48 protein-coding genes (2 of these 48 only partly in view) are annotated in these 57,671 nt (G+C 73.5%); 27 read left to right on the top strand and 21 right to left on the bottom strand.

Annotated elements, in window-relative coordinates:
- The 10 genes from V5O46_RS03705 to V5O46_RS03660 all read right to left on the bottom strand — a co-directional run.
- A protein-coding gene (locus V5O46_RS03705) for an alpha/beta hydrolase-fold protein (protein ID WP_332882933.1) crosses the window boundary here: on the bottom strand, nt 1-834 show its 5' portion. The gene continues 144 nt to the left of window position 1, outside the view; 834 of the gene's 978 nt are visible here — the first part of the coding sequence; it begins with the start codon at nt 832-834; the stop codon falls past the left edge of the window.
- Between the two features lie 598 nt (nt 835-1,432).
- Nucleotides 1,433-1,897, bottom strand: coding sequence for a hypothetical protein (locus V5O46_RS03700; protein ID WP_332882932.1), 465 nt, complete (start codon nt 1,895-1,897; stop codon nt 1,433-1,435).
- Between the two features lie 799 nt (nt 1,898-2,696).
- The gene (locus V5O46_RS03695) at nt 2,697-5,177 is read right to left on the bottom strand and encodes a SpoIIE family protein phosphatase (protein ID WP_332882931.1); all 2,481 of its coding nucleotides are present in this window, start codon (nt 5,175-5,177) and stop codon (nt 2,697-2,699) included.
- A gap of 93 nt (nt 5,178-5,270) precedes the next feature.
- Nucleotides 5,271-6,341: a 2-hydroxyacid dehydrogenase gene (locus V5O46_RS03690; protein WP_332882930.1), complete on the bottom strand. Its 1,071-nt coding sequence runs from the start codon at nt 6,339-6,341 to the stop codon at nt 5,271-5,273.
- Entirely contained in the window at nt 6,338-6,997 is a 660-nt protein-coding gene (locus tag V5O46_RS03685) for a histidine phosphatase family protein (RefSeq protein ID WP_332882929.1), read from the bottom strand. The genes V5O46_RS03690 and V5O46_RS03685 overlap by 4 nt, the downstream gene beginning before the upstream one ends.
- A complete protein-coding gene (locus V5O46_RS03680; protein WP_332882928.1) occupies nt 6,994-8,487 on the bottom strand; it encodes an FGGY-family carbohydrate kinase in 1,494 nt (497 codons plus the stop codon). Before V5O46_RS03680 ends, V5O46_RS03685 begins: the two co-directional genes overlap by 4 nt.
- Nucleotides 8,480-10,021 (bottom strand): FGGY-family carbohydrate kinase, encoded by a 1,542-nt coding sequence (locus V5O46_RS03675; RefSeq protein WP_332882927.1) that lies wholly within the window; start codon nt 10,019-10,021, stop codon nt 8,480-8,482. The genes V5O46_RS03680 and V5O46_RS03675 overlap by 8 nt, the downstream gene beginning before the upstream one ends.
- A 229-nt stretch (nt 10,022-10,250) precedes the next feature.
- Nucleotides 10,251-11,504, bottom strand: a complete 1,254-nt coding sequence (locus tag V5O46_RS03670; RefSeq protein ID WP_332882926.1) for a sugar ABC transporter permease — start codon at nt 11,502-11,504, stop codon at nt 10,251-10,253.
- Nucleotides 11,501-12,337, bottom strand: coding sequence for an ATP-binding cassette domain-containing protein (locus V5O46_RS03665; protein WP_332882925.1), 837 nt, complete (start codon nt 12,335-12,337; stop codon nt 11,501-11,503). Before V5O46_RS03665 ends, V5O46_RS03670 begins: the two co-directional genes overlap by 4 nt.
- Nucleotides 12,338-12,442: 105 nt before the next feature.
- Nucleotides 12,443-13,510 carry an ABC transporter substrate-binding protein gene (locus V5O46_RS03660; protein WP_332882924.1) on the bottom strand — a complete coding sequence of 356 codons (1,068 nt, stop codon included), beginning with the start codon at nt 13,508-13,510 and terminating at the stop codon, nt 12,443-12,445.
- A gap of 345 nt (nt 13,511-13,855) precedes the next feature.
- On the opposite strand from V5O46_RS03660, the gene V5O46_RS03655 reads away from it, so the two are divergent.
- From V5O46_RS03655 to V5O46_RS03645, 3 genes are all read left to right on the top strand, one after another.
- Nucleotides 13,856-14,677: a DeoR/GlpR family DNA-binding transcription regulator gene (locus V5O46_RS03655; RefSeq protein WP_332882923.1), complete on the top strand. Its 822-nt coding sequence runs from the start codon at nt 13,856-13,858 to the stop codon at nt 14,675-14,677.
- Nucleotides 14,678-14,874: 197 nt separating this feature from the next.
- A complete protein-coding gene (locus tag V5O46_RS03650) occupies nt 14,875-15,789 on the top strand; it encodes a HipA family kinase (RefSeq protein ID WP_332882922.1) in 915 nt (304 codons plus the stop codon).
- Complete coding sequence (locus V5O46_RS03645) at nt 15,786-16,061, top strand: SelT/SelW/SelH family protein (RefSeq protein ID WP_332882921.1); 276 nt, start codon at nt 15,786-15,788, stop codon at nt 16,059-16,061. The genes V5O46_RS03650 and V5O46_RS03645 overlap by 4 nt, the downstream gene beginning before the upstream one ends.
- A gap of 16 nt (nt 16,062-16,077) precedes the next feature.
- On the opposite strand, the gene aceB is transcribed toward V5O46_RS03645, so the two are convergent.
- Nucleotides 16,078-17,700, bottom strand: a complete 1,623-nt coding sequence (gene aceB / locus V5O46_RS03640; RefSeq protein ID WP_332882920.1) for a malate synthase A — start codon at nt 17,698-17,700, stop codon at nt 16,078-16,080.
- 204 nt (nt 17,701-17,904) lie between these two features.
- Nucleotides 17,905-18,504, bottom strand: coding sequence for a nucleotidyltransferase family protein (locus V5O46_RS03635; RefSeq protein ID WP_332882919.1), 600 nt, complete (start codon nt 18,502-18,504; stop codon nt 17,905-17,907).
- A gap of 200 nt (nt 18,505-18,704) precedes the next feature.
- On the opposite strand from V5O46_RS03635, the gene V5O46_RS03630 reads away from it, so the two are divergent.
- Nucleotides 18,705-19,022, top strand: a complete 318-nt coding sequence (locus V5O46_RS03630) for a DUF5955 family protein (RefSeq protein ID WP_332882918.1) — start codon at nt 18,705-18,707, stop codon at nt 19,020-19,022.
- 40 nt (nt 19,023-19,062) lie between these two features.
- Here the strand turns inward: V5O46_RS03630 and V5O46_RS03625 are convergent, their stop codons facing one another.
- Nucleotides 19,063-19,869: an IclR family transcriptional regulator gene (locus tag V5O46_RS03625; protein WP_332882917.1), complete on the bottom strand. Its 807-nt coding sequence runs from the start codon at nt 19,867-19,869 to the stop codon at nt 19,063-19,065.
- 294 nt (nt 19,870-20,163) lie between these two features.
- Here V5O46_RS03625 and allB point away from each other — a divergent pair, with 294 nt between their 5' ends.
- The 3 genes from allB (at nt 20,164) to V5O46_RS03610 (ending at nt 23,567) form a co-directional block, all read left to right on the top strand.
- Entirely contained in the window at nt 20,164-21,501 is a 1,338-nt protein-coding gene (allB, locus tag V5O46_RS03620) for an allantoinase AllB (protein ID WP_332882916.1), read from the top strand.
- Nucleotides 21,502-21,556: 55 nt separating this feature from the next.
- On the top strand, nt 21,557-22,672 hold the full coding sequence (alc, locus tag V5O46_RS03615; protein WP_332882915.1) for an allantoicase: 1,116 nt from the start codon (nt 21,557-21,559) through the stop codon (nt 22,670-22,672).
- A 268-nt stretch (nt 22,673-22,940) separates the two neighbouring features.
- Nucleotides 22,941-23,567 carry a dihydrofolate reductase family protein gene (locus V5O46_RS03610; protein ID WP_332882914.1) on the top strand — a complete coding sequence of 209 codons (627 nt, stop codon included), beginning with the start codon at nt 22,941-22,943 and terminating at the stop codon, nt 23,565-23,567.
- Nucleotides 23,568-23,716: 149 nt separating this feature from the next.
- Here V5O46_RS03610 and V5O46_RS03605 read toward each other — a convergent pair whose 3' ends face one another.
- Complete coding sequence (locus tag V5O46_RS03605; RefSeq protein WP_332882913.1) at nt 23,717-23,917, bottom strand: hypothetical protein; 201 nt, start codon at nt 23,915-23,917, stop codon at nt 23,717-23,719.
- Nucleotides 23,918-24,154: 237 nt separating this feature from the next.
- Here V5O46_RS03605 and V5O46_RS03600 point away from each other — a divergent pair, with 237 nt between their 5' ends.
- Nucleotides 24,155-25,354, top strand: a complete 1,200-nt coding sequence (locus V5O46_RS03600; protein ID WP_332883198.1) for a sensor histidine kinase — start codon at nt 24,155-24,157, stop codon at nt 25,352-25,354.
- Between the two features lie 61 nt (nt 25,355-25,415).
- A complete protein-coding gene (locus V5O46_RS03595) occupies nt 25,416-26,102 on the top strand; it encodes a response regulator transcription factor (protein ID WP_332882912.1) in 687 nt (228 codons plus the stop codon).
- 312 nt (nt 26,103-26,414) lie between these two features.
- Here V5O46_RS03595 and V5O46_RS03590 read toward each other — a convergent pair whose 3' ends face one another.
- Nucleotides 26,415-27,425 (bottom strand): Gfo/Idh/MocA family protein, encoded by a 1,011-nt coding sequence (locus V5O46_RS03590; protein WP_332882911.1) that lies wholly within the window; start codon nt 27,423-27,425, stop codon nt 26,415-26,417.
- Nucleotides 27,426-27,553: 128 nt separating this feature from the next.
- Between V5O46_RS03590 and V5O46_RS03585 the strand changes: the two genes are divergently transcribed.
- From V5O46_RS03585 to V5O46_RS03545, 9 genes are all read left to right on the top strand, one after another.
- Complete coding sequence (locus tag V5O46_RS03585) at nt 27,554-28,291, top strand: GntR family transcriptional regulator (protein WP_332883197.1); 738 nt, start codon at nt 27,554-27,556, stop codon at nt 28,289-28,291.
- A gap of 262 nt (nt 28,292-28,553) precedes the next feature.
- Nucleotides 28,554-29,567, top strand: coding sequence for a sugar ABC transporter substrate-binding protein (locus tag V5O46_RS03580; protein ID WP_332882910.1), 1,014 nt, complete (start codon nt 28,554-28,556; stop codon nt 29,565-29,567).
- Nucleotides 29,564-30,706: an ABC transporter permease gene (locus tag V5O46_RS03575; protein ID WP_332882909.1), complete on the top strand. Its 1,143-nt coding sequence runs from the start codon at nt 29,564-29,566 to the stop codon at nt 30,704-30,706. Before V5O46_RS03580 ends, V5O46_RS03575 begins: the two co-directional genes overlap by 4 nt.
- A complete protein-coding gene (locus tag V5O46_RS03570; protein ID WP_408648899.1) occupies nt 30,673-31,566 on the top strand; it encodes an ATP-binding cassette domain-containing protein in 894 nt (297 codons plus the stop codon). The genes V5O46_RS03575 and V5O46_RS03570 overlap by 34 nt, the downstream gene beginning before the upstream one ends.
- 141 nt (nt 31,567-31,707) lie before the next feature.
- Nucleotides 31,708-32,856, top strand: coding sequence for an ROK family glucokinase (locus V5O46_RS03565; RefSeq protein WP_332882907.1), 1,149 nt, complete (start codon nt 31,708-31,710; stop codon nt 32,854-32,856).
- Complete coding sequence (locus V5O46_RS03560; protein ID WP_332882906.1) at nt 32,853-33,419, top strand: sugar kinase; 567 nt, start codon at nt 32,853-32,855, stop codon at nt 33,417-33,419. Before V5O46_RS03565 ends, V5O46_RS03560 begins: the two co-directional genes overlap by 4 nt.
- Before the next feature lie 84 nt (nt 33,420-33,503).
- A complete protein-coding gene (locus V5O46_RS03555; protein WP_332882905.1) occupies nt 33,504-36,380 on the top strand; it encodes a DEAD/DEAH box helicase in 2,877 nt (958 codons plus the stop codon).
- 1,655 nt (nt 36,381-38,035) lie between these two features.
- Entirely contained in the window at nt 38,036-39,301 is a 1,266-nt protein-coding gene (locus tag V5O46_RS03550) for an SWIM zinc finger family protein (RefSeq protein WP_332882904.1), read from the top strand.
- Nucleotides 39,302-39,421: 120 nt separating this feature from the next.
- The gene (locus V5O46_RS03545) at nt 39,422-39,958 is read left to right on the top strand and encodes a nuclear transport factor 2 family protein (RefSeq protein WP_332882903.1); all 537 of its coding nucleotides are present in this window, start codon (nt 39,422-39,424) and stop codon (nt 39,956-39,958) included.
- Nucleotides 39,959-40,338: 380 nt separating this feature from the next.
- On the opposite strand, the gene V5O46_RS03540 is transcribed toward V5O46_RS03545, so the two are convergent.
- Both V5O46_RS03540 and V5O46_RS03535 read right to left on the bottom strand, forming a co-directional pair.
- On the bottom strand, nt 40,339-41,838 hold the full coding sequence (locus V5O46_RS03540) for a PepSY-associated TM helix domain-containing protein (RefSeq protein WP_332882902.1): 1,500 nt from the start codon (nt 41,836-41,838) through the stop codon (nt 40,339-40,341).
- A gap of 230 nt (nt 41,839-42,068) precedes the next feature.
- A complete protein-coding gene (locus V5O46_RS03535) occupies nt 42,069-42,752 on the bottom strand; it encodes a hypothetical protein (RefSeq protein ID WP_332882901.1) in 684 nt (227 codons plus the stop codon).
- 367 nt (nt 42,753-43,119) lie between these two features.
- Here V5O46_RS03535 and V5O46_RS03530 point away from each other — a divergent pair, with 367 nt between their 5' ends.
- The 8 genes from V5O46_RS03530 to V5O46_RS03495 all read left to right on the top strand — a co-directional run bounded on the left by V5O46_RS03530 (nt 43,120) and on the right by V5O46_RS03495 (nt 50,711).
- Complete coding sequence (locus V5O46_RS03530) at nt 43,120-43,344, top strand: heavy-metal-associated domain-containing protein (protein WP_332882900.1); 225 nt, start codon at nt 43,120-43,122, stop codon at nt 43,342-43,344.
- Between the two features lie 224 nt (nt 43,345-43,568).
- Nucleotides 43,569-43,805: a hypothetical protein gene (locus tag V5O46_RS03525; protein ID WP_332882899.1), complete on the top strand. Its 237-nt coding sequence runs from the start codon at nt 43,569-43,571 to the stop codon at nt 43,803-43,805.
- Nucleotides 43,806-43,829: 24 nt separating this feature from the next.
- The gene (locus tag V5O46_RS03520) at nt 43,830-46,166 is read left to right on the top strand and encodes a heavy metal translocating P-type ATPase (protein ID WP_332882898.1); all 2,337 of its coding nucleotides are present in this window, start codon (nt 43,830-43,832) and stop codon (nt 46,164-46,166) included.
- Nucleotides 46,163-46,684 (top strand): copper chaperone PCu(A)C, encoded by a 522-nt coding sequence (locus V5O46_RS03515; RefSeq protein WP_332882897.1) that lies wholly within the window; start codon nt 46,163-46,165, stop codon nt 46,682-46,684. The genes V5O46_RS03520 and V5O46_RS03515 overlap by 4 nt, the downstream gene beginning before the upstream one ends.
- Nucleotides 46,685-47,042: 358 nt before the next feature.
- A complete protein-coding gene (locus V5O46_RS03510; RefSeq protein ID WP_332882896.1) occupies nt 47,043-47,267 on the top strand; it encodes a hypothetical protein in 225 nt (74 codons plus the stop codon).
- Nucleotides 47,268-47,607: 340 nt separating this feature from the next.
- Nucleotides 47,608-49,056: a bifunctional 3-oxoadipate enol-lactonase/4-carboxymuconolactone decarboxylase PcaDC gene (gene pcaDC / locus V5O46_RS03505; protein ID WP_332882895.1), complete on the top strand. Its 1,449-nt coding sequence runs from the start codon at nt 47,608-47,610 to the stop codon at nt 49,054-49,056.
- Between the two features lie 170 nt (nt 49,057-49,226).
- Entirely contained in the window at nt 49,227-49,862 is a 636-nt protein-coding gene (locus V5O46_RS03500; protein WP_332882894.1) for an MBL fold metallo-hydrolase, read from the top strand.
- A gap of 69 nt (nt 49,863-49,931) precedes the next feature.
- The gene (locus tag V5O46_RS03495; RefSeq protein WP_332882893.1) at nt 49,932-50,711 is read left to right on the top strand and encodes an exodeoxyribonuclease III; all 780 of its coding nucleotides are present in this window, start codon (nt 49,932-49,934) and stop codon (nt 50,709-50,711) included.
- On the opposite strand, the gene V5O46_RS03490 is transcribed toward V5O46_RS03495, so the two are convergent.
- Entirely contained in the window at nt 50,636-52,480 is a 1,845-nt protein-coding gene (locus V5O46_RS03490) for an SGNH/GDSL hydrolase family protein (RefSeq protein ID WP_408648872.1), read from the bottom strand. The genes V5O46_RS03495 and V5O46_RS03490 overlap by 76 nt on opposite strands.
- A gap of 170 nt (nt 52,481-52,650) precedes the next feature.
- Between V5O46_RS03490 and V5O46_RS03485 the strand changes: the two genes are divergently transcribed.
- Nucleotides 52,651-53,058, top strand: a complete 408-nt coding sequence (locus tag V5O46_RS03485) for a DUF6278 family protein (protein WP_332882892.1) — start codon at nt 52,651-52,653, stop codon at nt 53,056-53,058.
- Nucleotides 53,059-53,336: 278 nt separating this feature from the next.
- Here the strand turns inward: V5O46_RS03485 and V5O46_RS03480 are convergent, their stop codons facing one another.
- From V5O46_RS03480 to map, 3 genes are all read right to left on the bottom strand, one after another.
- Nucleotides 53,337-54,092, bottom strand: coding sequence for a hypothetical protein (locus tag V5O46_RS03480; protein ID WP_332882891.1), 756 nt, complete (start codon nt 54,090-54,092; stop codon nt 53,337-53,339).
- Nucleotides 54,093-54,155: 63 nt separating this feature from the next.
- Nucleotides 54,156-56,690, bottom strand: coding sequence for an ATP-dependent Clp protease ATP-binding subunit (locus V5O46_RS03475; RefSeq protein ID WP_332883195.1), 2,535 nt, complete (start codon nt 56,688-56,690; stop codon nt 54,156-54,158).
- A 264-nt stretch (nt 56,691-56,954) separates the two neighbouring features.
- A protein-coding gene (gene map, locus V5O46_RS03470) for a type I methionyl aminopeptidase (RefSeq protein WP_332882890.1) crosses the window boundary here: on the bottom strand, nt 56,955-57,671 show its 3' portion. Its footprint extends 60 nt past the window's final position; the window shows 717 of its 777 coding nt (coding positions 61-777); the start codon falls outside the window, past its right edge — the gene reads right to left on this strand; it ends in the stop codon at nt 56,955-56,957.

Below are 57,671 nucleotides of genomic sequence, written 5' to 3'. Positions count from 1 at the left end.
GAGCACCACGATCTCGTTGGCGTACCCCTGGATGTCCTCGGGGGTGGTGCCGGCGACCAGGAAGATCCGCTTGTGCCGGTAGCTCTCGATGCGCTGGACCGGGTTGTCGGCGGTGACCCGGGCCTCGTCCCACGGCACGCCGTAGACGGTGCCGCCGCCCAGTTCCACCGCGGCGGAGGACAGGTTGGCCCAGTGGGTCACCGCGCCGCCGCTTCCGCGCAGGCTGGCCGGGCCGGAGTGGGCGCTGACCGAGGCGAAGTGGCCGTAGTACTTGGCCGTGTACTTCAGCGCACCGAAGCCTCCCATGGAGAACCCGGAGACGGCACGGCCGTCGTACTCGGCATAGGTGCGGAAGTTCGCCTCGACCCACGGCAGCAGCTGTGCCATGTGGAAGTGCTCCCAGTTGCGGGGGCCGACGTTGGTGGTGACCGGGTTGGAGTACCAGCCCGCGGGTCCGCCGTCGGGCATCACGACGATGAGCCCCTTCCCGGCGGTCAGGCCGCGGATGTTGTGATGGGCGTCGAAGGTGATGAAGTCCTCCAGCCCGCCGTGCAGCAGGTAGAGGACGGGGTACCGGCGCCCGCTGTGGTGGTAGTCGTCGGGGAGCAGGACGTTGACGCCGGGGTCCCAGCCGATGGCGTCGGTCCGGAACCGGTAGTACCACATGCGGTGGTCGCTCTCGTTGCGGTCCACGATGTGCAGGCCGAAGCCGTCGCCGACCGCCGCGGCCGTCGGTGCGGCGGCGAGTACGCCTCCGGCGCCCAGGGCCGTCGCGGCGGTGAGCCCCCCGGCGGTCTTGAGGATGCTCCTGCGGGTGGGGTGGTACGCGGTCAACGTGACCTCCTGTGGGAACGCGTGGTGGCGGCTGGTCGGGCCGCCACGTACGGGCGTTCGGGAAGGTAGTGACACGCGCCCCGGGCGGGAATCCGGAACCTTACGGACTGACAGGCGCGGCTCAGATCCGCTAGGTGCGCGGACGGGTCCGTCACGGCTTGCCGGAGAGCCTGCTCGGGTGCTCCCCGCCGGCGATCGGATCGCCGGACAATCACTTGGACTCCAGAACTGGCCTCAGGAGGAGTCGACTTCGCTGCGGCGCTCGCTCCGCCGTGGGCCGGGCCGCGGCAGCGGCAGACAACCCCAGACATGCCGTGAACGTGGCCACCACGCAGAATTCGCACAGCGGTACGGCGGCCTCATGCCTCATGAGGCGATCAGGGCGCCCTCGCGGCGGCCGGCGGCCGTCAAGGGCGCCCGGAGCGCAGCAGTGCGGGCACCTGTCCCTGAGCCTCACGTGTCCCCGTCAGCGCCGGTGGCCGAAGGGGACACATGAACGCCCCAGGTTACCGGAGCAGGTCGGGGGCGGCTCCTCCACCAGCGTGGAGGGCTGTCAGTCGGGTATCAGTGCCGCCGCCTGGACCAGGGGAACGGTCGTTCAAGCGCGGGCCGAGTACCACGACGTGCACCCGTAGCTCTTGCCTGCCTTCATGACGCACCCGCGGACCTTGACCTTTGTTCCTTCCTTGAGGTTCTTCGTCTTCTGCACCTTGGCGGGCGCCTTCTTCCCCGCGGTGCCGATGTCGATGACGATCTCGTTCGTGGAGGCTACCTTCACCTGACCGCGGATCGAGTAGCCGTCGCTGGCGAAGTCGCGGATATACAGCGTGTCGCCGAGATGGCTGCCAAGGACAGGGTCATCGGACCAGAACACATTCCCGATGTGCACCGGGTGGTGCTTCATCTTGATGAGCTCATCGTCCTTGTCCTTCAGGCTTGCACTTTCCCAGCTGAGTCTGGGGGCTGCCTGTGCGGTGGGAGCGGCCACGGTCATGCCCGACAGCACCGTGGCGGCCACCGCAGCCACAGCGGCAGCACGACGGGAAACACTCAGTCTCGACATACTGATCCTTCTTTCACCTTCTTGCGTAGCGCACGCTTCTGCGGGGGCCTTGACGGCCCTGGGCGTCGCTCACCACATTCAGCAGTAGACGTCCACCCCGCGGGAAGCAGCCTCCAAGCGGGCGGGGTGAAGCTCAGAAACGGCGCCTCTACTGCGTTCGTTCTCGGTCGCTGACGATATGGGCGTCCAGGCGTCCCAGATCGGCGCTTGGGAAGCCGCGGGACACTCAGAGCTTCTGACCAGCGCCGTTGCAGACGGAAGTGGGACGTGATGGGACGCCGAGACAACGTGTCGTCGAATGGAGCTGATCAGGGCGCTGCGTCACCGTGGTCCACGTAGAAGTTCAGCTTCGCCCGCGACGTCGGCTCGTCCTGCTGTGGGGCGGTTCGGCACCTGGGGCTTCGGGAAGATCGACGGCGTGATCGTCCTCGACGCCCTGTCGAACTGAGCGGCGCTCCCCACTGGCCATGAGTGCACGGGTCGGTCGAAGAGGGCAACGACTCCGTTCACTCAGATCGCGAGGAACGCACGTGCCCCAGCAGGCAGCCGCCGCCCGCCGGCCCACTGCCGACCGTCCACGGTTCGGAGGATGCGTCATCGTTCTACGGCCGACGCGGGCACCGGGCAGGCCGCGGCGCCTCCCGGACACACGCTCAGTCAGATCTCGGAAACCTACGTCGATGTCTCCGGCACGGTCACGCGGATCTCCGGAGGTCACCGGTCGGTGGCTGCCCCTTCCCAGGGGCGGCCCCGCCGGTTGGCCGAGCCGCACGTACTGTCCTCCCGGGGCGTGTCTCCCTCACGTGTCCTGCTCGGCCCAGACCGTCTTGCCGCCGGGGGCGTACCGCGTGCCCCAGCGCCGGGTGAGCTGGGCGACCAGGAGAAGTCCGCGTCCGCCCTCGTCGAACGCACGGGACCGTTTCATGTGCGGTGTGGTGCTGCTCGCGTCGGACACCTCGCACATGAGCACGGAGTCGCGGATCAGGCGCAGCGCAAGCGGGGGGCGGGCGTAGCGGATCGCGTTGGTGACCAGCTCGCTGGCCACGAGTTCCGTGGTGAACGTCAGCTCCTGAAGCCCCCATGCCGTCAGCTGCTCGGTGACGAGGTGCCGGACCCGCGCCACTTCGGCGGGATCGGCCGCGACGTCCCAGGTGGCGATGCGGGAAGGGGGGAGTGCCCGGGTGCGTGCCAGGAGGAGGACCGCGTCGTCCTGCTGCTCTCCCGGCGAGAGGCCGTGCAGCACTCTGTCGCAAAGGCCTTCGAGTGAGGTCACGGGACCGGTGAGCAGGTCGCCGAGCAGCCGCAGTCCGTCGTCGAGGTCTCGGCCTCCGGAGCACGGAATTCCGTCGGTGAAGAACGCGACAACGCTGCCTCGGGGCAGCTCGACGGTGTGACTCTCGAAGGGTAGCCCGCCGACGCCCAGCGGCGGACCGCTCGGCAGGTCCGGGAAGCGCACCGTGCCGTCCGGGAGGACGACGGCCGGCACGGGATGCCCGGCGCGGGCCAGGGTGCAGTACCGGGACACCGGGTCGTACACCGCGTAGAGGCAGGTGGCCCCGGCGACCGGGGTGTGCTGTGCCGGTGTCCCGTGGCCGGTGGCGTCCTCCTCCTCGTCGAGGCGGAGAACGAGGTCGTCGAGATGGGTCAGCAGTTCGTCCGGGGGGATGTCGATGTCCGCCAGGGTCAGCGCGGCCGTGCGCAGCCGGCCCATGGTCGCGGAAGCCTGGATGCCGTGCCCCACGACGTCTCCCACCATCAGCCCCACGCGTGCCCCCGAGAGGGGGATGACGTCGAACCAGTCGCCTCCGACGCCCGCGCTCGACTCGGCCGGAACGTAGCGGGTGGCGACGTCCGCCGCCGAGAGCCGTACACGGTGGCGCGGGAGCAGGCTGTGCTGCAGGGCCAGGGACGTTCTGCGTTCGCGCGCGTAGCGGCGGGCGTTGTCGACGGCGAGCGCGGCCCGGGTGGTGATCTCCCGTGCGAGCAGGATGTCGTCGGTGTCGAACACGTCGGGGGTGCGATGGCGCATGCAGTGGACGACGCCGAGGAGCGTTCCGCGGGCGATGAGCGGTGCCGTGATGAGGGAGTGGACGCGGTGGTGCCCCAGGATCGCCGCGTAGCGGGAATCGCTGCCGACCCAGCGCCGGACATCCCGGTCGTCGGCCCAGTGCGCCGACGGGGCGTCGGCCTGCAGGGCGCGCGCCATGGGCGACATCGGGTGGTAGCGGCACGGCTGACCGGGCCGCACCGCGGACTCGGGGCAGCCCTCCAGGACGGAGCTCTGCGCGACGCGCAGCAGCGGCGGCTCGCCGTGCCGGGCCGGGGAGACGCCCGACCGCAGCACGTCCTCGAAGAGATCGACGGCGGCGAAGTCGGAGAAGTGGCCGATGGCCACCTCGGTCAGCTCACGCGCGGTCTCGGACACGTCCAGGGAGGTGCCCAGACGGACACTCGCGGTGTTCATGACCGCGAGCCGCTGCCGGGTGCGGTACTGACCGGTGATGTCGAGGGCGGAGGCGGAGGCCCGACGCGCATGCGGGGGCGGCGAGCCGCCGGCCAGGCGGGAGAGCGCGACCGGCAGGCCGGTCAGCGACGTGATGACGGCGTCGGCTTCCTTCAGGTTGTCCCCGTCGGGGGCCGGTGGCGCCTCCCCGCGCAGCATCCACACGGTGCGAAGCCCCGCTCGGGCTGCTCCTCGGACATCGGTGTCGAGCCGGTTGCCGACGTGCACGGCCCGCTCGGCCGGGACCCCGAGCCTGTCGAGTACGGTGCGGAAGGCCGCCGCGGCGGGCTTCTCGGCGGAGTCGACCCCGCCGAGGACGACGGCGCCGAACAGCGGGGCCAGGCCGTCGCGTCGCAGGGCGTCCCGCACCTGGGGCGGTGAGTTGGAGAGGATGCCGAGTCGGTAGTCGTCGGCCAGTTCCCAGAGCACCGGTGCCACGTCGGGATAGAGCGACTCGACGGGATAGGCCCAGTGCCTGGCGATGTGGGCGCGCAGCAGACCGATGTCGCGGTCCCGGAGGAATCTGCGGGCGAACGCCGTGCGCAGGCCGGCCCCGCGCCCGCGCTCGGCCTCGTACAGCGACCAGAACGCGCTCTCGTCGAACTCGCCCGCCAGTTCGTGGACCGCGCGGTAGAGCGCTTCGACGAAGCGCTCGTCGTCGTAGATCGAGCCCCCGATGTCGAAGACCACCGCGTCGACAGGACCGACCCGCGTGCCGTCGCCGGGCACGCCGTGGCCTGCGGTGGCGTCGACGTCCACGCTGAGCCTCCCGGGCACGGGCCGCTCCCGCTCACCACCATCGTGGCACCGCGCCCTCCGGCACGCGAACCGCCCCGGCGGGAGCAGGGCACTCCCGCCGGCGCGGTCCCGTCACGGTGTCCGGGCCGCCGGCCGGCCGCGGCCGGCGAGTACCTCCGGGTTGGCGCAGTGCGCGGGCGGTTCGCCCCGCAGGTGCCGGATCGTCTCCGCGGCGCAGATCCGGGCCGCCTGGTGGGCGGTCTGCTTGCTGGCGCCCGCGAGGTGGGGTGTCATCACGATGCCGGGGGTGCGCAGCAGCCGTGAACCCGGCGGGAGGGGTTCCTCCGGGAAGACGTCGAAGGCGGCGGCGAAGAGGTGTCCTCGGTCGAGGGCGTCGCAGACCGCGTCGTAGTCCAGCAGCCCGCCCCGCGCGCAGTTGACGATCACGGAGCCGGGAGCCATGGCCGCGATCTGCTCCGCGCCGATCATGCCGCGGTTCTCCGCCGTCAGCCGGGCGTGCAGGGACAGCACCCGGGACCGCGCCAGCAGCTCGTCCAGGCTCACGTTCCGCACCTCGGGCGCCCCGGTGGGAAGCAGGTACGGGTCGTGGACGAGGACGTCGGCGCCGAATCCGCCGAGGATGCGGGCGACGCGGTGTCCGATGGCGCCGTAGCCGACGAGCCCCACGGTGGTGCCCGCCAGCTCCATGCCGACCTCGTCGTACTGGTAGTAGTCGCCGCGCCACACGCTGCGGGCCAGTTCCTGGTGGGTGTGGGGGATGCGGCGCAGCGCGGCCAGCAGCAGGGCGACGGTGTGCTCGGCCGTCGCGGTGGCGTTGCGGCCCGGGGCGAACGTCACCGCGACACCGTGTTCCGTGGCGGCCTTCAGGCTGGCGTTGACCGGTCCGCCGCGGCCCACGGCGAACAGCTCGAGGTCGGGGCAGGCCTCCAGGACCCGGCGGGTGAGCGGCGCCATCTGGGTCACACAGACCCGTGCGCCCTGCAGGGCCTCGATGAGCTGTTCCTCCGTGCCCGAGGCCTCGTGCACCTCGGCGACGTCGCCGAACGGTTCGAGGGGCCAGGGCAGGTGCAGTTCGCGGATCTCCAGTTCCCCGCGGGGCCCGTCGTGCTCGGCGCGCAGCGCGTCGGCGAGCAGGCCGCTGTGGACGAAGTGGTCGCCTGCGGCGAGAATCCTGACGGTCACGGGGTCTCCTCCTCGGGTCCGGCGTCCGGGGCCGGGAAGTCGCCGAACGCCTCGGCGGGGGTGTTGAACTGCAGCAGCGCCGCCCTGTCCGTGCCGTGGAAGCGCAGTTCGGTGATGGCGCAGTTGCGCATGAGGGGGAACAGGCGCCGGTACTCCGACAGCGGGACTCCCGTCAGACGGCAGAGGAGCAGGCGGTTCAGGGTGCTGTGGCCGACGATCAGGACCCTGCCGTCCGGGTGGAGGCGGTGGATCTCCCGCAGGCATGCCATGCCCCGTTCCACCGCGTCGGCGGGGCGCTCGCCGTCCGGCAGGTGGTGGAGCGACGGGTCGGTGTGGAAGGCGGCGAGCCGCTCGGGGAACACGTCCTGCATGTCGGCGGTGGTGAGTCCCTCGCCCCGCCCGAAGTCGATCTCCCGCAGGCGGGGGTCCTCCCGCGGCTCCAGCCCGGTGGCCTCGGCGACCGGCCGGGCCGTGTCGCGGGCCCGCAGCAGCGGCGAGACCCACAGGGCGTCCGGCCGTGCGTGCTTGGTCCACGCGGCGAGCTGCTCGGCCTGTTCGCGTCCGCGCGGGGTGAGCGGGATGTCGCTGCGGCCCGTGTAGCGGTTCTCGGCGTGCCAGATCGTCTCCGCGTGGCGGACGAGTACGAGATCGGTCACAGGTGGGCTCTCCTTCGTGCGTGCCGGGCGACGGCGGTGGGCAGCCAGCCGCGCTCTTCCAGTGCGTCGACCAGCTCGAGATGGCTCTCCAGCAGGCGCCGCGTGCGCTCGGGCCGCGGTTCGACCACGGCGCGCAGCCGCACCATGTCGCGGGCGGTGGTGCTGAGGGGGGTGCTGGTACCCGCGCGGGCGAGGACGGCCATGCCGAGCGCGGCCTCGGCGTTGTCCGGCAGCCCGAGGGGCCGGGCGAGGACGTCGGCGCGCAGCTGGCACCAGTAGCGGCTGCGGGCCCCGCCGCCGGTGAGGGTCACCGGTCCGTCCAGGGGGGCGCCGAGCAGTCCGAGGTAGTCGAAGCAGAGACGCTCGACGAACGCGACGCCCTGCAGCAGCGAGGCGTGGTAGTCGGCCTCCGGGGCGCGGTGCCGGGCACCCAGGGTGAAGCCCTCGGCCTCCGGGGCGAGGAAGGGGAAGCGCTCTCCCCTGGACGCGAGTGGATAGGTCACCAGGCTGGACGGCTCGTACCGCTGGGCCCTGGCGTCCAGCGTCGCCAGGTTCCTTCCGGGGAAGGCGCGGGAGAGGACTCCGGCACCGGTGCTGGAGGCCCCGCCCGGCAGCCAGTTCCCGTCCGGGGCGCGGTGCGAGTACACGACGCCCAGGGGGTCGCGCAGTCGCCGGGCGGTCACGCCCTTGAGGACGAGCGTGGTCCCCAGCACGGAGTTCCAGGCGCCGGGCTCCAGGGCACCGGCACTGATCTGGGCCGCGCAGCCGTCGGTCATGCCGGCGACCAGCGGGGTGCCTTCGGGGATGCCGGTGCTCTCGGCGGCCTCCGCGCACACGGCGCCGAGCGCTGTGCCGGGTCGTACGGCCTTCGGCAGCAGCCCCGCGGGGATCCGCAGGTCCTCGAGGAGCGCGGTGGGCCAGGCCTCGTGCTCCAGGTCGTAGCCCGTCTTGAGAGCGTGGCTGGAGTCCGTGGCCACCGGGCCGCCGGTGAGCCGAGCCCCGATGTAGTCGGCCTGGTGGAGGAGTCGGGCTCCGGCGGGGAGGCGGGGGTGGTGGCCGAGCAGCCAGAGCAGCTTCGGCAGTGCCCAGGAGGGCTGCGGCCGGTGACCGAGCCGTTCCCACAGGTCGGCACCCGCCTCGGCGGCCCGGGGGGCCTCCTCGACCGCGCGGGAGTCGTCGTACATCAGGCCCGGCGTGAGGGGGCGCCCGGTGCGGTCGGCGAGCAGGATCGTGCCCGAGGTCGCGCACACGGCGACACCGCGCACCGAGGCACCGGGGACCCCGTCGAGCGCCTGGCGGCACGCCGTGCGCACGGCGCTCCACCAGTGCTCGGGGTCCTGTTCGTGCCGGGGGCCGTTCCGGTGGCTCCGCAGTCGCCCGGCGCCGGAGCCGTGCGTTGCGCCTGCGGCGTCGACGGCGAGCACACGGACGCTCTGGGTGCCCAGGTCGATGCCCAGCCATACCTCGGGTCGCGCGTTCGGCTCAGCCATGCGGGTCTCCGAGGGAGTCCGGGCCGGCCGGGCGGGGCGCCGCGCCCGGGCCCCGCGGGGAGTCGGCGAGAAGCTGCCAGCCCTCGGCGGACGGGCCGCGTAGGGCGAGGAACGTGTCGAAGAGGGACTTGTAGAAGCCGCTCCGCTCCGCATCCGGTTCGTCGGCCGTCCGGATCCGCACGTACCTGCGGGCGGCGGTGGCGAGGTCGGGTTCCTCGCCGAGGCTCACCAGGCCGCTCAGGAAGGCGCCCTTGGCGCCGACCTCGCTGTCCGTCGACCGCACGGTGCGCAGCCCGGTGACGTCGGCGATGAGCCCGCACCAGGCGTCGCTGGCCGCGCCACCGCCGCAGAGGCGCAGTTCGCCGGTCGCGGCGCCGGAGGCGGTCAGACAGTCGCGGATCACCATGGTGAGTCCTTCGAGGACCGCTCGGGCGATGTCGCAGGACTGGTGGTCCAGGCTCATCCCCCAGAACGTGCCGCGGGCCCGCGGGTCGAGGAAGGGCGCCCGTTCCCCGGCCGGGGAGAGGTACGGGAGGAAGACCAGGCCGCGGGCGCCGGGCGGGCTCTGGACGGCGAGTTCGCCGAGTTCGGCCGGTGTGCTCAGGCCCAGGGTCCGCACGGCCCAGGCGATGACCTCGGTTCCCGCGAGGGTGGGGAAGGCACGCAGTGCGTGTCCGGCGGAGCCGACGGCGATGGTCAGCCCCGACGGCGTGCCCCCGGTGTCCGGTCCCTCCCGCACCACTTCGGTGCACAGGGTGGTGCCGAGGATCGTGCAGGCCTGGCCCGGCGTGGTGGCGCCGACGCCGATCGCCGTCGAGACGACGTCGTACGGGGCCATCACCACGGGCAGCCCGGCCGGCAGCCCCAGCTCCGCGGCGGCCCGGCCGGTGAGCTCCCCGACCCGGTGGCCGTCGTCCCGGACCGGCGGCAGCAGCCGCTCCGCCCAGTCCAGACCGAACAGCGAGCGGATCCCGGGGGAGTAGCGCCGGGTTCGGGGGTCGAGGAAGGGGGCCGAGGCGTCCGACTCGTCGACGGCCGTCAGGCCGGTGAGGCGCAGGAACAGCCAGCCTCCGCAGTACAGGGAGGCGGACGAGCGCGCCAGCCGGTCCGGGTCGTGTTCGGCCAGCCAGGCGAGGACGGCGTTGGGGAGGCCCGGGAACGTCAGCGACCCCGTGAGGCGGAAGGCCTCCTCCAGCACTCCGGAGGCCCGCCAGCTCTCGACGACCGGAGCGGCGCGCCCGTCCGACCACAGGATCGCGGGCCCGGTCGGGGCGCCGTCGCGGTCGACGAGCCAGCAGCCGTCGCCCTGTGCCGTGAAGGCGATGAACCGCACGCCGTCCGCGGCATGGCGCCGGGCGGACCGGATGGTGGCCGCAACGGCTTCCCACACCGCGGTCATGTCCTGTTCGGCCCAGCCGTGGCGCGGACGGGAGACGGAGGTGGCCTGGCGTGCGACGGCCACCTCGTTGCCCTCGTCGTCCAGGACAACGGTCTTGATCATGGATGTGCCGACGTCTACCGCAAGCACGGACATCGGGATGGCTCCTTGTCTCAGCGCACCGCTGAGTGAGGGGGACGCGTGGACCGCGGTGCGGCCCGGCGTCTCCGGTGGGCAGGTGTGCTTCCCACCCCTCCAGCTTGACGTGCCGGACGGGCGTTCGGCGGGTGGCGGTCCGGTCGGGCCCGGGCGGGCCTGCCGGGGGCCGGAGGGCGTGCCTCCGTGCGGCCGTTGCCACGCGGTGGGGAGGGCGGGGCCGGCCCCCTCACCCGCGCCCGTGCGAGACCCGCGACCGCCGGGCGACCGAGTCCAGTGCCACCGCGAGGAGCAGGACGGCTCCGGTGACGGCGAAGCGGTAGGCGGAGTTGAGGCTGAGCAGTGTCAGACCACTGGAGATGGACTGGATGACCGTGATGCCGAGAAGGGCCGAGAAGGCCGTTCCCCTGCCGCCGAAGAGACTCGCGCCGCCGATGACCGCGGCGGCGATGGCGTTGAGGTTCACGTCGCCCCCGCCGCTGCTCTGGTTCGCCGAGGCCAGGCGGGCGGCGGCGAGCACCCCGCCGAGCGCGGCCAGGGTGGTGCAGGTGACCAGGGCGCCCGTGTACACCCTCCGGACGTTGATGCCGGCCCGGCGCGCCGCCTCGGCGTTGCCGCCGACGGCGTACAGGGCCCGGCCCCACCGGGTGCGGGTGAGGATGTAGTGGGCGGTGATCACGAGGGCGGCGAAGGCGACGTACATCCAGCCGATGCCCCTGGCGCGGTTCAGGTACCAGACTCCGCACTCCAGCAGTGCCAGCAGGGCACCCGACCGGAGGGCGATCAGCCGCAGCGGCCGGGCGGACAGGCCCGCCAGGGTGCGCTCCCGGGCCCGGGCGAGGCCGCTGGCGAGGTAGCCCGCCGCCGCGCCCAGGGCCAGCAGGTAGGACAGCCACGCGGGGACGTAGGCCGTCTGCGCGAAGTGGACCAGGGCGGAGTCGAAGGGGATGTTGATCGAACCGCGCTCGCCCAGGATGCCGAGCTGGATGCCGAGGAAGCCGAGCAGCCCGGCCAGGGTGATCACGAAGGTGGGCACCCCGAGCCTGTTGTACACCTGCGCGTAGAACCAGCCGATCAGCGCTCCGGCGGTGAGTGCGGCGAGCACGGCCACCGGCCACGGCAGGCCCTGGTTGACGAACATGACCGCCATCGCGGCGGCGGCCAGGCCGCTGACCGAGCCCACGGAGAGGTCGATCTGGCCCACCAGCAGGACGCAGACCACGCCCAGGGCCATGACGCCGACGGGCACGCTCTCCATGGCGAGGTTGCCCAGGTTGGCGCTGGAGAGGAAGGTGGGGTTGGCCGTGTGGAGCACCGTCCAGATGACGATCAGTCCGGCGACCACGGGGAAGACGCCCAGGTCTCCGGAGCGGAAGCGGTCGGCGAGTCCGCGGGCGGTTCCCCGGACCCCGGTGTGGACGCGCAGGCGTTCGTCACGCAGGTCGACGGCGACGGGCCGCACGTCGGTCGTGGTGTTGCTCATGGGGTCACCTCTCCGGTGCGGGCGGGGGCCAGGGCGGCGGAGCGGTTCGCGGCCCTGCGGGCCACGGCGTTGTCGGTGGCTCCGGTGATCGCCGCGACCACTTCCTCCGCGGTCACGGAACGCACGTCGAAGAAGCCGTTGTTGCGGCCGAGACGCAGCACCGCCACCCGGTCCGCGACCGCTTTGACGTCGGACATGTTGTGGCTGATCATGATCACGCCGAGGCCGCGCTCGCGGAGGCGCTCGATCAGGTTGAGGACCTCGGCGGTCTGGGCGACGCCGAGGGCCGCGGTGGGCTCGTCGAGAATGATCACCTCGGGGTCGCCCAGGAGGGACCGCGCGATCGCGATGGTCTGGCGCTGGCCCCCCGACAGCGAGGCGACCGGGGTGTGGAGGCTGGGAATCTTCGCGGAGAGCTGCCCCAGGAGCTCCCACGACCGGGTCTCCATCGCGACCTCGGCGAGCCGGTGGGGGCGCACCTCCCGGCCGAGGAAGAGGTTCTGGATGACGTTGAGGTTCTCGCACAGCGCGAGGTCCTGGTAGACGGTGGCGATGCCCAGTCTCTGGGCGGCACTCGGGTTGGGAAGGGCGACCGGGTGCCCCTGGAAGGAGATGGTGCCGCCTGCGTCCGGTGCGTGGACGCCGGCCAGCACCTTCACCAGGGTGGACTTGCCGGCCCCGTTGTCCCCGACCAGCGCCACGATCTCGCCGGCGTGGACGTCGAGGTCGATGCCGGTGAGGGCGGCGACCGCGCCGAAGGTCTTGCTGATCCCGCGCAGGGACAGCACGGGCGCCGGGACGCCCCCGCTCCCGGCGGCTGAGGATGTGGGCATGAGCCTGCCTCGCTTGGGTCTGGGGCCGCCGGCCCGCTCCGGGGAGCGGCCCGGCGGAACCCCTGGGTGACTGGCGGAACCCTCGGGTGAGGGGATGACGGGTGGCTAGTTGATGCCGGCCTCGCGGCAGGCCGCGGCGTAGGCGGGCGTGCAGACCTCGGACACCTCGAAGGGCCCGTTCTCGATCAAGGTGGCGGCGAGGTTGTCGATGGTGACCACCGTCGGCTCGAACAGCCGAGCGGGGGTGCCGAAGAGAGACGACTCCGCGGCGGGGGTCTTGCCCTGCGCGAACTGGTGGGCGATCTCCGCGGCGGCCTCTGCCACGGTCTTGATGGGCTTGGAGATGGTGTTGTACTGCTCGCCCGCAACGATGCGCTGTGCGGCGGCGAGCTCGGCGTCGTTGCCGGTGACGGGCGGCACCGTGGCGACGCCCGCGGCCTTGAAGGCGGCGATCGTGCCGCCCGCCGTGCCGTCGTTGGCCGCGACCACGCCCGCGATCCCGCCCTTGTGCTGCGTGATCTTGGAGCTGACCCAGTTCTGTGCCTTGGTGGGGTCCCAGCCGGGGGTGTCGTACTCGTCGAGCAGCTCCAGCCCGCTCGGGTCGACGGCCTTGTGGATGCCCTTCTTGATGAGGCCCGCCGCGGCGTCGGTGGGGGAGCCGTTCACCTGGAGCAGGCCGCCCTTGGCGCCGGTCTTCTTCAGGTGGTCCACGAGGGACTGCGCGATGGTCCGGCCGATCTTCTCGTTGTCGAACGAGACGTAGTAGTCGGCCCTGCCGCCGGGGATGGGACGGTCGTAGGCGATGACGGGCACGTCCTGCGCCTGGGCCCTGCTGACGATGGTGACCGCGGCGGCCGAGTCGACCGGGTCGACCACCAGAGCCTTGACGCCCTGGGCGAGCGCGGAGTCGGCCTGTCTCTGCTGGGTCGCGGGGTCGGCCTTCGCGTTGGCGTACACCACCTCGCACTCCGCGCAGAGGGAGGCCAGCTTCGCCTCGAACAGCGGCTTGTCGAAGAGCTCGTAGCGGGTGGAGGCGATGTCCGGCATCAGGAAGGCGATCTTCATCTTCTCCGGGCCGGAGCTCGCCGTGCCGCTGCCGCACGCGGTGAGGGCGGTGAGAGCGGCGAGCGCCGTCACACCGGTGGCCGCCTTCAGGGCGTGGTGCTTGAACATCGGATTCTCCTTCGCCGCCGCCGGAGCGGCTGAGGCGTGGCCGGGACGCGGCTCGCGGGATGCGGGGCCGCGGTGTGCGGGACGCGCGGGAGCGGTGCCGTCGGCCCGGACCTGGTGGATGAGGAGCCCGCATGGCTGGACCGGTTCCTGACGCGTTCGTGGAGCGGAGGGACCGACTGCCTCGGGAGGGTCCGGTGTTCGACGGCTCCGCCCTGCGGGTTGCGTGAAATCTAACTCCAGAGATGTTAAATCTGACAAGCCTGATGGGGTTTTCTGTTACATCTTCGCAATCCACTTCACCGCTTCGCGTCCTCGATGCGCGCGGCGACAGGTACCTTGAGGTGCATGGATGACAAAAGGCCCGTCGAGGTGGAGGGCAACGACCGGTCCGGTCTCGGCCTGAGCGAGCGGCGTGAAGTGATACGTCATGAGGTGCTCCGGCAGGGCTTCACACGGATCGACGACCTCGCCCGGGTGCTCCAGGTCAGCGTGATGACGGTGCACCGCGACCTGGACGCCCTGGCCGAGGAGGGATGGCTCACCAAGGTCCGGGGCGGTGCGACGGCCAACCCCTCCGCCCTTCAGCAGGCGGGCGTACGCGAACGCACGGCGGCGCTCAACGCGGAGAAGGAGGCCATCGCCGCCGTCGCCGCCGAATCGCTCCACCGCGGGCAGACCGTCTTCGTCGACGAGAGCACCACGGCTCTCGCACTGCAGCCCCACCTGGCCGCGGCGGCGCCGCTCACGGTGGTGACCAACTTCTTCCCTCTCGTACGGGCCCTGGGCGCCGTCAAGGGCATCGACGTGGTCGCACTCGGCGGCCGCTACTTCCCCCTCCAGGAGGCGTGCTTCGGCTACCAGACCGCACAGGCCATCCGGCACCTGCGGGCGGACCTGCTGTTCATGTCCACCACCGCGGTCAGCGCCGGCGCCTGTTACCACAGGTCCGAAGCGACCATCGAGGTCAAGCGGACCTTCATGGAGTGCGCCGAACGCTCGGTCCTGCTGGTCGACCACGCCAAGTTCGGCCGCCGCGCCCCCTATCTGCTCGCGTCCCTCGACGCCTTCGACCAGATCGTCACCGACGCGGGCGTCGACGACGAGGAGATCGCGACGCTGCGGGAGGGGGGCGCCCGGGTCCGCATCGCCCCGGTGGGCCGCGGATAGCGTCCACGCGCCGCCGCGGGCGAGCGGGTGCGTCGCTGGGGGCGGGGCGGTGATGCTCGCGCGACGGCTCGGGCACTCGTCCCCGGCTGTCACGCCTGGTTAATATGCTCATTTCGTGCCGGAAGCCGGAAGCAAGGCCGCACCGCGATGGAGCGTTCCGTGGAAGGCAAGGCAATCGAGCCCTGGGGCCTTGGAGCATGCTGAGAGAAGTCACCGCGACCCGCTACGTCGAGCCCCTGCGCTCCGGCGGCTCCGTGCCCGCCGTCGTCGAGGCCGACGACCTCGGGACGTACGTCGTGAAGTTCACCGGATCCGCGCAGGGCCGCAAGGCGCTGGTCGCCGAGGTGATCGTGGGTGAGCTGGCGCGGGCCCTGGGGCTGCGCTTCCCCGAGCTGGTGCTGGTGCACTTCGATCCGGCGATCGCCGGTCACGAGCCCCACCAGGAGGTGCGGGACCTGCACGGGGCGAGCTCCGGGGTCAATCTCGGCATGGACTTTCTGCCGGGCGCCAGGGACTTCACCCCCGAGCTGGCCGAGGCCTTGCGCGTCGATCCGCTGGAGGCGGGCCGGATCGTCTGGTTCGATGCGCTCACCGCCAATGTGGACCGCACCGTGCACAGCTCCAACCTGATGGTCTGGCCGACCCTGGGGACCGTGCCGCCGCGGCTGTGGCTGATCGACCACGGCGCCGCCCTCGTCTTCCACCACCGCTGGGAGGGCGCCGACCCGGCCAAGGCCTACGACCTGAGGCACCACGCCCTCGGCCACTACGCTCCCGATGTGCGCGCAGCCGACGCCGAACTGGCGCCCCGGGTGACGCTCGACCTGCTGCGCGCGGTCACGGCCGCGGTCCCCGACGCGTGGCTGGCCGGGGAGCGGGGCGGGGCGCCGGCGGAGGAGGTCCGCCGGGCGTACGTGGACCTGCTGCTCGCGCGTGTGCAGCTGTCCGGGGCCTGGCTCCCCACCGGCTTCCCCACCCGGGAGGAACTCGCCGCCGAGGAGGCACTGCGTGCGGCTCGCACCCGGCGGGGACGGCCGGACTGGCTCAAGCAGGTACCCGACCTGCACGGCAGGCCGGCGGTGCAACAGGACGGGACGGTGCATCCGCGATGACCCATCGAGTCCAGATCGAGTACTGCACGCAGTGCAGATGGCTGCCGCGGGCCGCGTGGCTGGCGCAGGAGCTGCTGACGACCTTCGAGGCCGACCTGACCGAGCTGGCGCTGAAGCCGGGCACGGGCGGGGTGTTCGTCGTCCGGGTGGACGACGAGGTGGTCTGGGACCGCCGTGAGCAGGGCTTCCCCGAGCCGACGGCGGTCAAGCGGGCGGTACGCGACCGAGTGGCCCCGGGAAGGACCCTGGGCCACTCGGAGCGTGCGGAGTGAGCGTGCGGAGCGAGCGTCAGCCCTTGAGCTGCTCGTACGCCGGCAGCGTCAGGAAGTCGGCGTAGTCGGCGTCGAGGGAGACGGTCAGCAGCAGGTCGTGCGCCTGCTGCCAGTTGCCGGCCGTGAAGGCCTCGTCGCCGAGCTCGGCGCGGATGTTCGCGAGCTCCTCGGCGGCGACCTTGCGGGCCAGCTCGGCGGTGACCTGCTCGCCGTTGTCGAGGACCACGCCGGCGTTGATCCACTGCCAGATCTGCGAGCGGGAGATCTCCGCGGTGGCCGCGTCCTCCATCAGGTTGAAGATGGCCACCGCGCCCAGACCGCGCAGCCAGGCCTCGATGTACCGGACGCCGACCTGGACGGCGTTGACCAGACCCGCGTAGGTCGGCTTGGCGTCCAGGGAGTCGATGGCGATCAGGTCGGCGGCCTCGACGTCGACGTCCTCGCGCAGCCGGTCCTTCTGGTTCGGCCGGTCGCCGAGCACCTTGTCGAAGGACTCCATGGCGATCGGCACCAGGTCGGGGTGGGCGACCCAGGAGCCGTCGAAGCCGTCGCCGGCCTCGCGGTCCTTGTCGGCGCGGACCTTCTCGAAGGCCACCTTGTTGACCTCGGCGTCGCGGCGGGAGGGGATGAAGGCCGCCATCCCGCCGATGGCGTGCGCACCGCGCTTGTGGCAGGTGCGGACCAGGAGTTCGGTGTAGGCCCGCATGAACGGGGCGGTCATCGTCACCGCGTTGCGGTCCGGCAGGACGAACCTCTCGCCTCCGTCCCGGAAGTTCTTGACGATGGAGAACAGGTAGTCCCAGCGGCCCGCGTTCAGCCCCGAGGCGTGGTCGCGCAGTTCGTAGAGGATCTCCTCCATCTCGTACGCGGCCGTGATCGTCTCGATCAGGACGGTGGCGCGGACGGTGCCCTGCGGGATGCCGACGTAGTCCTGGGCGAAGACGAAGATGTCGTTCCAGAGGCGGGCCTCCAGGTACGACTCGGTCTTCGGGAGGTAGAAGTACGGGCCCTTGCCGAGGTCCAGCAGCCGCTGGGCGTTGTGGAAGAAGTACAGGCCGAAGTCGACCAGGGCGCCGGGCACCGGGCGGCCGTCGAGCTGCAGGTGACGCTCGTTCAGGTGCCAGCCGCGCGGGCGCATGACGACGGTGGCGAGTTCCTCGTTCGCCTTCAGCGCGTAGGACTTGCCCGACCCCGGGTCGGTGAAGTCGATGCCGCGGGTGTACGCGTCGATCAGGTTGAGCTGGCCGAGGACGACGTTCTCCCAGGTCGGGGCGGAGGCGTCCTCGAAGTCGGCGAGCCAGACCCGGGCGCCCGAGTTGAGCGCGTTGATGGTCATCTTGCGGTCGGTGGGGCCGGTGATCTCGACCCGGCGGTCCTGGAGCGCGTCCGGAGCGGGGGCCACCTTCCAGGAGTCGTCCGCGCGGATCGCGGCGGTCTCCGGGAGGAAGTCGAGGGTGGAGGTGCGGGCGATCTCGGCGCGGCGCTCCGCGCGGCGGGCGAGGAGCTCGTCACGCCGGGGCGTGAACCGCCGGTGCAGCTCGGCCACGAAGGCGAGCGCCGCATCGGTGAGGACCTCCTCCTGCCGGGGCAGGGGCTCGGCGTCGACGATGGCCAGCGGGGACGGCGCTGGTGCGGACATGAGCTGTCACTTCCTTCAGCGAGCTACTTCGCGAGCTTCTTCGTGGCACGGGGTGTCAGGAGCCCGGACCGGGCCGGACACGCCTCGCAGAGCGGCGAGCCGCTTCTGAACAGTGGATAGTAGTTTTCTCATGGTGGAAGTACAAGGTGTGTTGATGTCGAGATTCTCCGGGTCGAGGCAAGGTGGCGCTCAGTGCCACGCCGTTCACTGCAGGTGGACGAGGTCCGCCTCGGTGTCGATGTCGAAGGGCCGGGCCACGTCACCGCACTCCACGAGTGCGATCGCCGCCTCGTGCTCCCTCAGGTAGGCGCGTGCCCCGCGGTCCCCGGTGGCGGCCATGGCGATGTCCGGCCAATGGGCCGCCCCGAGCAGCACCGGGTGGCCGCGCACCCCCGCGTACGCGGCCGAGGCCAGCGTCGTCTCGTCCCGGAACGCGGCCCGCACGCGCGCCACCGCCTCGGCGCCGATGCCCGGCTGGTCGACGAGCGAGACCACCGCCGCCCGCGCCCCCGTCCCGGCCAGTGACTCCAGTCCGGCCCGCAGTGACGACCCCATGCCCTGCTCCCAGCCCGGATTGTCGACCAGCACGCACCCCGGCAGGGCCGCCCGGTCGCGTACGGCATCGGCCCGCGCCCCCAGGACGACATGCACGCGGGCGCACCCGGCCGCGCGCAGGACATCGGCCGCGCGTTCGACGAGGAGTCGGCCACGGTGTTCGAGCAGGGCCTTGGGCCGTCCGCCGAGCCGTCGGCCGCCCCCTGCCGCCAGCAGCACCCCGGCGACCTGGTCTTCGTTGTCCGTCATGGGTCCTGCATACCGGACGACGGCATCGTCAGCCGGGCGAGCGCCCGGTTTCCGGAGGGCTGAATTTCGGCCCGCGCGGTGGCGCGGCCCACGCGGGGTGGCGTTTACTGGCCCGCGTCCCCGGCGCCCGAGCGAGCGCCCAGGGGGCGCTCGGCAGGTTCACCACGAGGGGCGCACAACGGAGTGCGAGGGGGAGGGCTGTGTTGCGGAGCTTGGGGCAGGGACGAGTGACCGCCGGTGACGAGGACATGAGGGTGACGGAGCTGCGGTCCGCCGTGGCCCGGCTGCGCCGCAGGCTCGCCCTGCTGCCGGCCGACTTTCCCGACCGCGCCGTCGCCGAGGACGAGCTCGCCGGCCTCGCCGCGATGACGGCGCAGGGCGTGCCCGAGGCGGCCCGGCTGCGCCGCTCCCTGCTGCTGATCGCCGGGGCCATCGGTTCGGTCAGCGCCCTGCGTCCCGGGCTGGCGGAGGTCCGCCGCGCCGTGGAGCTCTTCGGCGATCCACCGCGCCGGGGCTGACGGCCTGGGCCTGCCCGCCCCGGCGGCACCCGGCGGAGCGCTACCCGCCGTTCCCGTTGACGCCGGAGCTGAGCAGCGTCTCCGACAGCTCCGCCGCCACCTGCTGGAGCAGCGGCACGATCGTGTCGGTCTCGGCCTCCGTCACCCGGCCGGCCGGGCCGGAGATGGAGATGGCCGCGGCGGTGGGGGAGTCCGGCACGGAGACGGCCAGACAGCGCACGCCGATCTCCTGCTCGTTGTCGTCGACCGCGTACCCCTGACGCCGTACTTCCTCCAGCGCAGTGAGGAAGCCGTCCGGCGTCGTGATCGTCTTCTCCGTCGCGGCCGGCATGCCCGTCCGGTTGAGCAGCGCCCGCACCTCCTCCGGCGGGAAGTGGGCGAGCAGTGCCTTGCCGACGCCCGTGGAGTGCGGCAGGACGCGCCGGCCCACCTCGGTGAACATGCGCATCGAGTGCTTGGACGGCACCTGCGCCACGTACACGATCTCGTCGCCGTCGAGCAGTGCCATGTTCGCGGTCTCGCCGGTCTCCTCCACCAGCCGGGCCAGATGCGGGCGGGCCCAGGTGCCCAGCAGCCGGGAGGCGGATTCGCCGAGCCGGATCAGGCGCGGGCCGAGCGCATAGCGGCGGTTGGGCTGCTGGCGTACGTAGCCGCAGGCCACCAGTGTCCGCATCAGCCGGTGGATGGTGGGCAGCGGCAGTCCGCTGCTCGCGGAGAGCTCGCTCAGGCCGACCTCGCCACCCGCGTCCGCCATCCGTTCGAGCAGGTCGAAGGCGCGCTCCAGGGACTGGACACCACCGGTCGCGGGCCTGGCGGGGTCGGTGGTGCTGGCGCTGGACGTCGGCACGGCGCGGTTCCTTTCGGGGCGGACGGGAGGGCAGAAGCCTACCCGGGAGTCGGTTGACTCCCCGCTTGTACATAGCTACGTTCTGCTTGCTGGAATCTTAATTCCGCTTTGTGGAAATGTCCAGGGTGGATCCCCTGTGCGGCCCCCTGGGCAGTGTGCCTCTTGACGGCACGGAAGGGCGGAGCAAGACTCCTTCAACAGAACGTTGAATTCGCCGGGCCGGGACAGCTCCCGCCATGTCCTCCTCCCGGCGCGTGGGTCGGCGGCAGTACGGCGGCAGAGAGAGGGGTTCGGGTGTCCGAGGCTGAACTGGTGCTGCGCTCGACGCGTGTCATCACTCCCGAGGGGATGCGCGCGGCGTCGATCGCGGTGACCGGGGAGACGATCACGGCGGTCCTGCCCTACGACGCCCCCGTACCGGACGGCGCCCGGCTCGAGGACGTCGGCGACCACGTCGTCCTGCCCGGTCTGGTCGACACCCACGTGCACGTCAACGACCCGGGCCGCACCGAGTGGGAGGGCTTCTGGACCGCCACCCGAGCCGCGGCCGCCGGCGGCATCACCACCCTCGTCGACATGCCGCTCAACTCCCTCCCGCCGACCACCACCCTCGGCCATCTGCGCACCAAGCAGCGGGTCGCCGCCGACAAGGCGCACATCGACGTCGGCTTCTGGGGCGGCGCCCTGCCCGACAACGTCAAGGACCTGCGCCCGCTGCACGAGGCCGGCGTCTTCGGCTTCAAGGCGTTCCTGTCGCCGTCCGGCGTGGACGAGTTCCCGCATCTGGACCAGGAGCAGCTCGCCCGGTCGATGGCCGAGATCGCCGCCTTCGACGGCCTGCTCATCGTGCACGCCGAGGACCCGCACCACCTGGCCTCCGCCCCGCAGCAGGGCGGCCCCGAGTACGCGCACTTCCTCGCCAGCCGCCCGCGCGACGCCGAGGACACCGCCATCGCGAGCCTCATCGCGCAGGCCAAGCGGTTCGACGCGCGCGTCCATGTGCTGCACCTGTCCTCCGGTGACGCGCTGCCGATGATCGCCGAGGCCCGTGCCGCGGGCGTCCGCCTCACCGTCGAGACCTGCCCTCACTATCTGACCCTCACCGCCGAGGAGGTCCCGGACGGGGCGAGCGAGTTCAAGTGCTGCCCGCCGATCCGCGAGGCCGCCAACCAGGACCTGCTGTGGCAGGCCCTGGCGGACGGCACCGTCGACTGCGTGGTCACCGACCACTCGCCGTCCACCACCGACCTGAAGACGAGAGACTTCGCCACCGCCTGGGGCGGCATCTCCGGCCTCCAGCTGAGCCTGCCCGCCATGTGGACCGCGGCCCGCGAGCGCGGCCACGGCCTGGAGGACGTCGTCCGCTGGATGTCCGCGCGCACCGCGGGCCTGGTCGGCCTGGACCGCAAGGGCGCCATCGAGACGGGTCGCGACGCCGACTTCGCGGTACTCGACCCGGACGAGACCTTCGTCGTCGACCCGGCCGCCCTCCAGCACCGCAACCGCGTCACGGCCTATGCGGGCCGCAGGCTGTACGGCGTCGTGAAGTCGACCTGGCTGCGCGGCCGGCGCATCGTCGCCGACGGCGACTTCACCGAGCCGGAGGGGCAGCTCCTCACCCGGACCACCTGACCACCCGCCGCCCCCGCGCAGCGCCCGAGACACCGAAAGGCAGGCCCAGATCACCGTGACGGCCATCACCAGCTTCACCGGCGACGCCAACCCCTACCGGGGCGGCGACCCGTACGCGGACTACCGCACGGCCGACCTCCCCTTCACCCACCATGCCAACCTCGCCGACCGTCAGCTCGGCGCCGGGGTCGTCGCGGCCAACGACGAGTTCTTCGCCCAGCGCGAGAACCTGCTGGTGCCCGAGCGCGCCGAGTTCGACCCCGAGCACTTCGGGCACAAGGGCAAGGTCATGGACGGCTGGGAGACCCGCCGGCGCCGCGGGGTCTCCGCCGAGCATCCCTGGCCGGCCGAGGGCGACCACGACTGGGCACTGATCCGGCTCGGCGCCCCCGGGGTGATCCGCGGCATCGTCGTCGACACCGCCCACTTCCGCGGCAACTACCCCCAGGCGGTCTCCGTCGAGGGCACCTGCCTGCCGGGCTCCCCGTCGCCGGAGGAACTGCTCGCCGACGACGTCAAGTGGACCTCTCTGGTCGCGCGCACCCCGGTCGGCGGCCACGCGGCCAACGGCTTCGCCGTCTCCGCCGAGCAGTGCTTCACGCACCTGCGCGTCAAGCAGCACCCCGACGGTGGCATCGCCCGGCTGCGCGTGCACGGCGAGGTGCTGCCCGACCCGGAGTGGCTCCGGGCCCTCGGCACCTTCGACGTGGTCGCGCTGGAGAACGGCGGCCGGGTCGAGGACGCCTCCAACCTCTTCTACTCGCCGGCCACCAACACCATCCAGCCCGGCCGCTCCCGCAAGATGGACGACGGCTGGGAGACCCGCCGCCGCCGCGACCAGGGCAACGACTGGATCCGCTACCGCCTGGTGGACCGCGCGCAGATCCGTGCCGTCGAGATCGACACCGCGTATCTGAAGGGCAACAGCGCCGGCTGGGCGTCGGTGTCGGTGAAGGACGGTGCGGACGGTGAGTGGCGCGAGATCCTGCCGCGCACCCGGATGCAGCCCGACACCGCCCACCGCTTCGTCCTGCGGGAGCCGGCCGCCGGCACCCACGCACGGATCGACATCTTCCCCGACGGCGGCATCTCCCGCCTGCGCCTGTTCGGCTCCCTGACCGAGGACGGCGCGGCCCGGCTGGCCGCCCGCCACCAGGAACTCGGCGGCTGAACAGGCCTCCACGACCCGTGGGGCGCGTCGGCCCGGACAGCACCGGCGCGCCCCACGCGCATCATCCCGCCACCGGCGTCACGCCGCGTGGCCGCCGTCCACCGCGCACTCCGCCCCGGTGACCCGGACGGCCGATGCCCGTCCGCGGCCGCCGCGCGCGGCGGGGCAGCGACGCCGATCCGGCCGCGACCGATGAGTTGCGGGCGCCGGAGGGGTCTGACCTGATGACCGCAGAACCCTCCGCGCACCGAAAGGCAGGGCACCCGCCATGGGCAAGCTCGTTGTCAACACCTTCGTCTCCCTCGACGGCGTCTACCAGGGGCCGGGCGGCCCGGACGAGGACACCCGCGACGGCTTCGCCCAGGGCGGCTGGGTCGTCCCGTACATCGACGACGACTTCGGCCGGTTCGTCGACGGCGTCTTCTCCCGGGTGAGCGCCTTCCTCCTCGGCCGTCGCACCTACGACATCTTCGCCGCCTACTGGCCGAAGACGACCGACCCCGCCGACCCGATCGCCACGCCGCTGAACGCCCTGCCGAAGTACGTCGTCTCCAGCACTCTGACCGACCCCGCGTGGGAGGGCTCCACCGTGGTCCGCGGCGACCTCGCCAAGGAGGTCACCGCGCTCAAGGAGCGCACCGACGGCGAGCTCCAGGTGCACGGAAGCGGGGCCCTCGCGCACTCACTGTTCGCGCTCGGCCTGGTCGACACCCTCCATCTGCTGACCTTCCCGGTCGTGCTCGGCGCCGGCCGCCGGCTGTTCGCCGAGGGCGCCGCCCCGGCCGCCTTCCGGCACACCGGCGGCCACGTCACCGGCAAGGGTGTCTCCATCCAGTCGTACGACTTCGCGGGCCGCCCGGAGTACGGGTCGATCGACCTCCCGGAGAACGCCTGAGCGCTCTCCTGGAAGTGCCGCGCCATGCCGTCGCTCGTCCGCGGTGCCGTCGTGGCCGGCCGCGCAGTTCCCCGCGCCACTTCAGGGCGCTGCCGAACCGCAGCGGACTTCGCCCGACGTCCTTGGGACGGTCCCCGCCGCGGCGGTGCTCAGCCGGACGTCCGGCTCGCCGCGGCGGAGAACAGCGCCGCACCGAGCGCCAGCAGTGCGACGCTCGCATAGACCTCGTAGCCGTCGAGGAAACCGATCCGCTGCACCAGGCCCCAGTGCCAGTCGGTGAACTCGTGCAGCAGGCCCGCCACGCCCTGCACCACTGCGAGGAAACCCAGGAACTCCAGCAACTGCTTCATGCCGCCGACTCTCGCCCCCGGGGCCCCGCACGCGCATCGGGCGTCGGACCGTCCCGGACCGACGGAGGTCGCCGTGCCACGGGCGGCCGGTCCGCCGAAAGTCTGCGGTGCCGCGACTTCGGTCGGTGATCCGGCCGGCGCCGCGGTCGGCCGACCCGGAGCTGCGTAGATTTGTCGACTGTGAGGACAGACAAGCCGCCGCAGACCGTCGCCCCGCCCCTCCCGGGGCGGCGCTGGATGCTGCCGTCGTCGCTGATCGCGGAGCTGGACCCGGACGGAGGCCGGACCGGCGCCCGGCGGCCCCGGCGCACCGTGCGCGACTGGCTCGTCGACTTCGGCTGCTTTCTGCTCGCGGTCGCGATCGGCCTGCTGGCCGCCGACGCACTCGAGAACGAACCGAACCTCCCGCGGGCCATGGAGATCACCGACCAGACGGCCGGCGCGCTGGCCTGCGCCGCCGTCTGGCTGCGGCGCCGCTGGCCCGTCGGGCTCGCGGCGGCCATGGTGCCGGTCTCGTTCCTCTCGGCCACGGCGGGCGGTGCCGCCCTGGTCGCGCTGTACACGCTCGCCGTGCACCGGCCGTTCCGGTACGTGGCCTGGGTCGGGGGCGCCTTCCTGGCGCTGCAGCCGCTGTACTACTGGCTGCGTCCCGAGCCCGGACTGAACTACTTCGCGTCCGTCGTCTTCGGCTCCGTGATCCTCGGCGCGGTGGCCGGCTGGGGCATGCTCGCCCGCTCCAGACGGCAGCTCCTGCTGAGCCTGCGGGACCGGGCCCGACGCGCGGAGACCGAGGCCCGGCTCCGCTCCGAGCAGGCGCAGCGGCTCGCCCGTGAGGCGATCGCCCGGGAGATGCACGACGTGCTCGCGCACCGGCTGACGCTGCTCAGCGTGCACGCCGGTGCCCTGGAGTTCCGGCCGGACGCGCCCCGCGAGGAGGTGGCCCGCGCGGCGGGCGTCATCCGGGAGAGCGCGCACGAGGCGCTGCAGGACCTGCGGGAGATCATCGGCGTGCTGCGGACCGGCGACTCCGACGAGGCCGGTCGCCCCCAGCCCACGCTCGCGGCGCTCGACGTGCTGGTCGCCGAGTCCCGCCGGGCAGGCATGAAGGTGACCCTGGCCGGACACGTCACCCACCCCGCCGCCGTCCCGGTCTCGGTCGGCCGCACCGCCTACCGCATCGTCCAGGAGGCGCTGACCAACGCCCGCAAGCACGCTCCCGGCACCGAGGTCTCGGTGTCGGTCACCGGCGCCGAGGGCGACGGACTCACCGTGGCCGTGCGCAACACGCCGCCGGGGGCGGACGTGCCGCACGTCCCCGGCTCCGGCCAGGGCCTGATCGGGCTCGCCGAACGTGCCACCCTGGCCGGCGGCACCCTGGCGCACGGCCCGACGGGCGACGGCGGGTTCGAGGTACGCGCGTGGCTGCCGGGGCGGTGAGCGCGGGAGGGACCGGCCCTGGCGCCACGCGCCCCCGGCCCGCCGTGGTTACGTAGGCCGCATGACTGCGATCAGAGTGCTCCTCGTCGACGACGACCCGCTGGTGCGGGCCGGGCTGTCCTTCATGATGGGCGGCGCGGACGACATCGAGATCGTCGGCGAGGCGGGCGACGGCTCCGAGGTCGAGGAACTGGTCGACCGCACCCGCCCGGACGTCGTGCTGATGGACATCCGGATGCCGGCGATGGACGGTCTGACCGCGACCGAGCGGCTGCGCGCCGGAGAGGACGCGCCGCAGGTCGTCGTACTGACCACGTTCCACGCCGACGAGCAGGTACTGCGGGCCCTGCGTGCCGGCGCCGCCGGGTTCGTCCTCAAGGACACCCCGCCCGCCGCGATCGTGGACGCCGTGCGCAAGGTCGCGTCCGGCGACCCCGTACTGTCGCCCAGCGTGACCCGGCGGCTCATGGAGCAGGCGGCGGGCACCACCGCCGACACGCGGCTCACGCGCGCGCGTGAGCGCATCGCCGTGCTCAACGACCGGGAGCGCGAGGTCGCCGTCGCGGTCGGCCGCGGCCTGGCCAACGCCGAGATCGCGGCGCAGCTGTTCATGAGCGTCGCCACCGTCAAGACCCACGTCTCCCGCATCCTGGCCAAGCTGGACCTCAACAACCGGGTGCAGATCGCCCTGCTGGCCTACGACGCGGGGCTGCTGGAGGAACCCGACGGGGACGGGGCGGCGGGGTAGCGGCCTCGGCGTGGCGCGGTGCTCCGCGCCGGGCCCGGCCGCGCGACGGTACGGGACCGGCTCCGCCGCGTGCCGCCACGTGAGGGGCCCGGCCGCACGACGCCACGGACCCACCACGCATCGGGCCACCACGGCCAGGCCCTCGGCGCGCCCGCCACAGGTCCGGTTCCGTGGTGGCGCGGCACGGCGCTGCGGGACCGGTCCGCCGCGCGGTGCCGCGGGCGCGGACCGGTTCGGTGGTGCGGGCGCGGACCGGCTCGGTGGTGCGGCGTGGCACGGGGGTCACGGGTATCGCGGTCGGGCGCGCGGCCGTCACCGGTCCGCACCGGGAATCTCCGCCGGCCGCACCGGCCGTCGTTCGCGCCGGGACATCTCGCAGGCCTCGGCGATCCGCAACGCCTCCAGCGCGGCCCGGCCGTCGCACGGGTTGGCCCGCTCGCCCCGGACCACCTCGACGAACGCCGAGAGCTCCGCCTCGTAGGCGGGCCCGAACCGCTCCACGAACCCCGTCCACGGCTTGTCCGCGGCCGGCGGCCCGGTCGGCTCGGTCGACGCGATCGGAGTACGGTCGTCCAGCCCGACGACGATCTGGTCCCGCTCCCCGGCGATCTCCATACGCACGTCGTACCCGGCGCCGTTCAGCCGCGTGGCGGTCACCGTGGCCAGCGTGCCGTCGTCCAGGGTGAGCAGCGCAGCGCCCGTGTCCACGTCGTCCGCCGAGCGGAAGACCGCGGGTCCGGCGTCGGACCCGACCGCGTACACGTCCACGACCTCCCGCCCGGTCACCCAGCGCAGTACGTCGAAGTCGTGGATCAGCGTGTCGCGGTAGAGCCCGCCGGACAGCGCCAGATACGCCTCCGGCGGCGGCTCCCGGTCGCTGGTCACTGCCCGCACGGTGTGCAGCCGGCCGAGCCGCCCGGAGCGCACGGCCTCCCGGGCCCCGGTGTACCCGGCGTCGAAGCGGCGCTGGAAGCCCATCTGCAGGACCGTCCCGGCCGTCTCCACCTCGGCGATCGCCTGCAGGGTGCCCGGCAGGTCCGGGGCCACGGGCTTCTCGCAGAAGACCGGCAGCCCCGAGCGTGCCGCCCGGCCGATCAGATCGGCGTGCGCCGAGGTCGCCGCGGTGATCACCACGGCGTCCACACCCCAGCGGAACACCTCGTCGACGCCCGGAGCGGCCGTCTCGCCCAGCCGGTGGGCCAGCTCCTGGGCGCGCGCCGGATCCGCGTCCGTGAGGATCAGCGAGCCGACGTCGCGATGACGGCTGAGCGTGTTCGCATGCACGGTGCCGATCCGCCCCGTACCGATGACCCCGATGCGCATGGAATCAAAGTGAGCCACCACCCGCACCCTGTCAATCCGTATGTCCGGACAACCGAACTACACGACTTCCCGTCATCAGCGCACGGAGCTACGCTCGGGCCGTGCCGAAACCAGATGTGGACCCCACCGTGCCGCTCGACCTCAGCGTGGACCGGAGCAGTCCGGTGCCGCTGTACTTCCAGCTGTCCCAGCAGCTGGAGGCGGCGATCGAGCACGGTGCGCTGACCCCGGGCAGCCTGCTGGGCAACGAGATCGATCTCGCCGCGCGGCTCGGCCTGTCCCGGCCCACCGTGCGGCAGGCCATCCAGTCACTGGTCGACAAGGGGCTGCTGGTGCGCCGGCGCGGCGTCGGAACCCAGGTCGTGCACAGCCAGGTGAAGCGCCCGCTGGAGCTGAGCAGCCTCTACGACGACCTGGAGGCGGCAGGACAGCGCCCGGCCACGAAGGTGCTGGTCAACACGGTGGTGCCGGCGAGTACCGAGGTCGCCGCCGCGCTCGGCGTGGCCGAGGGGAGCGAGGTGCACCGCGTGGAGAGGCTGCGCCTCGCACACGGCGAGCCGATGGCGCACCTGTGCAACTACCTGCCGCACGGGCTGATCGACCTGGACACCGACCAGTTGCAGGCCACCGGCCTGTACCGGTTGATGCGCACCGCCGGGATCACCCTGCACAGCGCCCGCCAGTCGATCGGGGCCCGCTCCGCCACCGCCGCCGAGGCCGAGCGGCTCGGTGAGCCGGAGGGCGCCCCGCTGCTGACCATGCAGCGCACCACGTACGACGACACCGGCCGCGCGGTCGAGTTCGGCGCGCACACCTACCGGCCGTCCCGCTACTCCTTCGAGTTCCAGCTGCTCGTCCGGTCGTGAGCCACCGCCACGGCACCGCACCGCCACGGCACCGCACCGCCACGGCACCGCACCGCCACGGCGCCGTCACGGGCTCGCACGCCCCCTCGCCGGACTTCGTCGGCACTTCCCGGCCCCGTGAATGTCCGGACAACCTGATGGGTGGATGTCCGGGTGAGGCGCGCGGGTCCGTCCCGATGACGGACAATGGGGCGTTTGGGGCCGGAGTGGCTGATCCCGGCCCCTTGCGTACGACTGAGCACGGCAAGAAGGGCACGGCCTCGTGGCACGGTTTCGGACCTGGGCAGGCATCGCGCTGGCAGGAGTGTTGTCGCTCACCGCGTTGACGACGGCCGGATGCAGCAGCACCGGCGGCAAGCGCGCCGAGGACGCCCGCAAGGCCGCAGCGGCCGAGGGGAAGGCGGCGGTCGACACCCCCCGCTGGACCTTCGCGATGATCACTCACTCCGGTGACGGCGACACGTTCTGGGACATCGTCCAGAGCGGTGCCGAGCAGGCCGCCGTCAAGGACAACATCAACTTCCTGTACTCCCACGACGACGAGGCCCAGCAGCAGGCGCAGCTGGTGGACGCGGCCGTGGACAAGAAGGTCGACGGCATCATCGTCTCGCTGGCCAAGCCCGACGCCATGAGGTCCGCGGTCGCCCGCGCGGTCGAGGCCGGGATCCCCGTGATCACGGTGAACTCCGGCTCGGCCGAGTCCAGGGAGTTCGGTGCGCTCACGCACATCGGCCAGGACGAGACGATCGCCGGTGAGGCCGTCGGCGAGGAGCTGAACGAGCGAGGGCGCAGGAAGGCGGTCTGCGTCCTGCACGAGCAGGGCAACGTCGGCCACGAGCAGCGCTGCGACGGTGTCGAGGACAGCTTCGACGGCACGGTCGAGCGTCTCTACGTCAACGGCACCAGCATGCCGGACGTGCAGTCGACCCTGGAGGCCAAGCTCCAGACCGACCGCTCCGTGGACGCGGTGGTCACCCTCGGCGCCCCGTACGCCGACACCGCCGTCAAGGCCAGGCAGAGCGCGGGCAGCGACGCCGAGATCGACACCTTCGACCTGAACGCCAAGGTCGCCGCGGGGCTCGAGGACGGCACGCTCGGCTTCGCGGTCGATCAGCAGCCCTACCTCCAGGGCTACCAGGCGGTCGACCTGCTGTGGCTGTACAAGTACAACGCCGATGTCCTCGGGGGCGGCCGGCCGGTGCTCACCGGGCCGCAGATCATCACGAAGGACGAGGCCGCCGCGCTCGAGGACTACACGAAGCGGGGCACGCGATGAAGCCCACCGCGGACACCGCGGACACCGAGCACGTCGGCGGTGCCGGGGGTGCCGGGGGTGCCACGGACGCCGCGTCCGTCCCGGTTGCCGCAGACGGCGCGACCGGCGCGGCCCTCCCCCGTGTCGACGAAAGGATTCTGCAGACCTCCGCGCTGCGGAGGCTCCTCGGCCGCCCCGAGCTCGGCTCGGTCGTCGGCGCGATCGCGGTCTTCCTGTTCTTCGCGGTGGCCGCCGACGGGTTCCTGCACCCCTCCAGCCTCAGCACGGTGCTGTACGCCGCCTCCACCATCGGCATCATGGCGGTCCCGGTCGCGCTGCTGATGATCGGCGGAGAGTTCGACCTGTCCGCCGGTGTCCTGGTCACCTCGTCGGCGCTGCTGTCGTCGATGTTCAGCTACCAGATGACCGCCAACGTCTGGGCGGGTGTGGGCGTGTCCCTGCTGGCCACTCTGGCGATCGGGGCCTTCAACGGCATCATGCTGACCCGCACGAAGCTGCCCAGCTTCATCATCACGCTCGGCACCTTCCTGATGCTGACCGGTCTGAACCTCGGCTTCACCAAGCTGATCGGCGGCACCGTCTCCACCAGGACCATCGCCGACATGGAGGGCTTCCCCAGCGCCCGCGCCGTCTTCGCCTCGACGTTCACCGTCGGCGGCGTCGGCTTCAAGGTCACCGTCCTGTGGTGGCTCGCCCTGGTCGCCGTCGCCAGCTGGATCCTGCTGCGCACCCGCGCCGGCAACTGGATCTTCGCGGTCGGCGGCAACAAGGACGCGGCCCGCGCGGTCGGCGTCCCGGTCGCCCGGACCAGGACCGGCCTCTACATGGGTGTGGCCCTCGGCGCCTGGGTCGCCGGACAGCACCTGCTCTTCTCCTACGACGTCGTCCAGTCCGGCGAGGGTGTGGGCAACGAGCTGATCTACATCATCGCGGCCGTCATCGGCGGCTGTCTGATCACCGGCGGGTACGGCAGTGCCGTCGGCTCGGCGGTCGGGGCGCTCATCTTCGGCATGACCAGCAAGGGCATCGTCTTCGCCGAGTGGAACCCCGACTGGTTCAAGTTCTTCCTCGGAGCCATGCTGCTCCTCGCGGCCCTGCTCAACGCCTGGGTCCGCAAGCGCGCGGAGGCCACGACATGACACGGGCACAGACGCAGTCGCAGGCACAGATACAGGCACAGATACAGGCACAGATACAGGCACAGGCGCGGACGCAGCGCGCGGGCCGTACGCCGCTCGTGGAGCTGTCCGGCGTCGGCAAGCACTACGGCAACGTCCGCGCACTCGAGGGCGTCTCGCTGGAGGTCCACCCCGGCGAGATCACCTGTGTGCTGGGCGACAACGGTGCCGGCAAGTCCACCCTCATAAAGATCATCGCGGGTCTGCACCAGCACGACGCCGGCACCCTGCGGATCGAGGGCGAGGACACCCGGCTGTCCTCCCCGCGCGAGGCCCTGGACCGCGGCATCGCCACCGTCTACCAGGACCTCGCCGTCGTCCCCCTGATGCCGGTCTGGCGCAACTTCTTCCTCGGCTCCGAACCGCGCAGGGGCACCGGCCCCTTCCGGCGCATGGACGTCGACCTCATGCGCCGCACGACCCGCACCGAACTCCTCCGCATGGGCATCGACCTGCGCGACGTCGACCAGCCCATCGGCACCCTCTCCGGCGGCGAACGCCAGTGCGTGGCGATCGCCCGCGCGGTGTACTTCGGCGCCAAGGTCCTGATCCTGGACGAGCCGACGGCCGCGCTGGGCGTCAAGCAGTCCGGGGTGGTCCTGAAGTACGTGGCGGCGGCCCGGGACCAGGGCCTGGGCGTGGTCCTGATCACCCACAACCCGCACCACGCGTATCTGGTGGGGGACCGGTTCGTGCTGCTGAGGCGGGGGACGATGGCGGGGAACCACACCCGGGACGAGATCACGCTGGACGAACTGACCCGCCAGATGGCGGGCGGCAGCGACCTGGACGACCTGCGCCACGAACTGCAGCGCCGCTGAGGGCCGCGGGACCGTGGCGGCCGGTGCTCCGCCGCGCGGGCGCCACCGGCCGCGTCGAGACCCGCACCCGGCGGTGATCCGCACAATCCACCCGCTGTCCCGTTCGGCACCCTGCGGAGCCGTGCGGCACAATCGCAACCGATGAGCACCTACCGCGACCTCACCGCCCCCATCGGCTCCCGCCGGGCCACGGCCCTCAGAACCGTCGGCACCCGGGAGCGCCGCTCGCATCTGACGGCGCCCCGGGTGCCGACGGTGGGGATCGACATCGGGGGTACGAAGGTCATGGCGGGCGTCGTCGACGCCGACGGCAACATCCTGGAGAGGGTGCGCACCGAGACCCCGGACAAGTCCAAGAGCCCCAAGGTCGTCGAGGACACCATCGTCGAACTGGTCCTGGACCTGTCCGACCGGCACGATGTGCACGCCGTCGGCATCGGCGCGGCCGGCTGGGTCGACGCCGACCGCAACAGGGTGCTGTTCGCCCCGCATCTGTCCTGGCGCAACGAGCCCCTCCGGGACCGCATCTCCGGCCGGCTGTCCGTGCCCGTCCTGGTGGACAACGACGCCAACACCGCCGCCTGGGCCGAGTGGCGCTTCGGCGCGGGCCGCGGCGAGGACCACCTCGTCATGATCACCCTCGGCACCGGAATCGGCGGCGCGATCCTCCAGGACGGCCAGGTCAAGCGCGGCAAGTACGGTGTCGCCGGCGAGTTCGGCCATATGCAGGTGGTGCCCGGCGGCCACCGCTGCCCCTGCGGCAACCGCGGCTGCTGGGAGCAGTACAGCTCCGGCAACGCCCTGGTCCGGGAGGCGCGCGAGCTGGCCGCCGCCGACTCGCCGGTGGCCTACGGGATCATCGAGCACGTCAAGGGCCAGGTCTCCGACATCACCGGCCCGATGATCACCGAGCTGGCCCGCGAGGGCGACGCCATGTGCGTGGAGCTGCTGCAGGACATCGGCCAGTGGCTGGGCGTCGGCATCGCCAACCTCGCCGCGGCGCTGGACCCGTCCTGCTTCGTGATCGGCGGTGGCGTCAGCGCCGCCGACGACCTGCTGATCGGCCCCGCCCGGGACGCCTTCAAGCGCCACCTCACCGGCCGCGGCTACCGCCCCGAGGCGCGCATCGTCCGCGCCCAGCTCGGCCCGGAGGCCGGCATGGTCGGCGCCGCCGACCTCGCACGCCTGGTGGCCCGCCGGTTCCGCCGCGCCAAGCGCCGCCGGGTGGAGCGCTACGAACGCTACGAACGGTATGTCGAGGCCCGCCGGTCGGCCCGGGAGGCCCTGTGACCACCACGTTCCCGCACCAGACGGAGACACCGCACCCGGCCGGGGGCCGCCGCGTCGTCCGCCGCAGGGCGCTGACACTGCTCATCATCGTGCTGCTCATCGGCATCCCGGCCGGCTACCTGGTGATCTCCGCTGCGCAGAGCCGCGACAGCGGCCGGGACAAGGAGGAGAAGTACTCGGCGACCGGCATGACCGCCGGCTGGCCGTCGAAGCTCCAGCGCCGCCTCTACCAGGTCCCGGTCCCGCACCCGGCCGAGAAGGTCGCGTACTACGAGACGAACAACTGGAAGACCAGCCGCCTCTACGTCCAGTTCGAGACCAGCGACGTCGGGCTGGACGCCTTCCTGGCGAGCCTCGGCGTCGACCGGCACGACCTGCGGCGCGGCGACATCCCCATCAGCGACCGCGCCCAGCGCGTGACGGGCTGGGAGTTCGCCGGGACCGGCTCGTGGTGGGGTGTCTCCGACCGGCAGCAGAACCCGGCGCCCACCCGCGATGTGGTCGTGGACATGACCGCGACGGACCGTCCGATGGTGTACGTCGTCTCCCGCACGGTTCCCTGACCGGCGCCGGGGCCCGTTGTCAGACCCCGCCCGTAGAGTCGAAGACGACTGATCCGACCGGCGGAGCGGGAGGTGGCAGAAGGTATGCGCGACGGGACCGCGGTGGCCGCACCCGCCACCGGGACACCGGGAGAGCCCGACCCTGACCTGCCCCTGCGCCTCGCCGCCGTCTTCCTGCCCGCTCCGCTCCCTCGCGAGGGACGCGTGGCGTTCTGGGACCCGCAGGGCGAGACCCCGCCGCCCGCCGCCGACACCGAGCTCACCGTCGTCCGACGGCACGGTCCGGGCGTACACCGGCGCACCGCCCCGGCGCTGTCCCTCCCCCTCGACGCGGCGCTGCCCCTGCTGGTCCGTGCCCGGCACGCCCCGGCCGCCCACCCCGCCACCGCCTGCTGGGGCGCCGCCGCCCTGCACGGGTTGGGGCTCGCCGCGCGCGGCAGGCTGCTGCCCGGCCTGACACCCACCGGACACGACGCCTGGCGGGCCGGCCCGCTCGACCCCGACGACATCGCCCATCTGCGGGCGGTGGCCGCCGCCCTGCCCCCCGAAGGACATGCGGTCCCACTGGACGGTCCGGGCCCGCTGCGCCTTCCGGAGCCCCAGGCCCTGATCCGCTCCTTCCTGGACGCCGTCGCCGACACCCTGCCCCGCACCCCTGCCGCGGCGCTCGTCTCCGGCCGGCCGTTCGCCGCCCGCCCGGCCCAGCGCCTGCCCGAGGAGGCGCACGAGTGGGCCGCCGAGGTCGCCGCCGGCATGGACGCCGGCGTGCGGATCTCGCTCCGGCTGGACCTGTCGGCGTACGACCTCTTCGACGGCGAGGCCGAGGCGGAGGGAGGCGGGCGGCGGGCGGGCGCGGCCGTCGTCCAGGTGCACAGCCTCGCCGACCCCACCCTGGTGACCGACGCGGCGGACCTCTGGTCGGGCGCGGCCGACCCGGAGTTCGGACCGCGGGCGCGCGTGGACACCGCTCTCGCGGTGCGCCGCGCCGCCCGGATCTGGCCCCCGCTCGACCGGCTCGCCGACCAGGACGCACCCGACGTGCTGGCGCTGTCCGAGGACGAGGTGACCGACCTGCTGGGCATCGCGGCCACCCGGCTCGCCGCCGCCGGAGTCGCCGTGCACTGGCCCCGCGATCTGGCGCAGGACCTCAGCGCGAGCGCGGTGGTCCGGCCCGCGCCCGGCTCCGCGACCGACGGCACCGGCTTCTTCGAAGGTGAGCATCTGCTCCGGTTCCACTGGCAGCTCGCGCTCGGCGGTGAGGCGCTCACCGAGGCCGAGATGGACGCCCTCGCCGAGGCCCACCGCCCCGTCGTCCGGCTGCGCGATCGCTGGGTACTGGTCGACCCCGCCCTGGTGCGCCGGGCCCGCAAGCGGGACCTGGGCCTGCTGGACCCGGTCGACGCGCTGTCCGTCGCCCTGACCGGCAGCGCGGAGGTCGACGGGGAGACGGTGGAGGCGGTTCCGGTCGGCACTCTGGCCGCGCTCCGCGACCGGTTGGCGGCCGGCCCGCACCCCGCCGAGCCGCCCCCCGGTCTGCAGGCCACCCTGCGCGACTACCAACTGCGGGGTCTGGCCTGGCTGGAGCTGATGACCTCGTTCGGTCTCGGCGGCTGCCTCGCCGACGACATGGGCCTCGGCAAGACCGTCACCCTCATCGCGCTGCACCTCAAGCGGGCCCGCCCCGAACCCACTCTCGTCGTCTGCCCGGCCTCCCTCCTCGGCAACTGGCAGCGGGAGATCGCCCGGTTCGCACCCGGCGTCCCGGTCCGCCGCTTCCACGGCCCCGACCGCAGCCTGGACGGACCGACCGGCGGCTTCGTCCTCACCACGTACGGCACGATGCGCTCTGCGGCCCCCACGCTGGCCCGCCAGGACTGGGGCCTGGTCGTCGCCGACGAGGCGCAGCACGTCAAGAACCCGTACTCGGCGACGGCCAAGGCGCTGCGCACCCTCCCGGCGCCCGCCCGCGTCGCCCTGACCGGCACCCCTGTGGAGAACAACCTCTCCGAGCTGTGGGCGCTGCTCGACTGGACGACCCCCGGCCTGCTCGGCCCGCTGAAGTCCTTCCGCGCCCGGCACGCGCGTGCGGTGGAGACGGGTGAGGACGAGGAGGCCGTGCAGCGCCTGGCCCGCCTGGTCCGCCCGTTCCTGCTGCGCCGCCGCAAGTCCGACCCGGGCATCGTCCCCGAGCTGCCGCCGAAGACCGAGACCGACCATCCCGTGCCGCTCACCAGGGAACAGGCCGCGCTGTACGAGGCGGTGGTGCGCGAGTCGATGCAGGCGATCGGGACCGCCGAGGGCATGGGCCGCCGCGGTCTGGTCCTCAAGCTGCTGACCTCGCTGAAGCAGATCTGCAACCACCCCGCGCTGTTCCTCAAGGAGGACCGTCCGCAGCCCGGCCAGGTCCCGGGCGGCACCGACCGGCTGACCGCCCGTTCCGGGAAACTCGCCCTGCTGGACGAGCTGTTGGACACGGTGCTCGCGGAGGAGGGATCGGCGCTGGTCTTCACCCAGTACGTCGGCATGGCCCGGCTGATCACCGCCCACCTGACCGCCCGCGCGGTCCCGGTGGACCTGCTGCACGGCGGCACACCGGTCGCCGAGCGGGAGCGCATGGTGGACCGCTTCCAGGAGGGCGCGACCCCGGTCCTGATCCTCTCCCTGAAGGCAGCCGGGACGGGGCTGAACCTCACCCGCGCGGGCCATGTCGTCCACTTCGACCGCTGGTGGAACCCGGCGGTCGAGGAACAGGCCACCGACCGCGCGTACCGCATCGGCCAGACCCAGCCGGTGCAGGTCCACCGACTCATCACCGAGGGCACAGTCGAGGATCGCATCGCCGAGATGCTGCAGGCCAAGCGCGCCCTGGCCGAGGCGGTCCTCGGATCCGGCGAGTCGGCCCTCACCGAACTGACCGACCGTGAGCTGGCGGACCTCGTGTCGCTGCGGAGGACGTCATGACCGCCCGCCCCGCGGACGAGGCCCGCCGCGCCCTCCGCGCGGCCCGGGGACGACCCGACACGGGGCCCGCGGGTGCCGACGGCCCCACGGACCCGGCAGAGGACCGCCGCGCGGAGCCCCGGGCCGCCCGCTCCGGCGAGACCCGCGACCGGCCGACGGGACCGGCCGAGGCCGACGCGGAGCCTCGGAGCCCCCGTTCCGGCGAGGCCCCCCGCCCCGCCGACGCCGCCCGTGCGGCCCTCCGCCGCGCGGTGACCGCCGGGCGGGCCGTGGCGGAGGGGCAGCACGGGGAGGACCAGAGCCAGGGTCCGGAGAACTCGCCGGAGGCGCCGGACGACCCGCCCGAGGCACCGGAGACGGCCTCACCGACGTTCGACACGGGAACGGCCCTCACGCATGCGCCGGGCGGGGAGGTGCCGGTTCCGGGGTCGGGCGTCGTGTCGGTGCCGGGCGGGGGAGTGCCGCTTCCGGGGCCGGGCATCACGTCGGTGTCCGACGGGGGAGCGCCCGACCCGGAATCGGGCATCACGCCGACGCCCTCCGGGGCAGCGCCCGCCTCGGAGGGAGCCGCCACGCCGAGGACGGCCACACCGGCGCCCGACAAGGCGACGCCCGGCCCGGACAGCTCCCCGCCCGATCAGCCGCCGACACCCGCAGCCCGGCAGACCGGGACCCGCGCGGACGCCGCCACGCAGCCGTCCTCGCCGGAAGCCCCGCAGCGCCGCGCCGCCCGACCCGGTGACGTGGCGAGGGAGGCGCTGCGTGCGGCCCGCCGTGAGGCACCCGGGACAAGTGCGGACGCGGCGGAGGAGCCGGGAGCCGGTGCCGCGCGCCGCCCCAACCGCCGGACGGGAACCCCTTCCACGCCCGCGGGCCGCCCCCGCACCGGCGGCCCACGGACCCAGGATCCCCGCGCCCACGCCCTGCGGCAGATGCTCGCGGACGCGTTCCGGATGCCCTCCGACACGGAACCGACCACCCCTGCGGAGTCCTCAGCCCCTGCAGGACGGCCTGGCGGTCGTTCCGAGTCGGCCAGCCCCCTCGCCGACACGGACGCGGCTCCCCCGGGCGAACCCCCGACCACCGTCGCCGGATCGCCCGCCGGGAACTCCGAACCACCGGGCACCTCCGCCGACGGCGTGGCCGCCCACTCTCTGGGCCGCGTTCCCCCGGACGGCAGCGCCGGCGACGCAACGCCCGGGGACGTCGGGGCTGTCGGCGGAGGCGCGGAGGCTGACTTCGTCTCGGGGAGGGTTCCCGGTGGCCGGGGTGCTCGGGACACGAACCCCAGGGGCGCTGGCGCTGTCGGCGGAGGCGTTGCCCCGGAGCCCGTCCCCGTCCCGGGCCGCGTTCCCGGCGGAGGCGCTGCTCCGGACACTGCCCGGCCCCAGGGCCGCGTTCCCGGCGACGGAAGCGTCGGGACCACCGGACCCGGGACCACCGGACCCGGGACCACCGGACCCGGGACCACCGGACCAGGGACCACCGGACCCGGGACTGCTCGCGCGGGCGGCGGAGGCACCGTCCAGGGCGCCGGCACCCCCCGTGCGACCGCTCGCGCTCCCCGCGGAGGCCCCGAGCGGGACACCTCCCGTGCGGCCGGTGACGCCTCCCGGTCCACCGGGGCGCCGGCCTCGCAGCGCCTGCCGCGCTCGATGGCCGCCCCCGGCCGTGACGGGGAGCTGCGCCGGACCTTCCCGGCGTTCGAGTCCCGGGCCGCCGCCGGCGAGGAGATCGCCGGGACGTGGTGGGGCAACGCCTGGGTCACCGCGCTGGAGGCCGCCGCGCTGGACCCGAAGCGGCTGGCCAGAGGCCGCGGATACGCGGAGCAGGGCAGCGTCGATGCCATCACCGTGACACCCGGCCTCGTACTCGCCTACGTACAGGGCAGCCGTCCCCGGCCGTACCGGGTGCAGGTCCGGCTGCGCACCCTCGACGACACCGACTGGGAGCGGTTCCTGGACGCCGCTGCCGAGCGGCCCGGCCATATCGCTGCCCTCCTCGACAAGGAGCTCCCGCACTCCCTCGCCGACTGCGGCGTCCCTCTCCTCCCGGGCCCCGGCGATCTCGCCCCCCAGTGCAGCTGCCCCGACTCCGGCCACCCCTGCAAGCACGCCGCCGCCCTCTGCTACCAGACGGCACGCCTGCTGGACGCCGACCCCTTCGTGCTGCTCCTGCTGCGTGGCCGGGGCGAGCGCGAACTGCTCGACGCGCTTTCCCGGTTGAGTGCCGCCCGTGCCGCGCGCGCCGCCCAGGACCGGCCGGCGGCACCGCTGCCGGGCGTCCGGGCGAGTGACGCCTGGGCCGCTCCCGGAACCGGCCCGCTGCCCCCGCCGCTGCCCGCACCCCCGCACCCCGCGCAGCCCCCCGCCTACCCGGCCGTCCCGGGCGGCCCCGACCTCTTCGCGCTGGACCAGCTGGCCACCGACGCCGCCGCCCGTGCGCACGCCCTGCTCACCACAGGACGCGACCCGGTCGGCGAGCTCACCCTGTGGCAGGACGCCGTCCGGCTGGCCGCGGCCCGTCCCGGCTCCGGGCTCACCGCCACCACCCGGGCGATGTACGCCACGCTCGCCACCGCCACCGGACGCACCACCGCCGATCTGGCGCGCGCGGTGGCCGCCTGGCGCCAGGGCGGCCCGGCCGGGCTCGCCGTCCTGGAGGAGGCATGGGACCCGCCGGCCGGGCGATTCGACCGTGCCCGCCCCCTCCTGCTCGCCGCCGACCTCCCGGCGTTCCGCCCCCGGCGCAACACGCTCACCCACCCGCGCGGCCACACCCAACTCCGCCTGGGCCGTGACGGCCTGTGGTACGCCTACGAATCGGAACCCGGCCGGGACGACTGGTGGCCCCGCGGCACCCCCGACCTCGACCCGGTCGGCGCACTGACCGGACTGGGCGGATCGGCCGACGCCCACTGAACCCGCGGCATGCCGGGAGGCAGCACCCTCGAGCCCCTCCCGTGCGGCGCGCCCGGGTGGTGCTTTCGTGTCCCGCCCGGCATCCTGCGTCGTGTGGGGGCCACGTCCCAGGAGGAAGTCATGGCGGCCGTACCCGACCGGGCCGAGCAGGAGCGGGTCTGGGCCCTGCACACCGAGAGCGAGTTCGTCACGCTGGACCTGGACGCGGCCATGTCCACGATGACCGACACCCCGACCGTCCTCCATGTGCCCACCGCGATGGGCGCTCGAGGGCGCGATGAGGTGCGGGACTTCTACGGACGCTGGTTCGTGGGCCGCAATGCCGAGGACTTCGCGACCATCACGCTCGCCAGGACCGCGGACGGGCGGCGCATCGTGGACGAGATGATCGCGTCGTTCACCCATGACGTCGAGATCCCGTGGATCCTGCCGGGCGTCGCGCCGACCGGGGCCCGCATCAGCGTCCCCGTGGTGGCGGTCGTGGAGTTCGAAGGGACACTGATCGCCGGCGAGCACATCTACTGGGACCAGGCCTCCGTCCTGGCCCAGGCCGGTCTGCTGGAGCGCTCCCTGGTCTCCCGGCTGCCCGTGGTGACCGACCAGCCCGCTGCGCTGGCGCACGGCGATCTCAACACTCTGGCCGAAGGCACCCGCTGACAGGATCTCCGGGTTCACTCCCGCATCCCACCCCGTTCCGCCGCCGTCTGCCTTTCCAGGCCCGCTGGTTCCTGCAGCCGGAGTGCTCAGCAGGTTCGGGCGAAGTCCCCTGCGGTTCGGCAGCGCCATGAAGGGGCGCGGGCAACTGCGCGACCAGCCACGACGGCGCCGCGGACGAGCGACGGCACGGCGCGGCACTTCCAGCGGAACGCATGGCCGAGCTCGCCCTCCTCGCGGATGTCCACCCTGGCGGCGCGGTGCGTACGTGCCGGGGCGCCGCGGTGCAGTCCGCGAAACGCCGCGCGGCCCCCGCCGGTGAGTGCGGGGGCCGCGCAGCGGGGACGGGCCCGGAAGGGTGCGGACCCGGCAGGGCGTGGCCGTCAGGCGGCCGGTCCCGAGACGCGGGCGGCGCGCTGCCGACGGATCACCGCGAGCACTCCGTCCAGCGCCAGGAAGCCCAGCAGGGACCAGCCAAGCAGGGGGAACGCCCAGCCGACCGCCGCGGCCAGAGGTACCGCCACGACCAGGCCGGGCCACGGCAGCTGCCGCCATGCGCCACGCGCCGGCGGGCGGCCCACCAGGGCGCGGCCGGCACCCCGCGTGGGCCGGCGCTGCCACCACATGCGGTAGCCGAGCACGATGCCCGCGGTCAGCCCGAGGGCGATGACGGCGAGCACGATCTGGTTGGCCAGACCGAACAGGGTGCCCATGTGGGCGCGGACGCCGAGGGTGCTGAGCTTCGCGAGCACCGGCCACTCGGCCCAGTCGACCCGCGAGGTGACCTCACCGCTGTGCGGGTCCAGCGCCGCCCGGTCGAGGTGGACCGGCCACAGGCCGTCGGTCTGGGCGACCGTCCAGGCGCTGCCGTCCTCGGCGGGAACCCCGATCTCCACCGGACCGTCCAGACCGGCGGCGCGCGCCCGGTCCAGGATCTGGTCGACCGTCAGTCCCGCCGGGACGTCGCCGGGGGCGGTACCCGCGCCGGACTGCTCCGGCGCCGAGTGGTCGTGCCCCGCCGCGGCCGGGCCGGACGCGGCGGTGTCCAGCTCGGGCGGGTAGGCGCTCAGCGAGGTGCGCAGTTCGGTGAAGCGGGCGCCCGCGTACGCGGACCAGGTCAGGCCGGTGGCGCTGAGCACGAGCAGACCGACGGAGAGCCACACCCCGGTCACCGCGTGGAGGCTGCGGCTGCGCCGCACGCCCCGGGTCCCGCGTGCGGGCAGCACCGTGTTGCGCTTCGCCGCGCCCGCGTAGGTGCGGCGGCGTCCGAACCACAGCAGGAGACCGCCCAGGACCAGCACCCACAGCCAGCTCGCGGCGAGCTCCGAGTAGAGCCGGCCCGTCTCGCCGAGGTGGAGGTTGCGGTGCAGGTCGTCCAGCCAGGTGGCCAGGGGCGTCGAACCCCACCAGGTGGTCAGGGCACCGCGGACCTCGGCGGTGTACGGGTCGACGTAGACGGTGCGCTGCTTGTCCTGCTCGGCGAGCTCGGGGACGGACAGCACGACCTTGGTGGTGTGGTCCGGCGCCTCGGGCGGGACGACCGAGGCGACGGTGCCCTCGGGGTGGGCCTCCCGGACCGCGGCCAGCTGCTCGGCGAGCGGTCGGGGCGTCTCGCCGACCCTCTCCACTCGCAGCTGCTCGCCGTAGACGAGCTGGTCGAGCTGCGGCACTGCGGTGTACGCCAGCCCGGTCACCGCCGCGACCAGCAGGAACGGGGCGACCAGGACGCCTGCGTAGAAGTGCAGCCGGGTCAGCAGCGGCCACCAGCCGGACCGTATGCGCGCGGGGGCCGGGGTGCCGCCCGCGTCGTCGGGCGGCGGCGTGCCGCCGGGGGAGGCCGAGGGCGGGGTCCCCTCGGTGGAGGTGTCGGACGGGGTGTTCATGCTCGGGTTCAGCTCCTGCGGTCCGGAGGCTGCCCGGCCCGCCCGCGGGCGGCCGGGAGCTCGGTGTTCACTGCCGGAAGGGCACACGCGGCCGGCGGTCCGGACTCAGGGGAGCGGGCCGCGGCGCACGCGTGGGGACTCCCGCGCGCGGCCGGCGGTCCGGGGCGTGCGGGGTCGTGACGCCGGCCGGGCGAGAGGGGTGCGGGGCACTTTCCTCGGGACCGGCCGGATCAGGGAGTGAACGGCAGGGGCGGCCCGCGTCGGGCCAGGGTGTGTTCCAGCGTGCGGGTGCGGCACGGCACCGCGGTATCCGCACCGCAGCGCCGCGGCAGCCGGGGACGTGAGCCGTCCGGCCGGTTCCGCGCACCGCGGCGGAGCAGCTCCAGGGCGTGCAGCGCCGCAGACACGGGCGCACCCAGCAGCCGGCACAGCCGCCACACCAGGGCCTCCCCCTGGCGGAGCCACCAGGCGGCGCCCACCCCGGCGACCAGGTGGGCGAGCACCATGAGCGGGTCGAGGTGCGCGGAGTCCAGCAGAGTGCCCGACGACGCCACGCCCCCCTCGGAGGCTCCGGCGGCGGTCCGGCCCGCGTGGTGTCCCGCCGCGTGCGCGTGTCCGGCGGCGCCGCCGTGATGCGCGGCGGGCGACGCGGCCGGGTGACCGGGGCCGGCGAACGCGAACAGCAGGTGCAACGCGCCCTGGGCGAGCGTGACCGCCACGCCGAGCTGCGTCAGGGTGCGCTCGCGCCCGGCCAGGCGTCCGGCCGTGACGGCCACCGCCGCACCGCCGACGGCGAGCAGCAGCGGCGACGGAGGGTGCCCGCCGGCCACCCCGTGCCCGAGGGCCGCAAGCAGCACGCACACCAGGCTGAACGCCGCCGCCCGAGCGGCGCGGAGCGGGCCACGGTCGGCCATCGGTCCTCCTCGCGCTCATGACGGCTCACGTACGGTGCCGTACTCCTCGGGGATACGGCATACGGAATGCGGGCACCGATGGTTCAATCCCGGCCGCGCCGTGGGCGGCGCCGGCCGGGCGGGCTTGCCGTCCGAGCCCTCCCCGGCACGCGGCAACCGGACGGGAGCGGCGCGCACGACATGGGCCGGCTGAGACTACCGTGACCGAAAACGATCGCACCCGCGGGGTGCGGCTCCGCCGGGGCGTACTGCGGGCACAGGCACGCGGGCGCCGTGACCAGGACCGCCGCCGTCACGTACCACCGGCCACGGGGACGCCCGCGCTCGCCGACGACGCGCGGCGGCGCACGAGGACAGGAGCAGGTCCATGGCCGAGAGGACCTGCAGCGTGACCGGGATGAGCTGCGGCCACTGCGCGGCGAGCATCACCGAGGAGGTGAGGGGGCTCGCCGGAGTCGCCGAGGTCGACGTCGACCTCACGGCCGGAGCGGTGACCGTACGGGGGCGCGGTGTCGACGACGGGGCCGTGCGGGCGGCGATCGCCGAGGCGGGATACGAGGTGACCGGTGCCGGGCCCGCGGCTGCTGCCTGACCGAGGGCGTGGTGCAGGACGCCGCGCTCGGCTCCGGACCCCGGCCCGCGGCGGATGCGCACGGCCCGGCGACCGCCGGGCCGTCATGTGACCTACATCACAGGATGGCGCGGGAACTCCGGCTCACGGGGCCGCGACCACTGACCTGTGACGACGGCAACGGTGGATCGTGCGGTGGGCGCCCTCGCGGGCCGGACCTCCGGACCGGCAGCAGGAGGACGGTGATGGAAGACCCCACGCAAGCGTCTGCGCCGTCCGGGTCGGGCACGGCCCGGCGCCGGGCCGTGCCGCCGCCCGCGCTCTGCGGATTCCTCCTGCTGCTCGCCCTGGTCTTCACGGTGTCGTACGCGGTCGGTGCCGGGGCCGGGCCGGTCGCACCCGGCATGCACCGCTCCGGGTTCGGCGGTGACGGGGAGAGCGGCGGCGACGACGGATCACACGGATCACACGGATCGCACTGACATGAACCACGGGAGCGGCTGCTGATGGCGGCGGAAGGGGCGCCGTCCGCGCCCACGAACGGCACCCCGGTGCTTCTCACCACCGATCTGACCGTCGGTGGGATGACCTGCGGGGCCTGCGTGCGCCGGGTGGAGAAGAAGCTCGCGGGTCTGGAAGGCGTCACCGCGACCGTCAACCTGGCGACCGGGCGTGCCCGGGTCAGCCATCCGGCCGGCGTACCGCCGGAGCACCTGGTCACGGTGGTCGAACAGGCCGGGTACACGGCCACGTTGCCCCGGCCGTCACAGCCGGAGGGCGGGCGGGGGCGCGGGGCGGGGAACCCGGCGGCCGACTTCGGTCACCAGGACGCGGGTCCGCTGGACGCCTCCCGGCGGGACCGTGAACGACTGCTCATCACCGCGCTGCTGGCCGTGCCGGTGCTGGTGCTGTCGATGGTCCCGGCCTGGCAGTTCCGCAACTGGCAGTGGCTGTGCTTCGTACTGGCCGCGCCGGTCGCCGTCTGGGGCGCGTGGCCCTTCCACCTCCGGGCGGTGCGCGGGCTGCGGCACTCGGCGGCGACCATGGACACCCTGGTCTCGCTGGGCGTCGTGGCCTCCTTCGGCTGGTCGGCGTACGCGCTGTTCCTCGGCGGTGCCGGGGAGCCCGGCATGACGATGCCCTTCAGCCTGCTGCCCGAGGCCTCGCACGGCATGGCGCACGTCTACCTCGAGGCGGCCGTCGGCGTCCCGCTGTTCGTGCTCACCGGACGGCACCTGGAGGCGCGGGCCCGGCACGGCACCGGCGCCGCCCTGCGCTCCCTGGCCCGGCTCGCCGCCAAGGAGGTGGCGGTGCGGGAGCCCGGTGGAGCCGAGCGCCTCGTGCCCATCGAGGAACTGGCCGTCGGGCAGGTCTTCGCGGTACGGCCGGGAGAGCGGGTCGCCACCGACGGGGAGGTGGTGGAGGGTTCCTCCGCCGTGGACCTGTCGCTGGTCACCGGGGAGAGCGACCCGGTCGAGGTCCGGCCCGGCACGGCGGTGGTCGGCGGTGCCGTCAACGCCGGCGGTCTGCTGCTGGTGCGGGCCACGGCGGTCGGTGCCGGCACCCAGCTGGCCCGGATCACCCGGCTGGTGACGGAGGCCCAGGCCGGGAAGGCGAGGACACAGCGGCTGGCGGACTCGGTCGCGGGCGTGTTCGTCCCGGTGGTCCTGGCCCTGGCCGTGACCGTCCTCGGTTTCTGGCTCGGCGCGGGCGCCGAGCCGCAGGCGGCGATCACCGCGTGCGTCGCGGTGCTGGTCGTGGCCTGCCCGTGCGCGCTGGGCCTGGCCACCCCGACCGCGCTGATGGCGGCGACCGGGCGTGGCGCCCAGCTGGGCGTGCTGGTCAAGGGGCCGCAGGCGCTGGAGGGACTGCAGCACGTCGACGTCGTCGTCCTGGACAAGACCGGCACCCTGACCTCGGGGCACATGAGCGTCGCCCGGATCACCGCGGTCCCGGGCGGTCTGGGCCCGGACGAGGCGCTGCGGCTGGCCGGTGCTGTGGAGCAGGGGTCGGAGCATCCGCTGGGCCGGGCGATCGTGACGTACGCGAGCCGCACCCTGTCCGGGACCCGGCTGCCCGAGGTCACCGGATTCGCGGCTACGGCGGGCCGGGGCGTGCGCGGCCGGGTCGAGGGACACCTCGTCGAGGTGGTCGCCCCGGATCTCGGACTGCCCGCCGAACTGGCCGCCGCACTGCCGACGGCGGAGACCGCCGCGCACACGCCCGTCCTGGTCCGGGTCGACGGCGTGGACCAGGCCCTTGTCGAGGTCGGCGACGTCGTGCGGCCGGGCAGTTACCGTGCCGTGGACCGGCTGCGGCGCCTCGGTGTGCGGCCGGTGCTCGCCACCGGCGACCGCGCGGAGTCCGCCCGGGCGGTCGCGGACGCCCTCGGGATCGCGGACGTGCACGCGCGCCGCACTCCCGAGGACAAGGCAGCCCTGGTGCGGCAGCTGCGGGAGGACGGCTACCGGGTGGCGGTGGTCGGGGACGGCGTCAACGACGCCGCGGCGCTGGCCGGGGCCGACCTCGGCATCGCCATGGGCACCGGGACGGACGCGGCGATCGGCGCCGCCGACGTGACCCTGGTCCGCGGCGACATCGAGGCCCTCGCGGACGCCGTGCGGCTCGCCCGCCGCACCCTCGGCACCATCCGCGCCAATCTGCTCTGGGCCTTCGGCTACAACCTCGTCACCGTGCCGCTCGCCATGGTCGGCCTGCTCAACCCGATGGTGGCCGCCGCGGCCATGTCCGCCAGTTCCGTACTGGTGGTCGCCAACAGCCTTCGGCTGCGCGCCTGGCAGCCGGCGCCCGCCCGCACCCGGTCCCGCCGGAGTGCCCTGTGACCGGACACCGCTCCTGGCGGCCCACTCGGCGCCGCCTCACCGGCGCCCTCGCCGCCGCGCTGGCCCCCGTCGCCGCGTGCAGCGTCGCGCTGGGCGCGCTGACCACCTGGGTGAGCACCGGCAACGCGGGCAGCCCGCCCCGGGTCGTGGTCACCGACGGCAGGCTCTGGGCGTCCCTCGGCGACACCCCGGAGACCTCCGCCTACTTCCGGATCACCAACCTGGGAGGCGCGGACGACCGGTTGTTGAAGGTCACCTCCGGCGCCGTCACCGGCACACCCGCCCTCTACGGTCACCGCATGCTCACCGACAACACGGCGACGGACCAGGAGATCGACTCGATCATCGCCCCGGCCGGGCGGACGGTCGACATGTCCCCGGGCACCTACACCGTGATCCTGCCCGCGGACCGGGACCTGCGGCCCGGCGATCTGGTGCCGTTCACCCTCCACTTCGAGTACGAGGGACCGGTCCAGGTCCAGGCCCTGGTGCAGCCCGCGGGCACAGCGCCCTCCTGACCTGCCGCAGGCGGAACCCGCCCTGCCGGCCGAGGTGTTCGGGGCGCGCGGCGGGCGTGGAGCATCCGCCGGCCGGGGACCCGCTCATCGGCAGCCCGCCACCGGCAGCCGCCGGGCGGGACGCCGGGGCGCGTCGTCGCGGACGCACGCCGGGAGGGGCGGAGCAGTCTCTCCCGCCCTCTGCGGGGTCGCGCCGAGAGGCCGTCAGGTTCCCGCCGTCCGGTGTGAGATCGAGCATCGGACCCTCGCGGCTGATCCGTGGCGGACCGGGTATCACCCCGGCAGCCCCGGAGGCCGTCCGGGGCCCGTTTCCGGGCGTCACCGCGGTGGCGCCCCCGAGCGCGAGAGGTTGGCAACCATGAAGGAGACGGCAGGACCGAGCGGCCTGGAGCCGGTGGCGGCCTTCTGCGGCAACTGCGACTGCGGCTGCCCCCAGCTCTTCGTCGACCCCGCGGCGCCGGCCGACCGGCGGATCGTGCTGACCGACGACTTCGGCCAGCGGGTGCAGATGAGCGCGGACCAGTTCGCGGATCTCGTCGAGGACGCCAAGGCCGGCAAGCTCGACGGGGCGGCGCAGTCCTGACGGGCCGTCCCGGCTTCTCGGCGTCCTTCTGGCTCTCCGCCCCCGAGCGTCACCGTCGCCTCGTCCGGTGTCCGGTTCCTTGCCGTTCCGCTTCGCGGACGGCATGGACGCAGACGGCGTTCGCGGGGTCCGTCTGTACGATGCTCGAGCGTCTCGCCCGACGTACCTCGCCGACGGCGGTGTGCGGACCACCTGCTCGCCGTGTGGGCCGGGCACACGGACATGAGGCCGAAGAAGAGGTGGTACGTGAAGCCGGACGTGGCGGACCTGCCTCCAGCAGCGGAGGCTCGGGGGTCTCGCGGGGCGTGTGACAGATCGTGACAGATGAAGGTGTGAACCCGTGAGCGAGACCAGGACCAGCACGCTGCAATACCGCTTCGACGGGCCGGAAGACGCCCCAGTCCTGATCCTGGGACCGTCCCTCGGTACCACCTGGCACATGTGGGACCGTCAGGTCCCGGAGCTGGCGCAGCAGTGGCGGGTCTTCCGCTTCGACCTGCCGGGACACGGCGGAGCCCCGGCCAGTCCTGCGGGCTCCGTCGCCGAGCTCACCGCGCGTCTGCTGGCCACCCTCGACGGGCTCGGCGTGCCGCGGTTCGGGTACGCGGGCTGCGCGCTCGGCGGTGCGATCGGCGTCGAACTGGCGCTGCGTCACCCGGAACGGCTCGCCTCGCTCGCGCTGATCGCCGCATCCCCGCGGTTCGGCACCGCCGACGAGTTCCGGCAGCGCGGCGTGATCGTCCGCTCCAACGGGCTCGACCCCATCGCCCGTACCGCACCGGACCGCTGGTTCACCGGAGGGTTCTCCGCCGCACAGCCGGCGATCACCGAGTGGGCCGTACAGATGGTCCGCACCACCGACCCCGGCTGCTACATCGCCGCGTGCGAGGCGCTCGCCGCCTTCGACGTCCGGCCGGAGCTGGGCCGCATCGGTGTGCCGGCCCTGGTCCTGGTCGGCTCCGAGGACCAGGTCACCGGACCGGCCGAGGCCCGCACACTGGTCGCCGGGATCCCCGACGCCCGCCTCGCCGTCGTCCCCGGCGCCTCTCACCTGGTACCGGTCGAGCAGCCCGCGGCCGTCACCGACCTGCTCGTGCGGCACTTCGCCACCGCCTGGCAGCCCGCCTACGACACCGGCACGGGCACCGGGCAGACCGCGATTCCCGGCACGGCGGCCCAGCCGGTCCCGGCCGCACCGCCGTATCCGGACGACACCGTCGAGCCCGCCCCGCCCGGCAAGGCGCTTCAGCCCGGGCAGCCCGGGCGGCCGGTCCAGCCCGGCCATCCCGATCAGGGCGTCCAGCCCGATCAGTTCGTCCAGGCGGCCCCGTCCGCCCCGCCGTCCCCTCCCGCCGGCCCGGTCGCCGAGACCGCCCCGGCCGCCGTACCACCGCAGGTGCAGGGTCGGCCCGACCCGTACGAGACGGGGCTCAAGGTGCGGCGCGAGGTGCTCGGGGACGCACACGTCGACCGTGAGCTCGCCGGGGCGGACGAGTTCTCGGGCGACTTCCAGGATCTGCTCACCCGCTACACCTGGGGCGAGATCTGGGACCGGCCCGGCCTGGACCGCCGCACCCGGAGCTGCGTCACCCTCACCGCGCTGGTCGCCGGCGGCCACCTGGAGGATCTCGCCCCCCACACCCGGGCCGCCCTGCGCAACGGTCTCACCCCCGACGAGATCAAGGAGGTACTGCTCCAGGCGGCCGTCTACTGCGGTGTGCCGGCGGCGCACCGCGCCTTCCGGGTGGCGCAGCAGGTGATCCGGGAGGAGACGACCCCCACGGAGTGACCCGGCCGGACCGGAGCCGGTCCGGCTCCGGCGGGCACGGCCGCGGTGGCCTCGCCCGGCACGGCCCCGGCAGGCACGGCCGGGCGAAACAGGCCCGGGGCAAGGGGCAGGACCGGGGCCGGGCAGGGGCCCGAGCGGCCCGCCCCCGCCGATCGCGGCACGATGGGACCATGAAGCTCACGAAGAAGTCCCACGCCTGTGTCCGGCTGGAGAAGGACGGCCAGACCCTCGTGCTGGACCCCGGAGGGTTCACCGAGGAGGACGCCGCGCTCGGTGCCGACGCCGTCCTCGTCACCCACGAGCACCCCGACCACTTCGACGAGCTGCGGCTGCGCGCCGCCATGGAGATCAACCCGGCCGCGCAGATCTGGACGCTGAGGTCGGTCGCCGAGAAGATCGCCGCCGCGTTCCCGGGCCGTGTGCACACCGTCGGCCACGGTGACACCTTCACCGCCGCCGGCTTCGAGGTGCAGGTCCATGGCGAGCTGCACGCGGTGATCCACCCCGACATCCCCCGGATCACCAACGTCGGCTATCTGATCGACGGCGGCAGGGTCTTCCACCCCGGCGACGCGCTCACCGTCCCCGACCACCCGGTCGAGACGCTGATGCTGCCGGTGATGGCCCCCTGGAACAAGATCTCCGAGGTCATCGACTACGTCCGCGAGATCCGGCCGCGGCGCGCCTACGACATCCACGACGCGCTCCTCACCGACCTCGCCCGCCCGATCTACGACCGTCAGATCGGGCAGCTCGGGGGTGCCGAACACCTGCGGCTGACCCCCGGCGACTCCGCGCAGCTGTGAGGCCGGGCTCCCGCGTGCGCGGGCACCGGGCGGTCGGCGTTGTCGGACCCGCCCGGTAGGTTGTGAGACATGCGCATCGCGACCTGGAACGTGAACTCGATCACCGCCCGCCTGCCGAGGCTCCTGGCCTGGCTGGAGAGCAGCGGCACCGATGTGCTGTGCCTGCAGGAGGCCAAGGTGGCCGAGGAGCAGTTCCCGGCCGACCAGCTGCGCGAGCTGGGCTACGAGACGGCGGTCCACGCCACCGGCCGGTGGAACGGCGTCGCGGTGCTCTCCCGCGTCGGCCTGCAGGACGTCGTGAAGGGCCTGCCCGGCGACCCGGGCTTCGACGGCGTGCAGGAGCCCCGCGCGATCTCCGCCACCTGCGGCCCGGTCCGCGTCTGGTCGGTGTACGTGCCCAACGGCCGCGAGGTGGACCACCCGCACTACGCGTACAAGCTCCAGTGGTTCGAGGCCCTGCGCGCCGCCGTGGCCGGCGACGCGCAGGGCGCGCGCCCCTTCGCCGTGATGGGGGACTACAACGTGGCGCCGACGGACGACGACGTCTACGACCGCGCCGCCTTCGAGGGCGCCACCCATGTCACCCCGGCCGAGCGCGCCGCCCTGGCCGCCCTGCGCGAGGCGGGCCTGTCCGACGTGGTGCCGCGCCCGCTGAAGTACGACCAGCCGTTCACCTACTGGGACTACCGCCAGCTCTGCTTCCCCAAGAACCGCGGCATGCGCATCGACCTGGTGTACGGCAACGAGGCGTTCGCCGAGGCGGTCAAGGACGCCTATGTCGACCGCGAGGAGCGCAAGGGCAAGGGGGCCTCGGACCACGCCCCGGTCGTCGTGGACCTGGACGTCTGACCCGCGGGCGCCAGCAGCGCCGGTGCCACCGACTCCGCCAGCGCCGCCAGCCCCGTGTCACCCGGATGCAGATGGTCCCCGCTGTCGTAGGCGGGCAGCATCCGTGCCGGGCGGGCCGGGTCGCGCACCACCGCGTCGAAGTCGAGCACGGCGTCGAACACCCCGCCGCCGCGGAGCCAGTCGTTGACCGCGGTCCGCTCGGCGTCGACGGCGGCCGGGCACCCGGCCGAACCACCGCACGGCAGGATCGTCGCCGCCAGCATCCGCACGCCCCGAGCCCGCCCCCGGTCCGCGAGCTGCCGCAGTCCCGCGATCACCTGCTCCGCCGGAGTCCCCGCCCGAAGGTCGTTGACCCCCTCGAACACCACCGCGGTCCGTGGCGAGCTCTGCGCCAGCACGTCCCGGTCGAACCGGTTCACGGCGCTCACCCCGGCGGTGTCCGTGGAGACCCCGTCACCGGGGTAGCGGTCGGTGACCACCCGGTTCCCCGAGATGCCCTGGTTGAGCACGCCGAAGCGGGGCACCGCGCTCTGCTCACGCAGCCTTCCGGCCAGCACGTCGGGCCAGCGCCGGTTCGCGTCGAGGGTGGACCGGGAGCCGTCCGTGATCGAGTCGCCGAGCAGCACCACCGACCCCGGCCCGCCCCCGACGTCCACCCCGGTCAGCAGCGGCCAGCTGGTGAGCACCGAGGTGTACGCCGTCGCCGAGGCGTCCGCCGTGTGGTCACCCGGCTCGCTCAGATACGACCGCTGTACCGCGAGCCGGTGCACCGGCGCCGCCGCCACCGTACCCGGCAGCCAGAAGCTCACCAGCAGATTCGCGCCGCCCGGCACCGGGAAGGCGAGCGGATCGCTGTACGCCTGCGCCCCGGCCGGGATCTCGGCCCCCGCCGCACCGCCGAACGTCAGTCCCACCGGCACGCCCCGCGCCGCCGCGCCCGCCGACTGCACCGCCACCGCTGCGCGCCCGATCCGCACCGGTGCCGATGCGAACGTGTTGTCGAAGCGCACCCGCACCCGCGGCCCGCCCGCCGACGTGTGCACCACCAGCCGCAGCGTCCGTCCCGTCCACGGTCCCACCGCCGGATACCCCGACGTGGACGCCGCCCAGCTGCCGGTCCAGCCCCGCCCGGCGTCCCGCACCGACAGCGCGAACACGTGCAGTCCCGGGGCCCGCGGCAGCCGCACCGCGACCACGTCGCGTTCCGCCGGCAGCGGCACGGTCACCACGTACAGCCGGACCCGGGCGGCGAGTTGTCCCCCCGGCGTGTTCACATGCGGCAGTGCCACCGCCTTGGTGGCGAGCGGCCCGGTGCGCCAGTCGGGCGCGGTCAGCCCGTACCCGGAGCGCCTGCCGTCCGCGTACGCCACCTCGCCCGCGCCGCCCACGGCACCGTCGCCGGTGCCCGCCACCAGGAAGGCGAGCGCGTCCCCGCGCCCGGTGACCCGCACGTCCTGCCCGTCGGCGCGCACGTTGTCCGGCGCGCCCGCCCGCCACCCCGGCCAGACCAGCCGGGCGCCCTGCACGGTCAGCGTGCGTCCCGGGGTCCAGCCGGCGGCGGCCAGGTCCTGCGCCGACACGGAGGCGCCCGCGCCGTCGAAGTCCGCCTCGCCCGGCCGGGCGTCATCGCTCACGGCCGTGTTGTCGAACAGTCGCTCGAGGGGCAGTGGCCCGGCCCGCTCGGCCGCGTCCGCCCGCCCACCGCCCGGCACCAGTACCACCAGCAGGGCCAGGGTGACGACCGCGGAACACACGCCCCCTCGGCGCACCGCCGCTCTCCTCCCGCCGACCCGCGCATGAGTCACCCGCAGCAGTGCGACGCTAGAGAGCCGCCCGTGGTCCGTCAACGAGCCATGCGGGACCGGGAGGTGATCCCGCCCGAAGGTGACCCGCCGCGCGCCTGTGGTGCGCAAGCGGGTACGAATGACAGGCTGGAGGTATGAACATCCCTTTCCTGGGCAAGCGACGCGATCGCAGCGGAACGCCCGACGCCGAGGGCATCGCGGACCTGCTCGCCGAGTGCGACCTGCTGCGCTCCCAGGCGGACCGGGAGGGGGTGCGGCTCGACGACTCGGTGGCCTCGCTGGAGGCGCTCGACCAGCTGGTGCCGCGCTGGCGGGACGACGAGGAGACCCAGTCGTGGCTGGGCAACGACGCCGGCCTGTATCTGGGCACCGTCATCGTGCGCACCGTGCCGGGCGCGGCCTGGCGGATCAGGACCGACGGCCAGCCCGTCGTCCGGCTCGCCTCCGGCCGGGAGTTCGACGTGGTGGCCTCGGGTCATGCGTGGGCGGCCAGCGGGGTGCCCGAGCTGTCGCAGCGGTATGCGGAGGTCTCGGAGCCGTGAGCGGGCACTGCCACCGCGAGTACGCGGCAAATCCGGCAATAGTGGACAAATAAGGTCCAATGCCGGTAAATACGGTTAATCTCGGAAAGTTGCGTGTCGGTCGTGCGAGGCGGTCCGCTCCGGATACGTTGCGGCCATCGGGACACCGCCGAGAAGGAGGGCCGGCACCGCTGTCGATCCGTTGAACCGAACCCCCTGCCCGCCGGCGGCAGCCGCAGATCACTGCTCATGCCGAGGAGAAGGTCAGCTGCGCGCCGGCCGGGGGTGCTCGGTCCCTCTCAGGACGCCTTGTGCGAAGGGCGGGTCGCGGACTCCGGGAGCTGGCTCGTCGCCGCCTTCGTCACGTCCCCGACCAGTTCCACCACGTCCGGGCCGTAGGCCTGGGAGTTGACCACCTTGAGCAGCAGCACGAAGGGGCCGCTGCCGTACTTGCGGGACAGCCGCTCGTGGTTGCGGGCGAGATAGCGGGTCGCGGCCTGGTTGGTGATCGCCCGCTGCCCGCAGAACAGGAACGCCGGCCGGGCCACCCGCCGGTCACCGGCCGTCAGCCGGGCCAGCAGCACGTACTCCGTGACCCCGGGGTCCATGCGGTAGCGCTCTGCGCCGATCTGGAAGGCGCCGCGGTCCGGGCCCGGCTCCGGGTCCACGTTGACCCGCACCCCGGGGAGCATGGCCGCCATGTGCGCCGCCATCCGGCGATTGGACGCCGGACCGCCCACACAGAACTCGGTGCGCTCTCCGAAGCCCTGGTCGACCGCGTCCTGGGTGGTCACCTGGACATGTGCACCGCACTCCTTGACCAGTGCGGACAGCTCCAGCAGGGCGAACACGTCGATGCGGTGGACCGCCGGTTCGGCGGTGGCCGGATCACGGTTGACGACGAGCAGTGACTCGGCGTTGTCCGGCAGCCCGAAGAACGCCTGCTTGCGCCGCAGTCTCCGCCGCCACAGATAATTACGGGCGATCCAGCCCAGCGCGGCACCGATGCCCGCCGCGACCACGCCCAGGACGATGTTGCGCACGTCGTCAGTCATGGGCGCGCATGCTAGCGGTCCGAGGTGGACCTGTGTTCGACAGGTCCGTCATCTCCGCTCACATCACAACTCGGGAGCGGGCCGCTTCCCCGGCCGGAACGCCAGCCGGCCGTCGGCGACGTCCACCGTCACCCGGCCGCCCTCGCCGACCCGGCCGTCGAGCAGCAGCCGGGACAGCTCGTTGTCGACCTCCCGCTGGATGGTGCGGCGCAGCGGTCGGGCGCCGTACTCCGGCTGGAAGCCGCGCTCGGCCAGCCAGTCCACGGCCGCGTCGGTGAAGTCGACCGTGATGCCCTGCGCGCGCACCATACGGCGGGTCTGCTCCAGCAGCAGGCTGGTGATCTGCCGCAGCTGGTCGCCGCTGAGCTGGCGGAAGACCACGATCTCGTCGATGCGGTTGAGGAACTCCGGCCGGAAGTGCTCGCGCAGCGGGCGCAGCACCTGCTCGCGCCGGGCCTCCTCGTCCGCCTCCGCGTCGCCGCCGCCGAAGCCGATCCCGGCCCCGCGGCGGGTGATCACGTCGGAGCCGAGATTGCTGGTCATCACCACGACCGTGTTGCTGAAGTCCACCGTGCGGCCCTGGGAGTCGGTCAGCCGCCCGTCGTCCAGCACCTGGAGCAGGATGTTGAACACGTCCGGGTGGGCCTTCTCCACCTCGTCGAGCAGCAGCAGCGAGTACGGGTGCCGCCGCACCACCTCGGTGAGCTGGCCGGCCTCCTCATGGCCGACATAGCCGGGCGGCGCGCCGACCAGCCGGCTGACCGTGTGCCGCTCCTGGTACTCGCTCATGTCGAGGCGGACCATCCGGTCCTCGCTGCCGAACAGCGCCTCGGCGAGCGCCCGGGCCAGCTCGGTCTTGCCGACCCCGGTCGGCCCCAGGAACAGGAAGCTGCCGATCGGCCGGTCCGGGCTGGCGAGCCCCGCGCGGGAGCGCAGCACTGCGTCCGAGACCACCCGCACCGCCTCGTTCTGGCCGACCACCCGCTGGTGCAGATGCTCCTCCAGACCCAGCAGCCGGTCCTTCTCCTCCTGGGTGAGGCTGCTGACCGGGATGCCGGTCTGCCGCGACACCACCTCGGCCACCGCCTCGGTGCCGACGACCAGGTCGAGCCCCTCGTCCCCCTCGTCGTGGGCGTCCGCGTCGGCGATCCGCTCCTTCAGCTCGGTGATCCGGTCGCGCAGCTGCAGCGCCTGCTCGTAGCTCTCGTCGGCGACGGCCTGGTCCTTGTCCCGGGTCAGCTGCTCGACCTCGCGCTCCATGGCCCGCACGCCCGTGCCCTTGGTCCTCGCCTGCAGCCGCACCCGGGCTCCGGCCTGGTCGATCAGGTCGATGGCCTTGTCCGGCAGCCGACGGTCGGTGAGATAGCGGTCGGACAGCTCCACGGCCGCCACCAGCGCCTCGTCGGTGTAGCGGACCTGGTGGTGGGCCTCGTAGCGGTCGCGCAGACCGCGCAGGATCTCGACGGCGTCCGCGGTGGAGGGCTCCGGCACCAGGATCGGCTGGAAACGGCGGGCCAGCGCCGCGTCCTTCTCGATCCGGCGGTACTCCTCCAGGGTGGTCGCACCCACGATGTGCAGTTCGCCGCGGGCCAGGGCCGGCTTGAGGATGTTCCCGGCGTCCATCGACCCGCCCTCACCGCCGCCGCCCGCGCCGGCGACGGTGTGCAGTTCGTCGATGAAGATGATCAGCCGGTCGGAGTTGGCGCGGATCTCCCCGACGATGTTGTTCATCCGCTCCTCGAAGTCCCCCCGGTAGCGGGTGCCGGCGACCACGCTCGTCAGATCCAGGGCGACCACCCGGCGCCCGATCAGTACATCGGGCACGTCGGTGTCGACGATGCGCTGCGCGAGTCCCTCCACGACGGCGGTCTTGCCGACGCCTGCGTCGCCGATCAGCACCGGGTTGTTCTTGCCCCGGCGGGAGAGCACCTCGACGGTCTGCTCGATCTCCTGCTCCCGGCCGATCACCGGGTCGATCCGGCCCTGCCGGGCCAGCTCGGTGAGATCGCGGCCGTACTTGTCCAGGGTCGGGGTGCTACTGGCCGCCCCCGGGCGCTCGGCACGGGGCGGCGCGCCGGTCTCCGGGGCCTCCCGCGGCATCCCCGAGGGCGCGTACCGGGCCGCGTTGAGGATGTGCCCGGCGGCGGAGTCCGGGTTGGCGGCCAGCGCGCTGAGCACATGCTCCGGGCCGATGTATCCGGTGCCGGAGGCACGGGCCATCTCGTGCGCGTCCAGCAGGGCGCGCTTGACCGCGGGGGTCAGCGAGAGCGACGTGGGCGGCGGGGCCTCGCCCGGGGGGTGCTGCGCCGGGCCGGAGCGCTCGTCGATCTGCGAGGCCAGCGAGTCCGGATCGGCGCCGGCCCGGCTGAGCAGGCTCCGGGTCGGCTCGGCGGACAGCGCGGCGCGCAGCAGATGCTGGGTGTCCAGATCCCGGCTGCCGTGCTCGGCGGCGTACTGGGCGGCCCCGCGCACCAGCTCACGGGCGGGCTGGCTGAGCAGCCGGCCGATGTCGATCTGGCGGGGGCGCGGGCCCCCGAAGAAGCGTGCGAGGAACTCCGCGAAGGGGTCTTCGCCCTGGCCCATGAAGCCGCTGGTCATCGGTTCCGTGCCTCCGCTGCTCCGCTGCTCGACGTGCCCGGGCCGGGTTTCCCGGCCCGGGGCGGTCATGCCCAACATGGCACGTTCTGTGCCGGGCGGCATTTTCAGGGGCGGCTGCGGCTTCGGGGTGGGTGTCGTCTCGTGTGTGCGGGTCGGCTGTGGCCGGTCGCGCAGTTCCCGGCGTCCCTGTGCGGGGTTCCCTGCGCCCCTGTGTGGCCCTCCCCGCGCCCCTCTGTGGGGATTCGCTCGCCGTCGGGGTCCGTTTCACTGCGTCTCTCTGGTCGTCAGGATGCGGGGGCCGGCGTCCGTGATCGCCACCGTGTGCTCCACGTGGGCCGCGCGGGAGCCGTCGTCGGTCCGCAGGGTCCAGCCGTCGGCGTCGGCGTGGTAGCCGTCCCGGCCACCGCCGATCAGCATCGGCTCGATGGCCAGGACCATCCCGTGCCGTAGCGGCAGGCCCCGGCCCGGCCGGCCCTCGTTGGGAACCCCCGGGTCCTCGTGCATCCGGCGGCCGATGCCGTGTCCGCCGAAGCCGTCGGGGATGCCGTAGCCCGCCGCCCGGCACACCGAGCCGATCGCGTGGGCGATGTCGCCGATGCGGTTGCCGACGACCGCCGCCTCGATGCCCGCCGCGAGTGCCCGCTCGGCGGTCTCGATCAGACGCAGGTCGGCCGCGCGCGGCGGGCCGACGACGAAGCTGATCGCCGAGTCCCCGGCCCAGCCGTCCAGCTGGGCGCCGCAGTCCACGGAGACCAGATCGCCGTCGCGCAGCCGGTACCCGTCCGGGATGCCGTGCACGATCGCGTCGTTCACCGAGACGCAGACCACGGCCGGGAACGGTGTCGGCGCGAACGACGGCCGGTAGCCGAGGAACGGCGAGCCCGCACCCGCCGACCGCAGCACCTCGCGGGCCACCGCGTCCAGGTCTCGCAGGCGGACGCCCGGCCGCGCGGCCCTCCGTGTCGCGGTCAGGGCCCGCCC

Source organism: Streptomyces poriticola, assembly GCF_036689765.1.
In the GTDB taxonomy this organism is placed as follows: domain Bacteria; phylum Actinomycetota; class Actinomycetes; order Streptomycetales; family Streptomycetaceae; genus Streptomyces; species Streptomyces poriticola.
The sequence above is the reverse complement of the archived record's forward strand: the minus strand, read 5'-3'. Positions and strand labels throughout refer to the sequence as shown.

Bases quoted from the DNA above. Each gene is read 5' to 3' on its own strand.
- V5O46_RS03700 (WP_332882932.1), bottom strand. From the start codon at position 1,897: ATGTCGAGACTGAGTGTTTCCCGTCGTGCTGCCGCTGTGGCTGCGGTG.
- V5O46_RS03680 (WP_332882928.1), bottom strand. From the start codon at position 8,487: ATGGCTGAGCCGAACGCGCGACCCGAGGTATGGCTGGGCATCGACCTG.
- V5O46_RS03675 (WP_332882927.1), bottom strand. From the start codon at position 10,021: ATGTCCGTGCTTGCGGTAGACGTCGGCACATCCATGATCAAGACCGTT.
- V5O46_RS03670 (WP_332882926.1), bottom strand. From the start codon at position 11,504: ATGAGCAACACCACGACCGACGTGCGGCCCGTCGCCGTCGACCTGCGT.
- V5O46_RS03665 (WP_332882925.1), bottom strand. From the start codon at position 12,337: ATGCCCACATCCTCAGCCGCCGGGAGCGGGGGCGTCCCGGCGCCCGTG.
- V5O46_RS03660 (WP_332882924.1), bottom strand. From the start codon at position 13,510: ATGTTCAAGCACCACGCCCTGAAGGCGGCCACCGGTGTGACGGCGCTC.
- V5O46_RS03655 (WP_332882923.1), top strand. From the start codon at position 13,856: ATGGATGACAAAAGGCCCGTCGAGGTGGAGGGCAACGACCGGTCCGGT.
- V5O46_RS03650 (WP_332882922.1), top strand. From the start codon at position 14,875: ATGCTGAGAGAAGTCACCGCGACCCGCTACGTCGAGCCCCTGCGCTCC.
- V5O46_RS03645 (WP_332882921.1), top strand. From the start codon at position 15,786: ATGACCCATCGAGTCCAGATCGAGTACTGCACGCAGTGCAGATGGCTG.
- aceB (WP_332882920.1), bottom strand. From the start codon at position 17,700: ATGTCCGCACCAGCGCCGTCCCCGCTGGCCATCGTCGACGCCGAGCCC.
- V5O46_RS03635 (WP_332882919.1), bottom strand. From the start codon at position 18,504: ATGACGGACAACGAAGACCAGGTCGCCGGGGTGCTGCTGGCGGCAGGG.
- V5O46_RS03610 (WP_332882914.1), top strand. From the start codon at position 22,941: ATGGGCAAGCTCGTTGTCAACACCTTCGTCTCCCTCGACGGCGTCTAC.
- V5O46_RS03605 (WP_332882913.1), bottom strand. From the start codon at position 23,917: ATGAAGCAGTTGCTGGAGTTCCTGGGTTTCCTCGCAGTGGTGCAGGGC.
- V5O46_RS03600 (WP_332883198.1), top strand. From the start codon at position 24,155: ATGCTGCCGTCGTCGCTGATCGCGGAGCTGGACCCGGACGGAGGCCGG.
- V5O46_RS03595 (WP_332882912.1), top strand. From the start codon at position 25,416: ATGACTGCGATCAGAGTGCTCCTCGTCGACGACGACCCGCTGGTGCGG.
- V5O46_RS03590 (WP_332882911.1), bottom strand. From the start codon at position 27,425: ATGCGCATCGGGGTCATCGGTACGGGGCGGATCGGCACCGTGCATGCG.
- V5O46_RS03575 (WP_332882909.1), top strand. From the start codon at position 29,564: ATGAAGCCCACCGCGGACACCGCGGACACCGAGCACGTCGGCGGTGCC.
- V5O46_RS03565 (WP_332882907.1), top strand. From the start codon at position 31,708: ATGAGCACCTACCGCGACCTCACCGCCCCCATCGGCTCCCGCCGGGCC.
- V5O46_RS03555 (WP_332882905.1), top strand. From the start codon at position 33,504: ATGCGCGACGGGACCGCGGTGGCCGCACCCGCCACCGGGACACCGGGA.
- V5O46_RS03550 (WP_332882904.1), top strand. From the start codon at position 38,036: ATGGCCGCCCCCGGCCGTGACGGGGAGCTGCGCCGGACCTTCCCGGCG.
- V5O46_RS03545 (WP_332882903.1), top strand. From the start codon at position 39,422: ATGGCGGCCGTACCCGACCGGGCCGAGCAGGAGCGGGTCTGGGCCCTG.
- V5O46_RS03540 (WP_332882902.1), bottom strand. From the start codon at position 41,838: ATGAACACCCCGTCCGACACCTCCACCGAGGGGACCCCGCCCTCGGCC.
- V5O46_RS03535 (WP_332882901.1), bottom strand. From the start codon at position 42,752: ATGGCCGACCGTGGCCCGCTCCGCGCCGCTCGGGCGGCGGCGTTCAGC.
- V5O46_RS03530 (WP_332882900.1), top strand. From the start codon at position 43,120: ATGGCCGAGAGGACCTGCAGCGTGACCGGGATGAGCTGCGGCCACTGC.
- V5O46_RS03525 (WP_332882899.1), top strand. From the start codon at position 43,569: ATGGAAGACCCCACGCAAGCGTCTGCGCCGTCCGGGTCGGGCACGGCC.
- V5O46_RS03520 (WP_332882898.1), top strand. From the start codon at position 43,830: ATGGCGGCGGAAGGGGCGCCGTCCGCGCCCACGAACGGCACCCCGGTG.
- V5O46_RS03510 (WP_332882896.1), top strand. From the start codon at position 47,043: ATGAAGGAGACGGCAGGACCGAGCGGCCTGGAGCCGGTGGCGGCCTTC.
- V5O46_RS03500 (WP_332882894.1), top strand. From the start codon at position 49,227: ATGAAGCTCACGAAGAAGTCCCACGCCTGTGTCCGGCTGGAGAAGGAC.
- V5O46_RS03495 (WP_332882893.1), top strand. From the start codon at position 49,932: ATGCGCATCGCGACCTGGAACGTGAACTCGATCACCGCCCGCCTGCCG.
- V5O46_RS03485 (WP_332882892.1), top strand. From the start codon at position 52,651: ATGAACATCCCTTTCCTGGGCAAGCGACGCGATCGCAGCGGAACGCCC.
- V5O46_RS03480 (WP_332882891.1), bottom strand. From the start codon at position 54,092: ATGACTGACGACGTGCGCAACATCGTCCTGGGCGTGGTCGCGGCGGGC.
- V5O46_RS03475 (WP_332883195.1), bottom strand. From the start codon at position 56,690: ATGACCAGCGGCTTCATGGGCCAGGGCGAAGACCCCTTCGCGGAGTTC.